The following is a 51,782-nucleotide window of genomic DNA, read 5'->3' on the forward strand; positions in this document are numbered from 1 at the left end:
CGGCAAGGGTGATATCCGCGGCGTGGCGGCGCCGGAAGCCGCGAACAACGCCTCGGCGTGCGGCTCATTTATCCCGATGCTGACGCTGGGTATTCCGGGCTCTGGTACCACGGCGGTGATGGTGGGCGCGCTGACGCTCTATAACATCACGCCGGGTCCGGCGATGTTCATCGAACAGCCTGATATTGTCTGGGGACTGATTGCCGCGCTGCTGATCGGCAACGTGATGCTGCTGATCATGAATATCCCGATGATCAATATCTTTGCCCGTATGCTGACCATCCCGCTCTGGTTTCTGGTGCCCGCGATCGCCGCCATTTCCGCCGTCGGCGTGTATGCGGTGCACAGCACAACCTTCGACCTGCTGCTGATGGTGGGGTTAGGCATCTTCGGCTTTATCCTGCGCAAGATGGATTTCCCGATGTCGCCGCTGATCCTCGGCTTTGTACTGGGCGAAATGCTGGAGCAGAACCTGCGCCGTGCGCTCTCAATCAGTAACGGCAATCTGCCTATTCTGTGGGAGAGTCTCATCTGCAAAGTGCTGCTGGTGCTGGCGGTCGCGGTGCTGGTGGTGCCATTCGTCTGGAAACGCTGGCGTCGCAGCCGCTTCAGAGCGGCAGAGGCGGAATAAATCCGGATCTTCTCGCTTTTCTGATACCAGCCCCCGTGGATTTCCCGGGGGCTTTTGCTATCATATGCCCCTCTTTTTCCGGCGCACCCGGATCTGACTCGTTTTTCAAGGATTCCGCCATGCAACCTCTCAGCGGTCCCGGTGTGCCCGCGGGCGATCGTTCTGCGCTTACCGGTGCTTCCGGCCCGGCACGCCCCGGCGGCCCGGCTGGCGAACAGCCTCTCTCTCCGGCGCAGCGCACTACGCTGGAACGGCTCATTGTACGCATTATGTCTCTCAGCACTCTGAAAGCGCCTGAGCTCTGGGCGGGCGTACGTCATGAGGTGGGTGTTAAGAGCGATGCTGACTTTCAGTCGCGCCATTTTCCGGCTGCCGAGCAGCACCTCAATCGTCGCCTGAGTCAGGTGCAGGACAGTCACGCCACGCGCCAGCTGCTTCAGCAGCTGCAGGATAAGCTGCCGCAGGGTAACAACCGTCAGGCGGTAAGCGACTTTATCCGCCAGCAGTTTAACCAGACGGTGCTGAGTGCGCTGAGTCAGGATCAGCTGCGTCAGGTGCTGACCATGCTGCAGAGCGGCCAGATGGCGATTCCGCAGCCGCAGCAGAGCCGCAGTACCGATCGCACGCTGCTGCCGGCAGAGCAGCAGGCGCTGAATCAGCAGGTGACGCGGCTGGCGGCCACGACCGGCGAGTCACCGGTAAAACTGCTGACCGACGCGCTGAAACTGGTGAATCTTAAAAGCGGCGATCCGGTGCCGTCGCGGCACTTCCCGTTGCTGACGCAGTATCTGCAGGTGCGTCAGACGCTGGGACAGCACACCGCACCCACGCTGCAGCTGCTGGAAAGCTCGCTGAAGCAGCCGCTGAATCGTGATGAACAGCAGCTGCTGCAGGATTACAGCCAGCAGCGTTTTCAGGCGACGCCGCAAACCGTGCTGACCGCTGCGCAGTGTCAGGATCTGCTGAATCAGCTTTTCAGCCGCCGGGCTGAGCGCGGTGAAACGCTGCCGCTGACGGATAGCATGCGCCAGCCACAACCTATCTGGGCACCGTTTACAGAGATCCTGCCGCGCCCGCTGGCACAGCGTCCGGCGCTGTCGCTGATAATCGCGGTGTTTGTGGTGCTGTTTCTGCTCTGGCTGCTGGCCTGAGTCAGCAGCCGCACCCGGCCGCAGCGCTGTGCTGTGGCCACTCTCCCGCAGCGGTTCCCCACGCCAGCGGATGCCCGTCGCGCTTCCAGAAATCCAGCCCGCCAATAAGCTCCTTAACCTGAAACCCCAGCGCTGCCAGTTTCAGCGCCGCTTTGGTTGAACCATTGCAGCCGATGCCATCGCAGTAGGTGATATAGACCTTGCTGCGATCGAGCGTCGCCGTACTCTGCGCACTGATAGTAGAGTGCGGAAACGAACGCGCGCCGCAGATATGTCCTGCAGCATAGTTTTCGGGGCTGCGGGCATCAAAAACGACAATGGCACATTCGCCGCGTGCCAGGTCTTCTGCCAGATCCCAGGCATCGGTGTAATAGCTCAGCTTATGCTGCAGATAGGCGTGACTCTCTTCCGCACTGGCGGCGGGATAATGTAAGACAGCGGACATACTCTTCTCCTGTTGCGATGTACACCCACTTTACGGCAAATTGGTCTCTGTAATGAGACCCTTTCTGTCAGAGTAATAAGACCATTATGTATCAGGAACTGGCTACGCTTTTTCAGCAGCAGGCGCAGGGTGGACGACGCGAGCGCCTCTGCCGCGCCCTGCGGCAGGCGATTGTCAGCGGTCAGCTGCGCCACGGTGAGAAGCTTCCCTCCAGCCGTCAGCTGGCCGCAGAGCTGTCAGTCGCGCGCGTAACCGCGGAAGCAGCCTATGCGCAGCTGGAGAGCGAAGGTTATCTGCAGCGCCATACCGGACGCGGTACTTTTGTCGCGATTACGCTGGCTCCGCCGCCAGAGACGCCGTCAACCCGCCCGGCACCGCACTTCTCGCAGCGTGGCCTGCAGCTGCTGGCGACCGGCGGCTGTCAGGATCCGCCCTTTCCCGCCGCGTTTGCCGCCGGATCGCCCGATTTACGGGCTTTTCCGCATACACAGTGGCGGCGCATCAGTAGCAGCGTGCAGCGCCGGCTCGGCAGCCGCGTGATGGGCTACGGCGATCCGCTCGGCTACCTGCCGCTGCGCGAGGCGGTCTCGGAGTATCTGAGCCTGTCGCGCGGTATGCGCTGTCGTCCGGAACAGGTCATCATCCTGACCAGTTCTCAGCAGGCGCTGCAGCTGCTGGCGCTGCTGCTACTGGATCCGGATGATGAGGTCTGGCTGGAAGATCCCGGCTATCCGGGGGCGCGTAACGCCTTTCTTGCCGCAGGCGCGCACTGCCGTGCGATGCCGCTGGATGAACAGGGTGCGGTGCCGCTCTCCGGTCGCGCCCGGCTGGTTTACCTGACGCCAGGGCATCACTATCCAACCGGTTTAGCGATGAGCCTGGCGCGGCGGCTGCAGTGGCTGGCGTGGGCGCAGCAGCATAACAGCTGGCTGATTGAAGATGATTACGACAGCGAATTTCATTACGGTGAGCGGCCTGCCCCGGCGCTGCAGGGCATGGCGCGCGACAGCAGGGTCATATCGATAGGGACATTTTCCAAAACCCTGTTTCCTTCCCTGCGACTGGCGTGGATGGTGGTACCACCGCAGCTGACTGAGCCGCTGGGTCGGGCGCGCAGCGTGCTGGACGGACATAGCGCGCTGCTGCCGCAGGCTATCACCGCTGAATTTCTGCAGCAGGGCCATTTTGCCAGCCATCTGCGGCTGATGCGGCAGCTCTATCACTACCGGCGCGACCGGCTTCTGGAAGAGGTTCATAGCCGTATGCAGCCGTGGCTGCGCCCGCTCCCGGCAAACGGTGGTCTGCAGCTGGCCGTCTCGCTGCTGCAGGGCAGCGAGGCAGCGCTGACGCAGCGGGCCGCGGCTGCGGGTCTGCTGCTGCCGCCTCTCTCACCGCTCTGCCATACGGCTGCACCGCAGCCCGGCTGGCTGCTCGGTTTTGCAGCGCTGACGCCGGCTGAGATTGCCAGCGCCTGCGATAAGCTGGTTACGCTGCTGGCGCGCGAAGCACGCAGCACCAGGTGATGACGGAGCCAGCCACGGCGCAGAGCGCGCCCGCCAGATAGACGGCGCCATAGCCAGACGCCGTCGCCAGCAGTCCGGTTAGCGGGCCGCTGATCCCATAGGCGATATCCTGAAAGGCAGAAAATGCGCCCAGTGCGGTACCGCGTATCTGCGGCGCGACGCGACGCACCACTTCAACCCCCAGCGACGGAAAGATCAGCGAGCAGCCACAGCCGGTGAGGGCCGCCCCCGCCAGCGCCAGCCACCCTGAGGTGGCAACGGCAAGCAGCAGCAGACCCAGCGCTTCCACCAGCAGTGATACCAGTGCGACCCGGCTCCCGCCATAGCGATCCGGCAGATGACCAAACAGGATCCGCACTCCGGTAAAAGCGCAGCCAAAGGCGGTGAGGGCGAAGCCGGCGTGTCCCCACGCCTGCGCAGCAAAATAGAGCGAGGTAAAGGTGCCGATTACGGCGAAACCGGCGCCCTGCAGCGCCAGCACCAGCCCAGGCGAAAAAATGGCGCTGATAACGCTCCACAGCGATGGCCGCGTGCCGCCGGCAACCGGCACCGCGCGGATCCAGCCGTTAACCAGCAGAGCCAGCAGCGGCAGCAGCAGCGCCGCGCCGCTGATAGCCAGCAGCCCGCCATGCTGATACATCAGCACGCCCAGCGGAGCGCCTGCCGCCAGCGCGCCATAAATCGCCATTCCGTTCCAGGACATGACCAGACCCGATCGCCTGGCTCCCGCCAGCCCCAGCCCCCAGGTGAGGTTACCGGTCAGCAGCAGGCTTTCCCCTGCGCCCAGCAGCAGACGCGCCACTATCAGCAGCATAAAGCGCACGCCGGGTGCGACCGGCAGCAGCACGGCGGCGGCATAAGCAGCCCCTGTCAGCGCAATCGTCAGCATACCGAAGCGGGTGGTAGCGCGTGCTCCCTGCTGATCCGCACGCCGGCCGGCAAAACCGCGCGTTAACAGGGTAGCAATAAACTGACTGCCGGTTGCAATGCCCACCATCAGGTTACTCATGCCCAGCTCCTGATGCACATACAGCGGGATCACCGGCAGTGCCAGCCCGGCGGTCAGATAGCTGAGAAACACGGCAAATGAGGTACAGGCGAGCGGCAATACGGACGCGTGAGCGTGAGCGGTCATGTTTGCGCACTCCTTGTCAGCGACGATAGCGCAGGGAAATTATTCAGGAGTGTATGCAGGTAAAAGCGGGGTTGTCAAAACGGCTCAGGCTGAGCAGAGAAAGTCAGGCTGCCATAACGGCAGCCTGTAATATTCCGTCAGGGGATGACGGGACGCGGGCAGATTTAGCCCTGGTATTTACGCATGGTCAGCGTGGCGTTGGTACCGCCAAAGCCGAAGCTGTTGGACATGACCGTGGTCAGCGCTTTTTCCGTTGGCTGCGTCACGATGTTCATGCCTGCTGCGGCCTCATCCAGATCGTCGATGTTGATGCTCGGCGCGATAAAGCTATGCTCCAGCATCAGCAGGGTGTAGATCGCTTCCTGCACGCCCGCAGCACCCAGAGAGTGACCGGTCATGGCTTTGGTCGCTGAAATGTACGGGGTGTTGTCACCAAACACTTCACGGATTGCGCCCAGCTCTTTCACATCGCCAACCGGCGTGGAGGTGCCGTGCGTGTTCAGGTAGTCGATCGGTGCATCGAGGCCCTGCATCGCCATCTTCATGCAGCGCACCGCGCCTTCACCTGACGGTGCAACCATGTCAGCGCCATCAGACGTTGCGCCGTAGCCAACAATCTCAGCATAGATATGCGCACCACGTGCCAGCGCATGCTCCAGCTCTTCAACCACAACCATGCCACCGCCGCCGGCGATGACAAAACCGTCACGGTTAGCATCATAGGTGCGTGATGCTTTCTCAGGCGCATCGTTATATTTGGTCGAGAGTGCGCCCATCGCGTCAAACTCGCAGGACATTTCCCAGGTCAGCTCTTCACCGCCACCGGCAAAGACCACATCCTGTTTGCCCAGCTGAATCTGCTCAACGGCGTTGCCGATGCAGTGTGCTGAGGTAGCACAGGCGGAGCTGATGGAGTAGTTCACGCCGTGAATTTTAAACGGGGTCGCGAGGCAGGCAGATACACCTGAGGCCATCGCTTTGGTCACAACATAGGGACCCACGCCTTTCAGGCCGCGCGGGCCGCGCATAGCGTCAGCACCGAACACCTGATAGCGCGGTGAACCACCGCCGGAACCGGCGATCAGACCCACGCGCGGGTTGTTCTGATACTGCTCGTCAGTCAGGCCTGAATCTTTAACCGCTTCCGCCATAGAAAGATAGGCGTAAATAGAGGCATCACTCATGAAACGCACGATTTTGCGATCGATGAGCCCGTTGGTATCCAGTTTGACGTTGCCCCACACGTGGCTGCGCATACCGGCTTCTTTCATCTCTTCGGAGAAAGTGATACCGGAACGGCCTTCACGCAGAGAAGCCAGCACTTCCTGCTGGTTATTACCAATGCTGGAAACGATACCCAGGCCAGTAATCACTGCACGTTTCATTCAATAGTCCTCATTCCACATCTTTTTGGATTGACGTGCACTCTAGCGTACAGTTGTACGCCGAACAAGTCCGATCAGCCATTTCCTTTTGTAAATTTGCGTCATGTGATGCCACTCGCTAAAATCGCGCCACTGCCTGAAAAATGAGCCTTTCCCGTGAAATTATCCCCGGTTGAACACGCGCAATTAACCTGGAACGATCAGGGTACACCTGTTTCCCGAGCGTTCGACGATGTCTACTTCTCTAACGATAATGGACTGGAAGAGACCCGCTATGTGTTTCTCGGCGGTAATCAGCTGCCGCAGCGTTTCAGCACGCATACGCGCGATCTGTTTATTGTGGCGGAGAGCGGCTTTGGCACCGGTCTGAACTTTCTCACGTTATGGCAGGCGTTCGATCAGTTTCGCGCGCAGCAGCCTGAGGCTGCGCTGCAGCGGCTGCACTTTATCAGCTGTGAAAAGTATCCGCTGACGCAGGCCGATCTCGCTGCCGCGCAGGCGCGCTGGCCGGAGCTGGCGCCGTGGGCAACGCAGCTGCAGCAGCAGTGGCCGTCGGCGCTGCCCGGCTGTCAGCGGCTGCTGTTTGACGGTGGCCGGGTCACGCTTGATCTCTGGTTTGGCGACATTAATACGCTGATAACAGAGTTTGATGAGAGCCTGCAGGGCCAGGTTGACGCCTGGTTTCTGGACGGGTTTGCGCCGGCTAAAAACCCGGATATGTGGACCCCGGCGCTGTTCAGCGCTCTGGCGCGGCTGGCGCGCGCCGGAGGAACGCTGGCGACCTTTACCGCTGCGGGCTTTGTCAGGCGTGGCCTGCAGGAAGCGGGATTCACCATCAGTAAACGTAAAGGCTTTGCGCATAAGCGCGAAATGCTGACCGGCACGCTGGCACATGCGGTGCCGCTGCCAGCCGTGCAGCCGTGGTATGCGCGGCCTGCAGCAGCGGGCCAGGATGTCGCCATCATTGGCGGCGGCGTCGCCAGTGCGCTGCTGGCGCTGGCATTACTGCGCCGCGGCTGGCGCGTGACGCTCTACTGCGCCGATGAGGCCCCGGCACTGGGTGCATCCGGCAATCGTCAGGCAGCGCTCTACCCCTTACTGAACCAGCACGATCCCGCGCTGGCGCAGTTTTTCCCCGCCGCTTTCAGCTTCGCGCGTCGTCTTTACGATAGCCTGCCGGAGCGTGCTGAACAGAGCTGGTGCGGGGTGCTGCAGCTGGCCTGGGATGAAAAAAGCGCCGATAAGATTGCGCAGATGCTGGCCCTGGCGCTGCCGGCGGATATCGCTTACGGCGTCTCACCGGCCGAGGCGGAGCAGCTGGCGGGCGTTGCGCTGGGTATGGGCGGCATCTGCTATCCGCGTGGCGGATGGATCTCTCCTTCCCAGCTTACCAGCAACCTGCTGGATCAGGCGCAGACGCAGGGCCTGCACCCGCACTGGCTGCACCGGGTTACGCAGCTGGCGCCGCATGAAAACGGCTGGACGCTGCACTTTTCCGACCGGGCCGCCGTGCAGCATCAGAATGTCGTACTGGCCAACGGGCATGCGCTGCGGACGCTGGAGCAGAGCCAGGATCTGCCGGTCTACCCGGTCGCCGGGCAGGTAAGCCATGCGCTCTCCTCCGCCGCGCTGGCAAACCTGCAGAGCGTGCTCTGTTACGATGGCTATCTGACACCCGTCAGCCCGACGTTTGGCACCCACTGCATCGGCGCCAGCTATCATCGCGGTGATACCGCAACTGCTTTCCGTGCCGACGATCAGCAGAGCAATCGTCAGCGTCTGATGGCGTGCCTGCCGCAGGCCGCCTGGCCGCAGCAGGTTGATCTCAGTGATAACGAGGCGCGGGTGGGCGTGCGCTGCGCCACGCGCGATCATCTGCCGATGAGCGGCAGCCTGCCGGACTACGCTGCCACGCTGGCGCAGTATGCTGACCTGCCGGGACAGCGCGCCCGCGGAGAGAAGATTGCTGAAGCCCCGCACTATAACGGGCTGTTTGTGCTGGGCGCACTGGGATCGCGCGGGCTCTGCAGCGCGCCGCTGGCAGCTGAAGTGCTGGCGGCACAAATGAGCGGTGAGCCGCAGCCGCTTGATGCCGCAACGCTGGCGGCGCTGAATCCGAACCGCTACTGGGTGCGTAAATTGCTGAAGGGAAAAAAAGCGGGACGCTGAGAGCCGGGGCGAAAAGTCGCCCCGCGCATCAGGCGGTCTGACGTGCCTGGCTAAACAGGTTATCCCACATGCCGACGACCAGCGCCTGATCGCGTGGTGAGAGTTCACCGGCGGCAATAGCATTCTGCAGGCTCCGGGAGACGACAATCTGCAGCGCTTCCGGCGTGTGTTCGCCGCTCTGCTCAATCTCCGCAACCGCCAGCGTCAAATGGCCGCGCAGATAACCACTGGCAAACAGCTCATCATCACTGGCGTGGTCGACCATATCGTCAATCAGCGCCAGAATGCGGGACTCAAATTCTACGATCATCTCTCATTCCTTTCATTTTAAGCAGGCGAATTAAAGCGTTTCCGGCCACGGAAACTGCGCTGCAGTGAGCGCTGGCGTACCATAATAGCGGTTCAGCGCCGTAATAAACTGTGCCGGGCGAGCCGGGATCCCCTGCTCCAGATAGTGCATCACCTGGGCATGGACCCGGCGCTGAAACGCAATGCGATCGGGTTCACAATCGCCTTCGAGATTGTCACAGCTGACATTAAAGGGGAAGCCCGCCGCAACGCAGAACAGCCACTCCAGCGCCTGCGGTTTTACTTCAACCGCTTCAAACTGGCTCTGCGTCTGCGCATCACGCCCGTCAGGGCAGTACCAGTAGCCAAAATCAACCTGCTGACGACGCGCGTCGCCCGCAATACACCAGTGCGAAATTTCATGCAGCGCGCTGGCGTAAAATCCATGGGCAAAAACTACGCGGTGCCAGGGTGATTCCGCATCTGCCGGAAGATAAATCGGTTCGTCATCGCCTTTAATTAGACGCGTCTTAAAAGTCTCAGCAAAGCAGCCGTCGAAGATGTCGATCAGCTGCTGATAGTGGTGTTCTGTCGGCATAGTCATCTGTCAGTTAATCATCTGGCGCCATTGTCGCACCAGCGGCGCGATTTGACGAGTCGGTTTATCCTGCGGCAAACCAGGCCAGTACTTCAGCCCCGTGGCTGTCCCACAGCAGTTTGGCGCTCATGACCGCAGAAACGGTCACGACCATCGGACGGATCAGCCGCTGGCCACGGCTCAGCACCAGCCGCGCACCAAGCCGTGCTCCGATAAATGCGCCGAGCAGCATCACTACGCCGGTTCCCCACACCAGTTTGCCGCCAAACATAAAGAACAGCAGGCTGGCAAAGTTGGAGGTGAAATTCAGCACTTTGGCATGCGCCGTCGCTTTGGCGAGATTGAAACCGCAAAGCGTGACAAAGGCGAGCGCATAGAAGGAGCCGGCTCCCGGGCCGAAGAAGCCATCATAGAAGCCCACACAGCCGCCGCCCACCAGCGCAAACGCCACGCCCTGCAGACGATGCTCGCGATCCACTTCTCCCAGCCGCGGCATCAGCAGGAACCAGAGTCCGATGGCGATAAGCAGCAGCGGCAGGATCTGACGCAGAATATCCGCCTGAATATGCTGGATCAGCAGCGTGCCGCCGACCGCGCCGAGAAACGTCATCGCGATGTTCAGCCGCTGGTCACGCAGGTTTACGGCGCCACGGCGGACAAAATAGAGGCTGGCGGAGAAAGAGCCGCCAACCGACTGCAGCTTGTTAGTCGCCAGCGCCTGCGCCGGTGACAGCCCCGCCGCCAGCAGCGAAGGAACGGTCAGCAATCCCCCGCCGCCGGCAATGGAGTCGATAAAAGCGGCCAGTATGGCAACAAAAAACAGTACGCCAAGGATAAGCGGGCTGACGATAAAAAGGTCCATTTCACTTCTCGCAGCAGGTAGCAGACAAGCCCGGCGCGGGGCAATAGCCGTTGCGCGCCGGGAGAGGTACTCAGAGCCGGTGGTTATCCAGCAGCGCCTGGCAGGATGGCGGCAGCGGCGGCGGGGCTTTTTTTACCGGTGGCGTGCTGCCGGGCTTTTTCGGCAGGAACCAGCTCTCAAGCTCCGCACCGCAGCCGTCGCCCGGCGGCGGTGGCGCCTGATCTTCGCACTCCAGGCTGCCGGCCGGACAGCGCAGGCGCACATGCATATGCGCCCGATGCGCAAACCACGGGCGAACTTTATGCAGCCATTCGCGATCGCTGCCGGCATCGGCACAGAGCTGCTTTTTGATCGCCGGATTCACAAAAATTCGCGTGACGTCGCTGTCTTTCGCGGCCAGCTTGATCAGGCTATCAATTTGCGGCTGCCAGTGACGGGCGATCACCTGTTTATCGTCCGGCGCCACCAGATCCAGCGGCTGCGGCTTCAGCAGCTGCTGTGCGCTCCAGCGGTTTTTTGGCAGCTGCAGCCAGATATCCACATCCAGTCCGGTCTGATGACTGGCGTGGCCGCTGCTGAAACGTCCACCGGCCGCCATTCCCATATCGCCAATCAGCACCTGCCCCAGATGAAGCTGACGGGTGCGGGTGCTGAGGCGCTGAATAAAAGCGATCAGATCGGGATGGCCATAGTAGCGGCGCTGATCCTGACGCATGACCTGATAGTCCGGCGCGTCCAGCGGCAGCGCCTGCGCGCCGATGATACAGCCATTGGCAAAGCCGCCAATCGACTGCGGCGCACCAGAGACAGGGTGCTGGATCTGCTGCCACGGCGTGGCGGCAACGGCGGCCGCGCTACCCAGCAGCGCGGCGAGAGTGAGCAGAGCGCGGCGCATCATCAGGCTCACCAGCGCGGTACGCTGCTGTTAACGTCAGCGTTTTGCCCGCGCTGGCGTAACAGGTGATCCATCAGCACAATCGCCATCATCGCTTCGGCAATGGGCACGGCGCGAATGCCGACGCAGGGATCGTGACGCCCTTTAGTGATCATCTCCACCTCCTCCCCCGTGCGGGTAATAGTGTTACCCGGTACGGTAATGCTGGAGGTCGGTTTCATCGCCAGGTTGGCGCTGATGGTCTGCCCGCTGCTGATGCCGCCAAGGATACCGCCGGCGTGATTGCTCTGAAAGCCACTGGCGCGAATTTCGTCGCGATGCTCGCTGCCGCGCTGGTTAACGACAGCAAAGCCATCGCCAATCTCTACGCCTTTAACGGCGTTGATGCTCATCAGCGCATGCGCCAGATCGGCATCGAGACGATCGAACACCGGCTCACCGAGGCCCGGTGGCACGTTTTCCGCCATCACGGTCACTTTCGCGCCGATAGAGTCGCCCTCTTTCTTCAGGGCGCGCATCAGCGTATCCAGCGCCTCCAGCTTGCTGGCGTCCGGACAGAAAAACGGATTCTCTTCAACGATGCTCCAGTCTTTCAGCTCGCAGGCGACGTCGCCAATCTGCGCCAGATAGCCACGCACCACGACACCGTGCTGCTGCTGCAGATATTTTTTGGCGATGGCACCGGCGGCCACGCGCATAGCGGTTTCGCGTGCTGAAGAGCGTCCGCCTCCGCGATAGTCGCGCAGACCATACTTCTGCTCATAGGTGTAATCCGCGTGGCCAGGCCGGAACAGATCTTTAATCGCGCCGTAATCCTGCGAACGCTGATCGGTGTTCTCGATTAACAGGCCGATAGAGGTGCCAGTAGTGACCCCTTCAAACACACCAGACAAAATTTTCACCTGATCCGGCTCGCGACGCTGGGTGGTATAGCGCGAGGTGCCGGGACGGCGGCGATCGAGATCGTGCTGGATATCGGCTTCAGTCAGCGGAATACCGGGCGGCACGCCGTCAACGATGCAGCCCAGCGCAAGACCGTGCGACTCGCCAAACGTGGTAACGCGAAAAAGTTGTCCAATGCTGTTTCCGGCCATGATGGCTCCTTGTTGCCATAGTGCGGGCGCTCAGGCGCGCCGCAAATTAATCTTTAAAAAAGGAGAAATGGTGCTGCGCTGCCACGATCTGATCGCGCGTCAGCATAAAGACGCCGTCGCCGCCGTTATCAAACTCCAGCCAGGTGAAAGGCACGTCAGGATATTGCTCGATCATATGCACCATGCTGTTGCCGACTTCACAAATCAGCACGCCCTGCTCGCTGAGATAGTCAGGCGCGCAGGCGAGAATGCGGCGTACCAGCTTCAGGCCATCGCTGCCAGCTGCCAGGCCAAGTTCCGGTTCATGATGATATTCGCCAGGCAGATCGCCCATATCTTCCGCGTCCACATACGGCGGGTTGGTGACGATCAGGTCATATTTTACCGGCGGCAGGTTGCGGAACAGATCGGCGCGAATCGGCGTGACGTGATGCAGCAGACCATGCTCTTCAATGTTTTGTTCCGCCACGGCCAGCGCGTCATGGGAGATATCGACCGCATCCACTTCCGCTTCAGGAAAGGCATAGGCGCAGGCGATAGCGATGCAGCCGCTGCCGGTACACATATCCAGAATATGCTGTGGCTGGCCGGGGATCAGACCAGCAAAGCGGCTTTCAATCAGCTCGCCAATGGGTGAACGCGGAACCAGCACCCGTTCATCCACGTAGAACTCATGTCCGCAGAACCAGGCTTTGTTGGTCAGGTAAGCGACCGGAATGCGCTCATTCACGCGGCGGATCACCCGCTCAACGATACGGTGCCGTTCACTGGCGGTCAGGCGCGCATGGCGCATATCTTCAGGAATATCGAGCGGCAGCCACAGAGTGGGCAGAACCAGCTGGACCGCTTCGTCCCAGGGATTATCCGTGCCGTGACCGTACCAGATGCCAGCCGCTGAAAAACGGCTGACGGCCCAGCGCAACATATCCTGAATAGTGTGCAGTTCGTTTACTGCCTCATCGACGAAAATCTTGTCCACGTAGCCCTCCGCAGGCCATAAAATCAATCGGCCGATAGTTTGCCACGAAGCGGGCCAGAATTCAGCGCAGCGAGGCGAAAAAGCTGACATTTGTCAGCGCTTAGCGGTAAGGTAACAGCCCGGTAAACTGCAACGTTGAAAGAATTTTCCCGCCATGAGTAAAAAGACGCCGCTGAACGACGACGATCAGGCGCTGTTTCGTCAGTTAATGATCGGGACGCGCAAGCTGAAACAGGACACTATCGTACATAAACCTGCGGTTAAAACCCGGGAAGTTCCGCTGAAACGTCTGCTTTCCGAACAGGCTGACAACAGCCACTATTTTTCCGATGAGTTTCAGCCGCTGCTCTCCAGCGACGGGCCGGTGCGCTACGTACGTGCTGACGTCAGCCACTATGAACTGAAAAAGCTGCGTCGCGGCGACTATACGCCGGAAATTTTTCTCGACCTGCACGGGCTGACGCAGATGCAGGCGAAGCAGGAGCTGGGCGCACTCATCGCCGCCTGCCGTCGCGAACACATTTTTTGCGCCAGCGTCATGACCGGCCACGGAAAACATATTCTTAAACAGCAGACGCCGCTATGGCTGGCGCAGCACCCGCATGTGATGGCGTTTCACCAGGCACCCAAAATGTTCGGCGGCGACGCCGCACTGCTGGTGCTGATTGAGGTAGAAGAGTGGCAACCGCCCGAACTGCCTTAGCAGATGAGGTGGCAGGTTGCAGCAAGGCGGCAAGTAAATGAATCCCTGGGAGCTTACATCAGTAAGTGACCGGGGTGAAGGCGCGCAGCCAGTGCGGCTGCAGCCTGTACGCGCGTATTCCCCGAAATAATTCAGGTTGCAGCAAGGCGGCAAGTAAATGAATCCCCGGGAGCTTACATCAGTAAGTGACCGGGGTGAAGGCGCGCAGCCAACGCAGCTGCAGCCTGAAGTATGAAGGGGAATCAGATAGCTTTAGCGAGCCTGGCCGGACTCACCTGCCACAAAAGCTTACCCTCGCACTCATCAGCATTAAAATCGATACAGGCGATAGCCGACGTGGCGAACATGGGCGGCGCTTCCTGCGGGCACAGCTCAGAAACCAGGTATCCGACCAGCGGCAGATGCGAAATCACCAGCACGGCTTTCACGCCCTGCACCGCCAGCGCCTGCAAATGCAATGCGACCTGCCCCGGATCGCCGCCCGGCGTCAGTTCAGGAAGAACGTCCTGGTTATGCGGCAAATCCAGTGCCTCGCGCACCGTGGCGAGCGTCTGCCCGGCGCGCAGATAGGGGCTGACCAGCACCCTTCCGATATCCGGCGTCTGGCTGTTGAGCCAGCTCGCCATCTGACGTGATTCGTTACAGCCGCACAGCGTAAGGGGGCGAGCAGAATCGCTCGCGGCTTCCAGAGCTGCATCGCCATGACGCATGATAAAAACTTGCATAAAGCACCGCTGTTGTTGGTCGATATCGCCCGGTACCACGGCACCAGACGCTTCATTCTGCGAATGAAGGCTGTGTTTTACCCCAATGGCTTCAGTATAGTCAACCGGTTGCTCATTAAATAAGCGCCCGCTAAATCGGTACCGGCTGACCTCTACTCCATCTGCTCTGCTAAGCGGCTGAATATGCACCGCTCTTGCTGAATGTGATTAAATGTAAAAATGGGCGCCGCTTTCTGCCCGCTTCAGCAGCGCCTCGCACGGGGCAAAGCGATCGCCATGCTGCTGCGCGAGGGCCGTAAGTCTCTCCACAAGCGCAGCGCTGCCGTATCGATCCATATAACGGAACGGTCCGCCGAGAAATGGGGGAAAACCGATGCCGAATACCGCGGCAACGTCGCCATCGCGCGCCGAACGGATCACTGACTCATCCAGACAGCGCGCGGCCTCATTTAACAGCATCAGCATGCAGCGTTCAGCAATCTGCTGCTCACTCTGGCGCGCCTCAGGTTTCAAAGCGAGCAGCGTATAGAGGCTGCGATCCGCTTTACGCGCGCCGGGCCAGCGTCTCTTCTCATAGTGATAAAACCCTTTCCGGTTTTTTCGTCCTTTGCGATCGTCAGCGAGAATAGCATCAACCGCGGCCTGCGGTGCGGCAAAGCGCGCGCCATAAGCCTGCTCAAGCAGCGGGCTGATTTTACTGCCGGTGTCGATACCGACTTCATCAAGCAGCTGCAAGGGCCCTACCGGAAAACCCGCTTTTACCAGAGCCTGGTCAATATGTTCGACGGGTTCCCCCTCCAGCAGACAGCGCAGCGCTTCGTTGATATAGGGGGCGAGGATACGGTTAACGTAGAAGCCCGGGCGATCTGCTACCACTACTGCAGTTTTGCCCTGTTTTTGCGCCAGCCGCAGCGTGGTAGCCAGCGTTTCCGCTGACGTTGCCGCATGCGGGATCACCTCCACCAGCGGCATTTTATCTACCGGACTGAAGTAGTGCAGCCCGATGATATTTTGCGGCCGCTGCGCCTGCGCGGCGATGGCGCTGATAGCGAGTGAGGAAGTATTCGAGGCAAAAATGGTGTCGGGCTGACAGTGCTGCTCGATTTCCGCCACCATCTGCTGCTTCAGCGCCAGATCTTCAAATACCGCCTCAATGACCACATCGCGCCGGCTGAAGCCCTGATAGTCGATACCGCCGCTGATGCGCGCCATCTGCTGCTGACGCTCTGCAGGTTTCAGCTGACGCCGCCTGACTTTTTTCGTCAGCAGATCCCAGCTGTAACGCAGCGCGTGATTGATTCCGCTGAGCTGGATATCTTTGATACGCACCGGCAGTCCCGCTTTCAGCGCCGTTACGCTGGCGATCCCTCCACCCATCAGACCACCGCCCAGCACGCCCACCTGCTGCAGCGTGCGTACTTTACCCTCTGCCACGGCGGCTTTTTTCAGCGCGGTAGACGCGAAAAACAGGCTGCGCAGCGCCGCCGATTCCGGCGTGAGCGCCAGCTCACCAAACGCCTGCGCTTCAGCCTCATGTCCCGCCCGGCTGCCCTGCTCCAGCCCGATGCGCACCACCTGCAGAATGCGCCCGGTCGCCGGATAGTTACCGTGTGTTTTTTTAGCCGTCTGGCGCTTTGCCAGCGCAAACAGCAGCGGCCGCCCCAGGAAGCCCTGCATCAGGCGCGCCCGCTGTGGCAACGTCCGCGCCGCGCCCTTTCCTTTATGAACGCGCGCCACCGCCGTTGCCAGTAAAATTGCCGGCGGCACCGCATCATCGACCAGGCCCAGCTTAAGCGCCTGCCGGGCGCGCAGTGCTTTACCGCTCAGTATCAGCGACAGCGCCTGCTCTGCGCCAATCAACTGCGGCAGCCGCTGTGTACCGCCGGAACCAGGCAGCAGGCCCAGCTGAACTTCAGGCAGACCAAGACGGGTCTTCTCATCCAGCGAACAGATGCGGGCGTCGCACGCCAGCGCCAGCTCCAGCCCGCCCCCCAGACAGGCGCCGTGGATCGCCGCCACAACCGGAAACGGCAGCGCGGCAATCTCCGCCATCACCTCCTGCCCCTGCTTCGCCAGCGCCTGCGCTTCAGCTGGTGAGTGACAGCGGTCAATCATGCTGATATCAGCACCCGCAATAAAATTGTCCGCTTTGCCGGAAATGAGTACCAGACCCGCCAGCTGCGGATGCTGACGGGCGGCGGCGATTACCGTGCGGATCTGCGCGGCAAACTCAGCGCGCAGCGTATTCATTTTTTCACCCGGCACATCGATGGTGATCACACCAACATGATCCGGGCGCAGGGTTAACTCAAACGCGGTGTGCTGCATTATTCAGCCTCCAGAACCATTGCAGTGCCTAAGCCGCCCGCCGCACAGGCGGTTACCAGCCCCAGTCCGCCGCCACGCCGCCGCAGTTCATGCAGCGTCTGGGCGATCATGCGGGCGCCGGTGGCGGCAAACGGATGCCCGTAGGCGATGGAGCCGCCCAGCACATTAAAGCGCTCATCATCGACCTCTCCCAGCGCCTGCGGCCGGTTAAGCACCTCACGCGCAAAGCGCGCATCGCTGAACAGCTTCAGGTTGGCTAACGTCTGCGCGGCAAAGGCTTCATGCATGTCAATCAGCGTTAAATCACGCAGCGTGACGCCAGCACGATCCAGCGCCAGCGGCGAGGCGTAAGCCGGGCCCAGCAGCATGTCGGTCTGCACATCAATGGCGGTAAACGCGTAGCTGCGCAGGTAGCCCAGCGGCGTTATCCCCAGTTCGCGGGCGCGCCCTTCACGCATCAGGATGAGGGCTGCCGCGCCATCCGTCAGCGGCGTACTGTTTGCTGCGGTTACCGAGCCGTGACGCCGGTCAAACGCGGGCCGCAGTCGGGCATAATCGGCCGCGCTGGCGTTAAAGCGGATGGTGTTGTCCTGCTCAACCGGCGCTTTCCACGGCGGCACAAAGGCGGGCATCACCTCCTGCTGCAGTACGCCGCTCTGCCAGGCCTGCGCGGCACGCTGGTGTGAGCGCAGGGCAAGCGCATCCTGCTGCTCACGCGTAATACCCCAGGTTTTAGCCATCTGTTCAGCCGTATCTCCCATGCGCAGTCCGGTTGAATACTCCGCCACGGCAGGCGGCACCGGCAGCAGATCGCGCGGGCGCAGACGCCGCAGGATCTGCAGCTTTTTGCCCACTGTCCGCGCCCGGTTCAGATCGACCAGCGCACGCGCCAGCGTTTTGCTGACGCCAATCGGTAACACGGAGGAGGAGTCTGCGCCGCCGGCAACTCCGGCATCGATAGTGCCCGCCATCAGGCTCTCCGCGACGTTAGCGACGGCCTGAAAGCTGGTTGCACAGGCGCGACTGACGCTGTAGGCATCCGTGTGCACGCTCATCCCGCTGCTTAGCACAATTTCGCGCGCAATATTTGGCGCTTCGGGCATCTGTATCACCTGACCAAACACCAGCTGATCGATCACCTCAACCGGCAGTTCGCTGCGCACCAGCAGTTCGCTGACCACCATACGCCCCAGCTCCAGCGCCGGAATGCCGTGGAAATCGCTCGCCTGCCGGACAAAAGGCGTACGCAGCCCGTGAGTGATAGCGATACGTTCGCCCTGACGCGTCAGCAACGGCTGCGCTCTGCTCATGCTTTTCCCCTGTAACTGACGATCTGACACTATTGCCAGAGAGGTCTGACCTGATCGTCAGTGTTAACCATCCGGCGACGGCTCGCCAATAACCAGGAGAAAAAAGTGCGAGGAAAAACACGAAAATAGCGATTCGCCGTCGCGGAGTGACGGCGATGCAGGATTAGCGCAGGGCGAGCTGGAAAATCAGCGCTTCAGCCTGACAGGCAAAGGTAAATTCAGCGTTCAGGCGTATACCTTCCGGCTCTGAGGTAAATTGTGACGCAATCTCACAGGGTTCCGAGGCGGTTTGCTGCGCTTTCTCCGTCAGCGTTAACAGCATTGCTTCGGCAGCCTGCCGGTCGGGAAACAGCGCTGACCAGCGGGCGCTGCGGTCGCTGTTATCAATCACAATGCCCGTATCCACACAGCAGCAGGCAGCGGTCTCGCGGGCACTGCATTTATTAATGGTCTGACTCATGAAGTTACTCCGGCTAAAAAGCGGACGCTATAAGAGAGATTTTCTGTCAGAAAGTGTACGCCTGCAGGCCAGCTTCCTCTATCATTGCGTCGCTAAGTGACGAATATCACAATAAAATTTGATCCAAAACAAACCTGAGCCGGTATGCTGACGGCGCAGTATAAAGAAATTGTTAAGCAGATCTGATTTTATCGATCAAGTCTGTAATATTTGAAAAACATTATTGCAACTTACACACAGGTCAGACCTATACTCGTCGCACTGGTCTGATATGTCTGTTTAGTCTCAGTCCCTACAATCCGCCGTCCTTTGTTACGCGACGTGACAACGTTTAATAATAATTTTGATGAGGTTGTGGTCATGAACCATAAGAACCTGTTTGCAAAGTCAGCTGTGGCAGCTGCAGTGGCGCTCGTCTCCTCCCAGGTTTACGCCGCAGGCTTTCAACTTAACGAATTCTCAGCAATTGGATTAGGTCGCGCTTATTCAGGTGAAGGCGCGATGGGTGACACAGCAGCATCGGCCAGTCGCAACCCCGCCACCATGGCACTGATGGATAGCCCGATGTTCTCCATCGGCGCAGTCTATATCGATCCTGAAGTGGATATCAGCGGACGCAGTCCGCTCACCGGCAACAGCCTGGACGCGAATAACATTGCGCCTAATCAGTGGGTGCCAAATATTCACTACGTTCAGCCACTCACCGATCGGTGGTGGGTTGGCGCATCAGCAACCTCAAACTATGGCCTGGCCACTGAGTTTAATAATGGTTATGCCGCAGGAGGCTATGGCGGTAAAACCGATCTGATGACCGCTAATCTTAATCTCAGCACCGCCTATCGTCTGAACGAGCACCTGAGCGTTGGCGTTGGCTTTGATGCGGTTTATGCCCGTGCCAAAATTGAGCGTTATGCCGGTGAAGCTGGCCCGGCAGTGGGCTTCCCGTCCGATCTGCAGGTCGCACATCTTAAAGGCAATGAATGGGGCTATGGCTGGAACGCCGGCGTGCTGTATGAAGTGGATAAAAACAACCGTTTCGGCTTTACCTACCGCTCTGAGGTAAAAGTCGACTTTGACGGCAATTATAAAAACGATATCCCGGCGGCGTTTGGCGGTACCGGCGGCTCAACGGTGCCTGGCTACCTGACCCTGAACCTGCCGGAAATGTGGGAAGTCTCCGGCTGGCATAAAGTTGCGCCGCAGTGGGCAGTGCACTACAGCCTTGCCTATACCAGCTGGAGCCAGTTCCAGGAGCTGAAAGCCACCGGCAGCCGCGGCCAGACACTGTTCCAGAAAGATGAGAGCTTTAAAGATGCCTATCGCATTGCGCTGGGTACCACCTACTTCTATGACGATCGCTGGACCTTCCGGACCGGTATCGCCTTCGATGACAGCCCGGTTCCGGCCGATAAACGCTCTATCTCCATTCCGGATCAGGATCGTCTGTGGCTGAGCGCCGGTGCGTCTTACGCCTTTACGCCTGAAGCGTCAGTGGATGTCGGCGTATCTTATATGCATGGTCAGCACGTTACCGTTAATGAAGCCCCTTACACCTTCAACTCAGAAGGCAAAGCCTGGCTTTACGGCGCAAGCTTTAACTATAAGTTCTGATGGCGCCTGCCGCACAAGTAATAAGGGCAACCCGGTGGGTTGCCCTTTTTTTACGGCGCGTCGATATCCTGCAAATCGTTTTGTATCGCGCTGGCGTTTGGATTCTCCTCCGGCTTCAGCTTGCCGCCATTGGCCAGAAAATCGTTACGCTGGAAATAGGCATTGCGGATAAAGGAGTAAGGATCCTGCTGCTGTTTCAGCAGCCCGTCAGAATCCAGCAGCTGAGCACGCGTCTCTACTCCCTCGAGCGCCCATTTACCGATCGACATCGGCCAGGTCAGCCAGCTGAGCACCGGATAGAGCGTATCCACATAGTCACCGCCATCCTGCCGCACGGTGAAACTGCCGTAGCCGGGCAGCACCACATACGGGCCATAGCCGACGCCATAACGTCCCAGCGTACTGCCAAAGCGATGCGGCACCTCGCGTGCCAGCGCCGGGTTCGCTTTGCCTGCAACGTCGATAAAGCCGCCCAGACCCAGTACGGTATTCAGGAAGAAACGCGTGAAGTGGATCCCGGCCTGACGCGGTTCGCCCACCAGAATAGAGTTCACCATGCTGGCAGGTTCATTCAGGTTGCCGAGAAAATTACTCATGCCGGTACGCGCCGGTACCGGTACATAGTCGCGCCAGGCTACCGCCACCGGGCGCACCACATAAGGATCAAGTACGTTGTAATTAAAATTGAACATCGTACGGTTAAAACCTTCCAGCGGATCGCTGCGCTGCGCCGGGGCGGCGTCATCCGCCGGTTTTGAGCTGGCGCATCCCACCAGAAGTAAACTGGCCAGTGCCAGACTGGTCAGGCGGTTATTCATGTTCTTCTCCCTGTGCGGATGATAAATGTAGCGCTTCAGGGCTGCTGCTGATTGATCTCAACAGTCAGCGGCTGGTGACCCTCCCACGAGGTAATAGCACTGAGCCCGAACCAGTCCCCGGCCTGAGGATTTGCGCTGCCGTCGCGGGCAATACGCACTCTGACCTGAACCTGATGCTGCGCCGAAAGCAGGCGATCGGGCATCATAGCGTTGCTGTCATCCAGCGTAAGCGATAGCGGAAAGTGGCTAAGCGGCAGGCGCTTAACGGCCACGGGCACCGGTGAAACACCGTCAGATACAGAAATATACAACACTCCGTCCGGCGGCAACATTTTTTCTGCCGGCGGCGACAGCTTTACCGTCAGGCTCAGCGCAACCGCCTGCTGCCCGGCGGCGGTTTTCGCCTGTTCAATGCTGCGCTGAATCAGCGTTATGCGCGGATCGCCGGCAGGCAGCAACGCCAGCATGGCGCGCCACGCGTCAAGCGCTTCAGTATAGTTCTGCTGCTCAGATGCGTTGAACGCCAGCAGGCTAAGCGTGCGCAGATTAGCGCGATCCCGTTTCAGCAGCGCATGCAGCAGCACGCTCGCCTGCCGGTTATCCTGCGGATCGCCGGAACGCGTCAGGACTTCGGCGTAATCCTGCTGCAGCTCCAGGCTGTCAGGCGCACGCTGCAGCGCGCGCTCAAACGCCTGTCCGGCAGCTGTAGCATTGTTCAGCACCATACCAAGCCGCCCCAGCATCGCCCACTCATCGGCGCTGCCGGGTGTCTGCTGCAGCGCCGTGCGCAGTCCCAGCTGCAGGCGCGCCAGCTCCTCCATCGTCAGCGGCTGCGCATCCGGATCCATTACGCGGGCGCGCAGCGCCGGATAGTCACGCTGAACAGCGATCCAGCCGGCCAGCTGGGCGTAGCCGCCGGTTTGCAGATAGACCCCGGTTGTCACCAGCAGCAGCAGGATCACGCCCGGCAGCAGTACCCAGCGGCTGCTCTGCCGCGCCGGGACGTGCTGCCCGTCAGTGACGTCAGTCAGCAGCATCTGCTGCAGATCGCGCTCCATCTGTGCGCGGTCTGCCACCACGCCTTCCGTTTCATCGCGCTGCAGCTCGCGCAGGCGCTGCTGATAAAAAGCGGTGTTGAGGCGGTCGCGTTCACCAGCATGGTGTTCACGCTGACGCCACCCCGCAGCCAGAAACAGCGCTACCGCAGCCGCCAGTAAGACGATCAGAGTCGTGCAAAATACAATCATTACGGCTTCCCGTTACGTTCCAGAATCGCCGCCAGGCGCTGTTGTTCATCGTCATTCAGTTCAGTCGTTTCACGCGCGCGGCGGTTACGCAGCAGGATCACCCCGCCGCCCAGCAGCACAAACAGCGCCGGACCGGCCCATAAAATCAGCGTCGCGGGCGTCAGCGGCGGATCGTAAGTAACAAAGTGACCGTAGCGCGCCACCATGTAATCCACTATCTGCTGCCGGCTCTTGCCCTGCTGCATCAGCTCATAGACTTTCAGGCGCATATCAGCGGCAATCATGGCGTTTGAATCTGCAATGCTGTTGTTCTGGCATTTCGGGCAGCGCAGAGAGGCGGTGATCGCCCGGTACTGATCCTCCTGCTGCAGCGAGGTAAACTGCAGGGTATCCGTGGTGGCGGCCCGGACGCTGAGCGTAAGCAGCAGCGCCGTCAGCGCCATAAGCAGCCTGCTCATGCCCCCGCCTCCCGGCTATATTTTTCCCACAGCGGTTTAACTTCTTCATTCCAGACGCGCTCGTTCATATCGCCGGCGTGGCGATAACGAATAATGCCGTGGCCATCGATAAGAAAGGTTTCCGGCGCACCGTAGACACCGAGGTCCAGCCCCAGCATGCCGCTGCCGTCGTAGAGGCTCAGCGCGTAAGGGTTGCCCAGCGTATTAAGCCAGTTTATCGCTTTCGTACGGTCATCTTTATAGTTGAGGCCAACCACGCGCACGCCCTGCTCCGCCAGCCGGTTCAGATAGTGATGCTCAGCGCGGCAGGTCGGACACCAGGTTGCCCAGACGTTGAGCAGCAGCGGCTGACCATCGGTAAGGATCTGCTGGCTGTAGATTTTGCCTGGCTGATCCAGCGCTTCCAGTCTGAACTGTGGCACCGGTTTGCCCGTCAGGGCTGACTCAAGCCGGGAGGGATTGTCACCCTGCGCATTACGTGACAGCTGCCACAGCAGCGCTGCCGCCAGCAGCAGAAACAGCGCCAGGGGAATAAAGAGAATTTTTTTACTCATGCCCGCTCCTCACGCGCAATTTTTTTCCGCGCGCGATAACGCGGATCCAGCAGGCAGAGCAGGCCGCCTGCCGCCATAAACAGGCCGCCAAACCAGATCCAGCGGACAAAGGGTTTGTAGTAGAGGCGCACGGCCCAGGCGCCGTTATCCAGCTCCTCACCGAGTGCGGCATAGAGATCTCGGGTAAATCCGCCGCTGATCGCCGCTTCGGTCATCATGGTGCGAGCGGCGGTATAAAACCGTTTTTCCGCCCGCAGTACCGCCTCCGGTTTGCCATCGCGGGTGACATCGATGATCGCCACGCCGCCGCTGTAGTTAGGCCCCTGCAGGTTATGCACGTCGCGGAACACAAAGTGATAGCGATGGATATCGATGCTGTCGCCCGCCTTCATGCGCACATCGCGCTCAACGCTGTACTGGGTGCTGAACGCGATGCCTACTACCGTTACCGCTACGCCCAGATGCCCCAGCACCATGCCCCAGTGGCTGCGCGACAGGTGCCGCAGCCCTTTCAGCAGGCTATGCCGGTGGGTCGCGCGCTCATGCAGCTCCATCAGCGTCAGCAGCGTGACCCAGATCGCCATCAGCAGCCCGGTTACCGTCATCGCTTCAATGCGATCTTCCAGCAGCCACGGCAGCAGAACAGAGAGCAGCAGCGTGACCACCAGCCCGGCGCTCAGCCGCTTCCACAGCTTTTGCGGCTCATCGCGCCGCCAGCGCACCAGCGGACCAATACCGAGCAGCAGCGCAAACGGCGCCATCAGCCAGCTGAACAGCGTATTAAAGAAGGGTTCTCCCACGGAGATACTGCCCAGCCCCAGCTGCTTGTGCACCAGCGGCAGCAGCGTACCCAGCAGGACCACCAGCATTGCCGCAATCAGCAGCACGTTATTGCCCAGCAGAAACGATTCCCGCGACCAGATTTCACTCTGCACGCGGCTGCGTACCTGCCCGCCGCGCAGCGCATAGAGCAGCAGCGAGCTGCCAATCACGATGATCAGAAAAGCGAGAATAAACATCCCGCGCGCCGGATCGGAAGCAAAGGTGTGCACCGAGACCAGCACGCCGGAGCGCACCAGAAAAGTGCCGAGCAGGCTGAGCGAAAATGTCGCGATCGCCAGCAGCACGGTCCAGGCTTTGAAGCTGCCGCGCTTTTCCGTTACCGCCAGCGAGTGCATCAGCGCGGTTCCGGCCAGCCACGGCATAAACGAGGCGTTTTCCACCGGGTCCCAGAACCACCAGCCGCCCCAGCCCAGCTCATAATAGGCCCACGCCGAGCCCAGCACGATACCGATGGTCAGAAACACCCATGCGGCGGTGGTCCAGGGGCGCGACCAGCGCGCCCAGGCGGTATCCAGCCGTCCGGTCATCAGCGAGGCGATGGCAAAGGCGAAGGCGACCGAGAAACCGACATAGCCCATATAGAGCAGCGGCGGATGGAAGATCAGGCCGATATCCTGCAGCATCGGGTTAAGATCGCCGCCGTCGATGGGGAAATCAGGCAGCGTGCGGGCAAACGGGTTGGAGGTCAGCAGGATAAACAGCAGAAAACCGGCGTTGATCATCCCCATTACCGCCAGCACGCGCGCCAGCGCATCGCGCGGCATCTCGCGGCTGAAAATCGCCACCGCCAGCGACCAGCTGCTGAGCAGCAGCACCCACAGCAGCAGCGATCCTTCATGCGCACCCCAGGTTGCGGCGATGCGGTAATAGACCGGCAGCAGCGTATTTGAATTTGTCGCGACGTACGCAACGGTGAAATCGTTCACCACAAATGCGTGCACCAGCACCATAAAGGCAGCGGCAATGGCTAAAAACATGCCCCAGGTCAGCGGTCGCGCGAGCGTCATCAGCCGCGCATCCTGACGCGCGGCGCCCCACAGCGGGTAAATACTCAGCAGCAGTGCCAGGCCCAGCGCCAGGCAGAGCAGAAAGGTTCCGATTTCCGGCATCATGGCTGATTACCCGCCGGCTGATAGCGCACTGCGGCGCGGGTATGATTGGTATTCATGGCGTCCTGAATTTCCGGCGGCGTATATTTTTCGTCATGTTTTGCCAGCACTTCCCGGGCGCTGATGACATTGCCCACCTGCAGTACGCCCTGTGCCACTACCCCCTGCCCTTCGCGGAAGAGATCGGGCAGGATGCCGTTATAGCTGACGCTGACCACGCCTCTGGCGTCATACAGGCTGAAGGTTACCGCCAGCGACTGCGGATCGCGCTTTACGCTGCCTGGCATCACCATGCCGCCCACGCGCAGACGCTGTCCCGCCTCCGGCTTCAGCTGCGCGTCGCCTTTGCCGTTGATAATCTCGCCCGGCGTATAGAACAGATCGATGTTTGAGCGCAGGGCATACATCACCAGCGCGGTCGCCAGGCCAAGGCCGGTAAGAATAGCCAGCACCACCAAAAGGCGGTTGCGACGACGGAGATTCATCCTGCCTCCCCGGCAGCGCGCGCGCGCTGTTTAGTCTGTGCCGCACGCACACGCAGCTCCCGCGCCTGACGCTGACGGATCTCCGCCAGCAGACGACGCCGCTGCAGCAGCGTATGCAGCACCAGGCCCAGTAGCGGGATCAGGGTGCAGGCAACCGACAGCCAGACAAAAAAGGCGTAGCCGCCCATAGCAAAGAATTCACTCCATGAGGAGAAGGCCGGACTCATGCTTTTTCTCCCTGCTGTGCCAGCGCGATAGCCCACGGTCGATGCCGTTCGGTCAGTAAAATCAGGTTACGCAGCCGCATCAGCGTCAGCGTAATAAACAGCAGCAGATAGCCGAGAATCGACCAGCGCAGCGGCGTGCGCATAGAGGGATCGATCGCCTGCTGCAGCAGACCGGATGAACCCTGATGCAGCGTGTTCCACCACTGGACAGAAAAATGAATAATCGGCAGGTTCACCACGCCGACGAGGATCAGGATACCGGCGGCGCGGCCCGCCGTGCGGCGATCGTCAAAGGCGAGCCAGAGTGCCATCGCGCCCATATAAAGGAACAGCAGCACCAGCTCTGAGGTGAGGCGCGCATCCCAGATCCACCAGGTTCCCCACATCGGTTTGCCCCATGCAGAGCCGGTAATCAGCGCAATAAAGGTAAAGGCGGCCCCCACCGGCGCCATCGCGGCGGCGGCCAGGTCAGCCATCTTCAGCTGCCACACCAGACCGGTAAAAGCGGCAATCGCCATGGCGGCGTAGATCCCCATTGACCACATGGCAGCGGGCACGTGCAGGTACATAATCCGGAAGCTATTGCCCTGCTGGTAATCAGCCGGGGCGAAGCCAAATCCCCATCCCCAGCCAAGCAGCAGCGCGCCGGCTGCGGCAATCGCCATGCCGGGAATGAGTCGCCCGCATAGCTGGTAAAGGCGTTCCGGCCTTGCCCACTGATGTATCCATTTCCACATTTGCATTGCTCACACTAATAATAAAGAGGGAACGGCTTCTCTGAGGAAGCGCGCTACTGCAGGCTGATCCGCAGCGCCGCTGCGGTGGCAAACGGCGACAGCGTCGCACTTACCGCCAGCATCGCGCCCAGAACTGCCAGATAGCCGCCAACTGGCAGCCCCTGCCCGGCGGCGTCGATAGCCGCACTGGCAAAAATCAGAACCGGAATGGTCAGCGGCAGCACCAGCAGGCTGAGCAGCACGCCGCCACGCCGCAATCCCGTTGTCAGGCCGGTGCCGATAGCACCAAGAAAGCTCAGCGTCGGCGTACCCAGCAGCAGCGTCAGCGCCAGCGCGCGCCAGCCGGCCATATCCAGCGACAGCAGCAGCGCCGCCAGCGGTGACAGCAGGATCAGCGGCAGGCCGGTGACCAGCCAGTGAGCAATCACTTTACCCAGTACCGTGACCGGCAGCGGCGCCGGCAACAGCAGCAGCTGCTCCAGCGATCCATCAAGAAAATCGTCGCGGAACAGGCGCTCCAGCGCCAGCAGCGAAGCCAGCAGAGCAGCGACCCAGACCACGCCGGGCGCAATGCGCGCCAGCTGCTGCGGCTCCGGACCGATGCCGAGCGGAAACAGCGTAATGACAATCAGAAAGAACCACAGCGGGTTGATCACTTCAGCCCCGCTGCGAAACGCAATTTTCAGTTCACGCCGGAGAATACGCAGCAGCATTATTGCCACTCCCCGCTCAGGCGTATTTTACGCAGCGCGGCGGCGGGCAGTTCCTGATGCGTGGTGAGGATCACCGCCCCGCCCTGGCTGGCGTGCTGGTTAAAACGCGCCATGAGTGCCTCCACACCGGCTTTATCGATAGCGGTCAGCGGCTCATCCAGGATCCACAGTCGGGCTGAGCTGAGCCAGAGGCGTGCCAGCGCAACGCGCCGCTGCTGGCCTGCTGAGAGCTGCGCCACCGGCACCTCTTCGTAGCCGGTCAGGCTGACCTGCTCCAGCGCCGCATACAGCGCCGCCTGGCTGCTGTCGCCATGCCAGAAACGCAGATTTTCCAGCGGAGAGAGTACCGCTTTTACGCCAGGCTGATGGCCAAGATAGAGCAGGTTTTGTTGCCATATTTCACGCTGACGCTGCAGCGTTTCGCCCTGCCAGCGCACTTCGCCCTCTTCTGCCCGGCTAAGCCCGGCCAGCAGACGCAGCAGTGAGGTTTTGCCGGCGCCGTTCGGCCCTTCTATCTGCACGAGGTCACCCGGCCGGACATGGAAGCTCAGCCCATGGAATAGCATTCGCTCATCGCGAACGCATGAGAGATTAATGACTTCGAACATAGAGGGGCGCATCACCGCAAAAAATGAGGCGGCGATAATAGCACACTGTTGCAGTGCGCCGAAGAGTGTGACCGTGCTCTCATTTCGCTGCGCACCGCTGTTTCCCGCTCTCAAATCTAAAAACTGTATAAAAAAGCCGCACGGTTAAGATTTTGTTACGCTTAAAGAAATTCTTCGTAACATTTCAGGCTTGCTAAAACCGTCTACGCTTATTACGCATTGGCACTATCACCAGGAGCAAACATGAAGCCATCGCCATCAAATGCTGAACACGACAATGACGTAGACAGCGAAGAAAAAGAGCAAGGCACGGAGATTGAAGTTGATGAAGAGGCCCTCCCCTCGCGGGCAGCGGCGATTCATGAAGAGATACGGCAGGACGGGGAGAAAGAGTTAGAGCGTGACGGTATGGCGCTGCTGTGGTCAGCCATCGCCGCAGGCCTCTCAATGGGCGCGTCGCTGATGGCGAAAGGGATTTTTCAGGTTCATCTTGAAGGGGTCCCCGGCGCTTTTCTGCTGGAGAACCTCGGCTACACCTTTGGCTTTGTGATTGTGATCCTCGCGCGGCAGCAGCTGTTTACCGAGAACACCGTAACGGCGGTCCTGCCGGTCATGCACAAGCCCACCGGCAGTAATTTTATGCTGCTGCTGCGCCTGTGGGGGCTGGTGCTGCTGGGCAACCTGATTGGGACCGGACTGGCGGCGCTGGCTTTTAACTACATGCCTATTTTTGATGAGGCGACGCGCCAGGCGTTTACGGCCATCAGTGAAAAGGTGATGGAAAATACGCCGGGCGAGATGTTCGCTAATGCCGTGATTTCCGGCTGGATCATCGCCACAATGGTCTGGATGATCCCGCATGCGGAGAATGCCAAACTGCTGATCATCATTATGATGACGTGGCTGGTGGCGCTGGGGGATCTGGCGCATATCGTGGTCGGCTCGGTCGAAGTACTCTATCTGGTCTTTGCGGGAACGGTGCCGTGGCAGGCGTTTTTCTGGCCGTTTGCGCTGCCCACGCTGCTCGGTAACATCACCGGCGGCACGCTGATTTTTGCCCTGATCAGCCATGCGCAGATCCGCAACGACATGAGCGAAGAGGCTAAAGCGAAAGCGCGGGCGGATCAAAAACGCCGCGAGAAAGCAGAAGCGAAAAAAGCTGACGGAGAGCAGACGGAGTAATCCGCTCTTCCGGGCACGGCGCTGCTGACAGAATAAGCAATCACGCCGCGCCCGGTTAACATCCGGAAGACATACGGGTATACTGCGTTTCCGGATGTCTCCTTAGTTAAATGGATATAACGAGCCCCTCCTAAGGGCTAGTTGCAGGTTCGATTCCTGCAGGGGACGCCACAGACATCTCTCCCTCATCCTGCAGATCCATACCGGCAAATTTCGACAGCTGCTGACTGATGCTATTTTCTTTGTAGCAGGTGACCAGTAACGCCTGAGTTGCGCGCGTAAATGCTACATACAGTGCCGGGATAGCTTCAGACTCATCTTCAGCCCCTTTGTGCACAAATGATGCATTGATCACGGCAACGTAAGGGAACTCAAGCCCTTTGCTGCTCTGAAAGGTCAGCAGATGAATCACATCTTCCCGATGCGAATAGCGTTTTTTATCTTCCGTGGTGAAGCTGACGGCGGCGGGGATCGCCTGCTGCTGCAGCAGGTCGATGAGTTTGTCTGCTGAAAAGTGCGTAGGACAAAGCACCGCCATGTCGCCCCAGCGGCCTGCCGCCGCATACTTCTCTCGCAGCCACGCCACAACGCGCCGGGCTTCATCTGTTGCAGACTGACACTGCTCGATATTGGGAATGTCGCTGTTCTCTTCGCCGCAGGCTTCCGGCAGCACCAGCGGAAGCTCCTGATTATGGTGCCGGTCAAAGTAGTCGCGTGAAAAAGCGTAGGCAAAGTTAAGAATGCGGCGCGGATTGCGATAATTCACCCGAAGAATAGAGGTGCGCCCCTGCGCCTGAATGCCCACGCTCGCCAGCGAAAAGTTCAGCGCTTTCTCACGCCGGTACAGGGACTGGGCGTCATCGTACATCAGCAGCAGCGAGCGGCGGCTGTTATCAAACAGCCGGGCTATCAGTGAAAGCCAGCGTCGGTCGAAGTCATGCCCTTCATCCACCAGCACCGCATCGTACCCCGCATCTCCGACTGTGCCGCTATTAACCGCATTTTCCAGCGCCGCAAAGCAGTTATCATAATAGCGCCCTTCCCCGCTCATCTTCAGCTTAAAGGTCCGGGCTGCCGTCGCGCACCAGTCGTGAAAATGATAGACGTGTACTTTATGCGATAGCCCTCTGGCCGCGATACATTCACGGATATAGTTAGCCAGAATGATATTAAAACAGAGCACCAGTACAGGACGCGTGGTGGTCTCGGAAAGGTATAAACAGCGGTAGAGTAAAATCAGCGTCTTGCCGGAGCCGGCCACGCCATGGATAACACGATGCCCTTCGCCGAGATTACGTGCCAGCACCTCCTGCTGCAGATCCATTACCCGGTAAATATTACTGCGCTTATTTTTTACCGTAATAGCGATCTCCGGAAAAAGATGCCGCCGCAGAATATCCCGCACAGCCGGCGTTATTGCAGGCCTGAAACGGGTGGTAAAGAGTCCGGAAACTTTAGCGCGAAACGCAGAAACAGAGACAGACTCGGTCATTTCATCCTGACAAATCGTCAGCGCCTGTGGAAATAAAGATTCAACCACGCCGTCAGCTGAGAGTGATGTCAGCTGCTGGCGGGTAATATTGGTAAATACCACACCATAAGCCCAGGCGATATTCAGCTTTCCTTTATACAGGCCTGTTTTTTGCTGTAGTTTCGGATCCTGAGATAACAGGTCAACGGTCGCACAGGCATACTCCCTGACCTGCAGCAGCGGATTTTGCGCCTGCGTTTCGCCCTGGGCATGTCTCAGCGTTACCGTCTGCGGGTCCGCATGCTGAAATGTACTTAGCTTCCAGTCTTTGACCTCAAGGAAAATAAGCCCGTTGGCAGGATCGATAATAACAAAATCGGGATGCCGGTACTGGCGCCCGACCGGAATGTCATACCAGATAAGACAATCATCGCCGAGATGCGATTCAAGCCGCTGGGCGACGCGTCGCTCCCCGTGCGTCATTCGCCCTGAACAGAGCGTCAGGGAGGTCATTAATTTCGCCATAAAACAGTATCCACGTATATAAAGTACATCAGCGCAACACCACGATAACATCGCTATTAAAACTTTAGAATACGATGTTATTCCGCTTAGCTCTGTGCCTGTTTATTATGTTACCGGCATGCCGATAATACCGATCCGGTATCAGGTTCATTGTGACAATAATAGCGTGATGTCTCTGCCTTTTCCGGCAGGCGGGAAAAAGCTGGCAGGAGTGGTATGATTTACGCTTAATGATGCCGCTGGCATCTGAACCCCTCCCGTTTCCGGAGCGCACTATGAAACATGAGATTGATCTGAAGTATTACGATATCGCTGACGCCTACGCTGAAGAGTGTGAAAAACCGGTGAGCGAAGCCGAGCGCGACCCGCTGGCGCACTACTTCCAGCTGCTGATCACCCGCCTGAATAACCATCAGGAGATCAGTGAAGAAGCGCAGCATGAGATGGCGCGCGAGGCGGGAATTGCTGACGCGCGCATTGATGATGTGGCGAACTTTCTGAATGAGTGGGGCAACGAGTAAACGGCTTTAGCAGGCTGCCTGCTGGCAGACAGCCTGCCCGCCGTCGCGATAATTACTTACGCGCGTCCAGCAGCTGCTGGGCGTTATCCGCAGTGACCGTGGTCCACGGAATGTAGTAGTGTTTTTTCGTGCCGCCATCCCAGGCGAGATCTTTGGCATACTGCTGCCAGATATCAGACTGCGGCTGATAGCCTGCGCCTTTTACCGCACGCAGCGCGACATCAATAGCGCCCTGCATCTGGCCTTTCGCATCCTGCAGAATAGAGACCATTTCACCCGCCTGAACGGCATGAATCGCGTCAGACACCCCGTCCACACCCGCAATGGCGAAGTCGTTCACGTTCAGCCCGGCGCCCTTAATCGCTTCAATGGCTCCCAGCGCCATCTCATCGTTTTGCCCAATCACTCCGTTGATTTTGCCGCGATGCTTCTGCAGCCAGTTCTCCATCAGCGGCTGTGCTTCAGCGCGCGACCAGTTGGCCGTTTTTCTCTCCAGCACGGTAACCTGCCCCGGACCACACTCCGCTATCGCTTTATCATTGCCTTTGCCGCGCTGGATCTCACCGCTGCCGCCCTTCGGCCCTTCAATAATGACGACATTGACCTTTTTGGTTTTGCACTGCAGCTTATCCAGTACCGCTTTGGCTTCCAGATAGCCGCCCAGCTCATCATTAGAGACCACTTCGGACGTCATCTCTTCCGTATTCAGGCGGGCATTGGTGACCACCACCGGAATTTTAGCCTCGTTAGCATTGGTCACAATATCGATGTTGGCTTCATAATCCATCGGGTTCACGATAATCGCGTTGGCACGCGTCTGGATTGCGGTCGCCGCCTGGTCATTCTGCACCGACGCGTCATAACGACCATCGTAGAAGGTGAGCACGGCTTCGCCGCTTTTTACTGCCGGATGCGCTTTACCGTAGCGCTCCATCAGCTGTACGAACTCCGCCTTATTGCCATACATCAGCACAGCGATTTTTACGGGTGCAGCCTGCGCTATGCTAATCGCGCCCAGCGTCAGGGCTGAGGTTAACAGAGCGATAGATCTTATTTTCATTGTTCTCTCCTGGCAGGGTTTATCTATTCAGAGGTTAATCGCGCTGTTGTTTACGCGACGGGTCGAGCAGTACAGCCACTACAATCAGAGCGCCTTTGATGATCTGTTGGTAGTAAGACTGCACCCCCAGTAAATCCAGGCCGTTATTCATTACGCCGATGATCAGCACGCCAAAAAACGTGCCGACAAGCGTACCGACACCGCCAGCCATACTGGTGCCGCCAATCACTACCGCAGCAATCGCATCGAGTTCATAGCCTGCGCCCGCGTTGGTCTGTGCCGATCCGGTACGTGCGGTGAGGATGAGCCCGGCGATCCCGGCCAGTGCGGCGCACAGGGTGTAGACCATGACTTTTATCCCGACGACGCTGATCCCTGACGTACGGGCACTTTTCGGGTTGCCGCCAACGGCATAGACGTAGCGCCCGAGTAAGGTTTTATTGAGCAGCAGCCACGCAAGACCAAACAGCACGACAAAGATAATGACCGGTACGGGTATGCCGGCTATGTAGCCGTTGCCGAGCCAGCGAAAATCGCTGTTAAGCTGTGAAACCGGGTTGCCGCCGGTGGTCAGCATCGTGAGTCCGCGCGCAGCAGAGAGCATGCCCATAGTGACGATAAACGGCTGCAGCCGGTAACGCGCCAGCACGGTGCCGTTGATCAGGCCGCAGACAATGCCAATTCCCAGCGCGATAATCATCGGAACCATCACCGCATGCGCCGTATCCCCGATTGCCATACCGCTGTTGTTCGTGGCAAAACGTGCAGCGACAATGCCACTCAGCGCCAGCACCGATCCCACCGAGAGATCGACGCCGGCGGTGATGATCACAAAGGTCATCCCGATCGCTAAAATGCCGTTGATAGAGACCTGGCGCAGCACAATCAGCATATTTTCATTACTGAGAAAATAGTTGCTGCTCCAGGCGCCATTAGCGACCTGCAGCTCGCCGACGGCAGCCACAATCAGGCAAAGCACAAAGAACGCGATGATGATGCCGTATTTGTGCATACGCCTTTTGTTGCGCGTAAAAAATGAGATGCCGGAAGGCATGGAATGTGTGGTGTTCATAACGTAATCTCTCTGTTAAACCGCCAGCTTCATCAGTTCACTCTGCGTTGCCTGAGCCGCACTTAATTCCCCCGCCAGCTGCCCGTCGCGGAACACCAGAATGCGATCGCTCATGCCGATGATCTCCGACAGCTCTGAGGAGACCATTACTATCCCCTTGTTTTTCAACGCAAAATCGGACATAAAGCGGTAAATCTCTTTTTTCGCGCCGACATCAATACCGCGGGTAGGCTCATCCAGCAGCAGTACTTCCGGGTCCAGTAACGCCCAGCGTCCCAGCACGACTTTCTGCTGATTACCGCCGCTGAGATTGCCCACCAGCTGTTCGGCATCCGGCGTTCTGACGTTAAAGCGTTTGATCATCTCCAGGCTGCGCTGCTGCTCCTGCTTTTCACTGATAAAACCGGCGCGGGAGATAGCGCCAAATGAGGCGATGTTGATGTTTTCGCGAATCGAACGGCAGAGCACCAGCCCGGTTGCTTTGCGATCTTCTGTGACATAAGCGATGCCGTGCCGGATCGACTCTTTCGGTGAGTGGCGGCCCAGCACCACCTCGCCGAGGCGAATGGTTCCGCTGTCTGCGTGTTCAATGCCAAACAGTAAATCGAGAAACTCGCTGCGCCCGGAGCCAACCAGCCCGTAAATACCGAGGATTTCGCCCCGCTTCAGGTGCAGGCTGATATCGTTGATTTTGTTACGCCAGCGCAGGTTTTTTACCTCCATCATCACCTCATCGCCCGGCTGATTAAACTTGGCAAATTCACTCTCATATTCTCCGCCAATAATCTGCTCAATCAGCTGTTCGCGCGTGATATCGGCCAGCATGCCCTCCTGCACCCAGGCGCCATCGCGAAAGATGGTATAGCTGTCGGCAATCTGGAAAATCTCAGAGAGGCGATGGGAAACATAAATAATGCCTTTGCCCTTTTGCGCCAGCCGGGTAAGGGTCTGAAAGATTTTTTGCGCATCCTCCTCGCCAATCGCTGAAGTCGGCTCATCCATGATGATGATGTCAGCATTCGCGTGTGAGAGCGCTTTGGCGATCTCCACCAGCTGCTGCCCGGCCACGCTGAGGTTACGCATCTTTTCGGTAGCGGAGATGTCAAAATCGAGCTCTGCCAGCAGCGTGCGGGTACGCTGATTGAGCGTGGCAAAGTCAACAAACCCAAAACGGCGCGGTTCGCGTCCCAGCCAGATATTTTCGGCCACCGTCAGGTCCGGAATTGCGCTCAGCTCCTGCTGAACAATCGCGATACCAGCGGCCAGCGCGTCCCGCGGATGGGCAAAGCTGCAGCGCCTGCCGCGAATAAATATCTCTCCGGCGTCAGGCTGGATAAAACCCATTAAGATGCTGAGAAAGGTGGACTTTCCGGCACCGTTGCCGCCGCACAGCGCGTGAATGGAGCCGGGGCGCAGCGCAAATTCGGCGTTTTTCAGCGCCACAACCGGACCAAACGCTTTGCGGATCCCTGTGACTTCCAGCAGCATCTCCTGATGATTTCTGGTCACAATGCCACCTCCGGATAAGTCGTGCTGAGACGCTTCAGATAGCGCTGATAATACGTTTCGTAGGTCTGATGGCGTGCGGCATCGGGCACGGCGCGGGTGCTTTCATCCGGCGTGACAAAGTGCTGGCACAGCGACTGCAGTAACGCATCCGGCTGCTGTGCCGGATTATCCAGCAGCGCGCTGGCCCACATCGCCTGAATTGCCGCACCCAGTGCGGCGGTTTCCGGAATACGCAAAGCGACCACCGGGCAGTTCATGACGTCGGCCACAATTTGTCGCCAGCCGGCGCTGCGCGCGCCGCCGCCGGTAAGGCGGATCTCCTGCGCGCTGATGCCCTGCTGCCGGAACAGCTCAAGTCCGTAGCGTAATCCGTATGTGGCGCTCTCCACGGCGGCGCGACAGAGGTTAGCGCGGGTAAAATTCACGGCGTTCAGGTTGTGCAGACTCGCCTGCGCGTGGGGCAGCGCCGGCGTGCGCTCGCCATTAAAAAACGGCAGCATCTCAACGCCCTCAGCCCCCGGCTCTGCCTGGTTCAGCAGCTGATTAAAGCCGGTAAGATCCTCTGCCAGCAGCGTCTGGATCAGCGTGGTTGCAGAGGTGACATTCATGGTGCAGATCAGCGGCAGCCAGTGATTGGTGCTGGAGCAAAAGCTGGCAATCAGGCCGTTTTCGTCAGTCACCGGCGCCTCGCTGCAGGCGAACAGCGTGCCGGATGTTCCCAGGCTGAGCGTCACCGTGCCTGGCGCAATATTGCCGGACCCGATGGCGGCCATCATATTATCGCCGCCGCCTGTCGCGACCCGTACCGTGCGGCGTAGTCCCAGCCGCTGCGCCGCTTCCGGCTGCAGGGTGCCGATACACGTTTGCGCGGCAGCCAGCGGCGGCAGCGCCTGCCACAGCCGGCCGTCGGGATCGATAAGCTCGACCGTATGCCGATCCCAGCTGCGGCTGCGGATATCCAGCAGGCCGGTGCCGGAGGCGTCGCCATACTCCATAACCCGTTCACCGGTCAGCCAGAAGTTAAGATAATCGTGCGGCAACAACACGGTATGCAAACGCGCCCACAGCGCCGGATGCTGCTGCTTCAGCCAGAGAATTTTTGACGCGGTGTAGCCGGTAGCCGGAACAATCCCGGGCTGTGCCAGCGCACCGCTAACCCCTCCCAGCTGCTGCAGCAGCCAGCTGTTCTGCGCATCGGTGGCGGTATCGCACCACAGCTTTACCGGATGCAGCACCGCTCCGGCTTCATCCAGCGCCACAAAGCCGTGCTGCTGGCCGGAGACGCTGAGCGCAGTAATCTGCTGTGTATCAATAGCGGCGTCTGAGGCTGCCTGATGGAATGCCGTGACCAGCGCGTCGATCCAGTCGCTGGCATGCTGTTCACGGGCGCCATCCGCCCCGCTCTGCAGCCGATGCGGCGCGCTGCCCTCACCGACGATCGCTCCCCGCTCGCTCTCCACGATAACCACCCGCGTTCCCTGCGTGCCGCAATCTATGCCTGCATAGAGCGCCATGCGTCACTCCATCTCCAGCATGATTTTGATATCCGCCGCATGGCCCGCGGCTGCGCGGTCAAACGCTTCAACGCTGTCGGCGAATTTATAGGTGTGGCTGATCAGCGGCTCTACCCGCAGCTTGCCGCTGCTTAACAGGCGCAGCGTGCGGGGATACATATTGGCGTAGCGAAAAATGGTTTTGAAGGTCAGCTCTTTGGCCTGTGCCGCAACAATGTCCATCGGCGCAGCGTCCACCGGCATGCCCACCAGAATGACGGTCGCACCCGGCGCCGCGTGTTCCGCCAGCGTGGCAATAGCAGGTTTGGCCCCGCTGCACTCAAACACCACATCCGCGCCGTTACCGCTGGTCAGCTCAGAGACTTTACCGGCCAGATCGCCGGTTTTGATGTTAACGGCGTGCAGCCCTTCATACGCTGCCGCCACGGCAAGCTTTTCATCAAACATGTCGCAGATAATGACATCAGAACAGCCGCCTGCCAGCGCCGCCAGCGCCGTGACCACGCCGATCGGACCGGCCCCCAGCACCAGGCCGATATCGCCAGGTTTAATCCCGGCTTTGGTCGCGGCCTGCATCGCCACCGCCAGCGGCTCAACCATGGCCCCTTCGCGGAAGCTGACATTTTCCGGCAGCTTAAATGTGAACGCCGCAGGATGAATGACCGTTTCACGCAGACAGCCATGCACCGGCGGCGTTGCCCAGAAGCGCACGGCGGGATCGAGATTGTAGAGACCGGCGCGCGACTGATCGGAGTGCATATCCGGGATCCCTGGCTCCATACAGACGCGATCGCCCGCCTTCAGGTGCGTCACGTTTTTGCCGGTCTCCAGCACAATGCCAGCGGCTTCATGACCCAGCACCATCGGTGCCTCCACCACAAACGGACCAATCCGGCCATGTTTGTAGTAGTGAACATCGCTGCCGCAAATCCCTACCGAGTGAATTTTAATTTTGACATCGTTATCACCCAGTACTTCATCAAATTCCCGATCTTCAATCGCAATGTGGCCTGCCTGAGTCAGAACTAACGCTTTCATTACCGCCCCCGGATTCATTTTAATGGTATCGATATCATTTCAATGCGGCGATACTGACCTAAAAAAAACGGCAAAACTGTGATGGAAGCTGGATAATATCGATCTGCAGCAGCGCAATTTAGCCCTGTCGCAGCGAATTACGGATCGGGATCACAGAAGATCACAAGCGGAACACGTTTTAATGGTATCGATATCATTACAGGAGAAACCGTATGACCGACTATCCGCAGGCGATTCAGCGCACCCTGACCTTTTTAGAGCGGGCGAATATTGTTCTCACTCCTGCCGAGCAGAAGAAGATTGAGATTGCTGCTTTCGGCCTGGACGATTACCCCGCATCAGGTTTGCAGCTGTTAACCTATATCAACGAACCGCGCTATTGCGCTAAAGAACTGGTGCTGTTTCCCCGCCAGACCTGTCCTGAACATCGGCATCCGCCGTTTAACGGCACGCCAGGCAAGCAGGAAACCTTTCGCTGCCGCTGGGGCGAGGTCTATCTGTTTGTCGATGATGAACAGCTCACGCCAAACGATGCGACGGGCACTCCGCGCTGCCAGGTGCCTGCCGGCAGTGAAACCGCCTATACCTGCAGCCGCTATATTCTGCTGCGTCCGGGCGAACAGTACACTATTAAACCCGATACCCGGCACTGGTTTCAGGCGGGCGAACACGGCGCCGTTATCTCTGAATTTTCGTCAGAAAGTCGCGACGATCTGGATATTTTCACCGACCCGCGCGTCAGGCGACTCGCCTGACGCAGTGAGATCGCTTAACGCGGTACGATCTGCCATGATTGGCTCATGATACAAAATGACAGGGTTAATTAAGGAGCCAGACTTGGCAGCAGGACGGGGACGTAAGGCAACGCTGGCAAGCGTTGCTGCCCAGGCAAACGTAAGCAAAATTACCGCCTCGCGCGCCTTTTCACAGCCGGAGAAAGTGCATCCGGAGACGCTGCAGCGCATTCACGCTACCGCAGAGCAGTTAGGCTATGTGATGAATACGGCTGCGCGCAGCCTGCGGGCGAAAAGCAGTAAAACCATCGGGATCGTTAACCCCGATATGGCAAACCCCTTCTTTGGCGGCCTGACGCGTCTGATGACGCTGGAGGCGAACAAGCTGGGCTACGATACGCTGGTTTTTGACTCCTGTGAGTCGCAGGAGAATGAGAACCGTATTATCGATAAGCTGATTGGGTATAACGTTGATGCCATTATCCTGTCGGTGATCTCCAACGATCTCCACTATCACCCGGCCTATATGAGACGGCTGGAGACGCTGAATATACCGGTGGTGCTGGTCGATCGCGAGCTGCAGGTTTCCCACTGCAGCGGCGTCTATATCGATAATCTCGACTGTGGCCTGCAGACCGGTCGCTGGCTGGCGGAACAGGGGGCGCAGCGTATTGTCGTGGTCTCCGGCCCGGAAAAGTCGAACGTTGCGCGTGAGCGCGTGCTCGGCCTGCAGGCCGCGCTGCAGGGAAAAGCCGCCTCGCTGGAGGTGCTCTACGCCGACTTTTTTATGGATGCGGCCTGGCAGGAGACCCGGCGCTGGCTGAAACAGCATCCCGCCCCTGACTACTTCGTGGGGTGTAACAATCAGATCTCACTCGGCATTATCAAAGCCTGTATCGAACACAAACTCAGTCTGCAGCAGCAGGTAAAGCTGTTCAGCATTGATGAGGTTACGCAGGCGGATATTTATGGCTTTCACTTTCCCTGCATCGCGCACGATCTGCAGAGCATCGCCTGGCAGGCGCTGAATCTGGCGCTCAGACGCATCAGCGAAAGCGACAGCAAGCCGGGCAAAGTTATCGTGCGGGGTGAAGTGCTTCCCTGACGACGCGCTTTTTACCGGCTAAAGTCCTGCCGCCACGCGGAGGGCGCCACGCCGTGCAGCTGGCGGAACCGGTTACTGAAATGGCTGGCGGAGTGAAAACCGCAGCGCAGTGCAATCTCCGTCAGCGGCAGCGTGCTGTGCATCAGCAGCTCTTTCGCCACCGCCATACGGCGCTGCATCACATACTGGTGCGGCGCGCTGCCGGTGCTGCTGCGAAACATACGCGCAAAATGATATTCGCTGAGCGCAGCTTCTGCAGCCAGCCGCGCCAGCGTCAGCGGCTGATCGAGCTGCGCATCAATCAGGGCAATGATCCGGCGCAGCACGGCGGGTGCCAGGCCGCCCCGCACGGCGGGCAGCTGCCACTGCACATCACTGTAGCGATGCAGCAGATGCGTCAGCAGCAGCGTCGATGCGCTGCTCAGCATCAGCTGATTAGCGGGCTGCTGCCAGCTGACGCTGAGCAAAAAATGGCGATAGAGCTGCGTAATGCGATCGTCATCAGCAAAAATCTTTTCCTGCAGATTCAGACTGGCTGGCGTGCGATCCCAGATCTGTTCGCCAAGCTGGCGTAAATGGGCATCGGTGCAGTAGAGATGCACGAATGTGAGATCGGCCCGCAGATCCCAGGTGGACTCCATACCAGACGGCATCAGGCAGAACCGATCCGGGGCGCCGCCGTTGCGCCAACCGTGCGCGGTTTTATGCCAGGTATCATACCCCTCTTCGATATAGAGGCTCAGGGTATGGTGATCGCTGTGGTTGGTTACGCGGTCGCCGCTATTAAACCAGGCTGCCAGCCGGATCCCGCCTGAAAGCGGTACGCTATCACGCAGCTGAGCCTTGCGGTTTTTTAGCATAGTAAAGGTCTGGTAATCGGACATTGCGCACATCACATCGGCAGCGGTTAACCAGCAGTTTACCCGGCCGGACGACGAAAAACAGCGCGGCAGCCGGTGTGAGAACGAAAAAAGCGCAAGTTTTTGCAAGTGCTGCGCAATCGGGTGCAAGCGCCCGCCCGTGCACGCGCGGATACTGTCGTTCCGTCTCTGCCGGAGTATTAACGATGAATGTAGTGCTGTATCTGAGCGTAGTGCTGATCTGGGGCACCACCTGGCTGGCGATCTTTTTGCAGCAGGACGCGGCCGCCACGCCGGTCTATGTGGCTGTTTTCTGGCGCTTTCTCTTCGCATCGTTGCTGATGCTGGCGCTGCTGACGCTGTGCCGCCGTCTGCGGCAGCTGGACAGGCGCGATCATCTGTTTTGTCTGCTGCAGGGAGGCTGTGTTTTTGGCTTCAACTTTGTCTGCTTTTATCATGCGGCGGCCTGGATCAGCACCGGTCTGGAGTCGGTGATTTTTTCCATGGCGGTGATCTTTAATGCGCTCAACGGCTGGCTCTTTTTTGGTCAGCGTCCGCCGCTGCGCCTGGTGCCTGCCGCGCTGCTCGGTATGAGCGGTATCGTCGCGCTCTTCTGGAGCGATATTCGCGCGGCGCACCCCTCGCCACAGCTGTTATGGGGGGCGGGTCTGAGTGCGCTGGGCACCTTTGGCTTTTCGCTGGGTAATATGATTTCAGCCCGGCATCAGCGCCACCAGCGCGATATTCTCACCACCAACAGCTACGCCATGCTCTACGGCGCGCTGATCATGGCGGTAATGGCATGGCTTAACGGCGATGCGCTGCAGCTGCCGCGCAATCTGCAGTGGCTTAGCGCGATGAGTTATCTGGCGCTGTTTGGTTCTGTGATTGGATTTGGCGCTTACTTCACGCTGGTGGGTCGCATCGGTGCCAGTCAGGCGGCATACAGTACGCTGCTTTTTCCGCTGGTTGCGCTGACGCTCTCGACAATTTATGAAGGCTATCAGTGGCACGCTAATGCCGTGGCGGGACTGACGCTGATTTTGCTGGGCAACCTGGTGATGTTTATGCGCTGGCCGATGCGCCGCGCACTGCGGCTGGCCTGACAGCAGAAGCGGGCGTGCAGCCCGCTCTGCTCATCCTCTAACGCCAGCCACCTGCGCCGGAGTGAAGCTGCTGCGGCTGATTAAGGGCTTTTCTGGCGATCCAGTAAAGCATTACCCGCTCATCATCGCTGTCACGATCGGCCATAGCCAGAAGCTTTAACGACAGCGTGGCTTTGTTGACAGGCTGATGTTCATCGCTCAATTCGATCACCGCCTGACCGATAAGACAGCAGACTTCATCTCCACTGGATACGGATTCATATGCTCGGTCTTTCATATTTCCTCCCGTTGGTTGAAATATAAGCCTGGCAAACATCCCGGACCCTGCAGCAAAATCGCCTCGCTTAACATACCTGGTTACATATGCTCATCGCAGGACATACCGGGACGTGAATTGTCACGCTGCTGCCATTCATACCGGAAAAACGGCATTTCATTCTGTTTCTCTGACCGCTGAAGCGGGATCCGGCCGCGGCTACGCGCGTGCGCGCTAAGCTGCCAGCAGACTCCATATTCCCGGACGGGAGAATCATCATGACCACAGCTTCAACGGCGCACTACCAGCGTACCCGCATACTGACTCTGATCGGCACTGTTATTACCCAGCTTGCGCTGGGGTCAGTGTATACCTGGAGCCTCTTTAACGGCGCGCTGGCGCATAAACTGCACGAATCAGTCAGCCAGGTGGCTTTCTCCTTTGGGTTGCTCAGCCTCGGGCTGGCTATCGCCTCCTCGCTGGCAGGCAGGCTGCAGGAGCGTTTTGGCGTACGTAATGTGACTATCGGAGCCGGCATCCTGATGGCGGCCGGATTCTGGCTGACCGCGCAGGCTGATAACCTGATGATGCTTTATCTGAGCGCCGGTATTCTGGTGGGCCTGGCAGATGGTGCGGGCTACCTGATGACGCTATCCAACTGTGTGAAGTGGTTTCCTGAGCGTAAAGGCCTTATCTCCGCCTGTTCAATCGGCGCCTACGGTCTGGGGAGTCTCGGCTTCAAATTTATCTGCGGCACCCTGCTGGATGCTGTTGGCCTGGAGAACACCTTCATGATCTGGGGCGTGCTGGCGATGAGCATGATGTTCTGCGGCGCGCTGCTGATGCGCGATGCGCCGGTGCGTGCTGCCAGCAGCAATCCGCAGCATGCCGGACGCGACTTTACGCTGGCACAGGCGGTTCGCCTGCCGCAATACTGGATGCTGGCGCTGATGTTCCTCACCGCCTGTATGAGCGGTCTGTATGTGATCGGCGTAGCGAAAGATATCGGTGAAGGAATGGTGCATCTTACGCCACAGATAGCCGCCAGCGCCGTAACGGTTATCGCCATTGCCAACCTTAGCGGCCGGTTAACGCTGGGGGTGTTGTCAGATAAAATGGCCCGTATCCGGGTGATCTCACTGGCGCAATGTATTGCGCTCGCGGGCATGAGTATTTTGCTGTTTACCCGTATGAATGAAACCACTTTTTTTGTCTCGCTGGCCTGCGTAGCTTTCAGCTTTGGTGGCACAATCACCGTTTTCCCGGCGCTGATCAGTGACTTCTTTGGCCTGAACAACCTGACAAAAAATTACGGCCTGATCTACCTCGGATTTGGTATTGGCAGCGTGCTTGGATCGCTGGTCGCCTCTCTTTTCGGCGGCTTTACCGTTACCTTTAGTCTGATCATGACGCTGCTGGTTATTTCGCTGCTGCTTTCACTAAGCGTTCGTCAGCCGCGCCGGCAGGCAATTAACAGGCCTGCACTGCATAATTAACTTACAGGCGAGCGCTGTTATCATGAGCGCTCGCATTTTTATTTTTCATCCGCTGGCGCGAATTATTGTCTTTCAGAATTATCGCGCTAATATAGCCTGCTATTCAGCTTATTCTGATTCAAATAGAAAAACCTGTTTTCTCTGTCTTTTATTTTGAAACATCTGGCAATAGTTATCTAAATAACTCTACATTTGCTGCATCTTCACTCCACTATTCCGGCGTAATCTGACCTCACTGGAAAAGAGGAGGTCTTTCCATGAAAAAGCTTATTTCGTTAACGTCGATAGCGGTTATGGTCAGTTTGCTCAGCGGATGTATTATTGAGCACGACCGTGGCCGCGGCGCTGGCTGGGGTCATGACCGCGGCTGGCACCATGGCCACCACGGGCATCGTCACGGATAATCGGGCAAAGCGCACACAGCACTAATACAAAAATAAAAAAACCAGGGCGGGAATATATCCCGCCCTTTTTTTAGCTTTTAATCGCGTAATTACACTGATACCAGGCTTTCTTTAATCCTGGCAGATGACTGTCCTGAGCAGGCAGCGAATCCACTTTATCAAAACCCCGCTCACTGCAGTAATTTGCCAGGTCGACATTCATGGCATCCCGATTAAGGCTATGCGGATCGTAACGATATTGAACGGTGTTGGACGTATTATCTTCATCTACACGTTCAAATCCGCCAGGCTGATTAACACTGCAGCCCGCCAGCATAATAAGCGCTAACGCGCCGGTAACGATATTTTTCATTCAGGTGTCCTCTTCAGGCGTCGAAGTGTAAACAACGATGCCACCGCACGCCTATAGGAAAACGCGCGAAACAGTCTTAAGACCAATGTTTTTGCCAATTGAATCAATAAAACCAAACGGCTTTTCTTATCATATGACAACTGCGATAGTGCAGTCAGACCACACGATGTCTGCTCCACACCAGGTAATATCAATAATAAAAAGACGTAACAAAGTGACCTTTGTGCCCGCGCTGAGCGGGCTTTTTTTCACCGGTTAGCCGTTGCTGTGCACCATATTACGTAAAAGGCCGGCGGCGCGCTTAGCAGGCAATGCGAGAATGGCGCTGTAGAGATCGATAGACATAGCACACAGCGCGCTGCGATCGACGGCGGTATCAGCCGGCTGATTAAGCTGCTGAAGTTTATTGCCCCACTTCCCATAAAGCCTGTTAACTATCTCACGCAGATCGCGGCGGGCCAGCGTCTGGTCGGTCTGCTGCTCTGCTCCCTGGCTGCTCAGCAGCAGGGCTTCAAGCGCATGGCCGTCGCGCTGATAGAGGGCCGGGGTGAGCACCTCCTGCAGATTAATGCCGCCGCTGACCTGCGGATAGAGAAACTGAAAACAGCGCTGCGGGCTCTGCTGCTGCAGCGCCTGCATCTCTTCCACTGAAACCTGAACATAGGCGATTACCGCATCATCGCTGGCGCGGGTCATGCGTTTATTTACGATATCAGCCAGCCAGCCCCGCAGGTCGCCCAGCGCCCGTTCAGCGGAGATACCCTGCTGCAGCTTATGCCGCAGTTCACGATTCAGTAATTGCCACAGCTCCGGCTCCTGCACCTTAAGCAGGCGGTAGCCTGGCGCCTCGCTGAGCTGCTGCGCAACCGCCTCCATCTGCATCTTCTCTTCCTGACGCGGATGCAGCCAGCTGAACCAGATCAGATTAGCGGCCACAAGCGGCAGGATAAACAGCAGCACCCCCTTCCAGGCTCGCAGCGCCGTGGTGCGTACCAGCATCACAATCACCAGCGCCAGCAGTGCAAAAGCGACCAGCACCGAAATAAAAAGCAGCGTCATAGTACGGCGTTAATCCTTACGCACGTCCAGCAAAACCGGACAGGTCGCGCGTTCGATCACTGCCGCGCTGACCGAGCCTTTCAGCAGCCGGTTGAGCGGCGAGAGATGCCGGCGTCCCATGATGATCATACTGGCGCGCAGTGCCGCAGCCTGCGCCACAATGGTTTCAGCAGCTTCACCCGCCAGGATGACGCCTCTGGCATTCACGCCCGCCCGCAGCAGCGGAGCCAGCGCATGACGCACCACCATCTCGGCGGTGTTCTGTTCATCTTTTGCCGCGACAAAATCATCCGGATCTTCACCGGCGTCAATTTCGATAGGCTGGCTGCAGGCTGAATAGGCGGGATCGATACAGCACAGCACCGTGACCGGGGCGTTGAGCGCCAGCGCCTGTTCAAGGGTCAGCGCAATCACTTTCTCTGCGACCGGTGAGTTGTCGATAGCCATTAACAGCATTTTCATGAGTCGTTACCTCTTCTCCACAGCGGTTATTTTGCCAATTTCGCGCAGCAGCGCCTCTTTACAGGTGATGATCTCTTTGCGATAGCGCGCTTCATGTTGCGCAAAGCGCGCGCCGGGAACCAGCAGCGAGATAGAGAAACGTCCGAACAGCGTATCGATGGCGACCGCCAGGGTGGTGATCCCTTCAAGCGTTTCACCGCGATCGATCGCCAGGCCACTGCTGCGTACTTCAGCAATCAGCGCCATCAGCTGCGGCAGCGTTTTTACCGTCTTATCTGTGAGCTCCTGCCAGGCATCGCCCACCAGCAGCTGTACATCTTCATCGCTCTCCAGCGCCAGTAGCGCCCGGCCGCCGGAGGTACTGTAGAGCGGCAGATTAAGCCCCATCCGCGGTACGACCCGCAGCTCGCGCGGCGCTACGACATAATGTACGATCGCCAGCTGCGTTCCGCTGGCGCGCGCCAGCGAGACGGTTTCATTAACCGTTGCTGAAAGCTGTTCCAGCAGCGGACGCGCCAGCTCCACCACATCCGTATGGACGCTGGAGATCAGTTTCAGCAGAGCTGGCCCCAGCCTGAGCCCCCCTGCCCCGCTACTGCGCACCAGCTGAGCGCTGTCGAGCGCCGCCACGATGCGCTGTACCGTGGAGCGCGGCAGGTTCACCACCTGCGCAATTTCGCCCAGACTCATACCGCCGGGATGTTCGCCCAGCGCATGTAAAATTTTTGCCGCACGCGCAATGACCTGAATGCCACCCGCTTTTTCATCCTCACGGCCTGAGGCAGATCCCACCATAATGCGTTCCTTATGAGCCTGCTTTACTGTAGCGCGAATGATCGCACTTTTGTACCTGCGTATCACATTGCAATACATCATACCGGCATGTAAGATGCGCGACCTGTATCACATCGTAATACACTGCATCATAATTTCATGAGAGTTCTGCTATGACCGCTTCGCCCGCTGCTCCGCCAGCTCCGCACCCGTTTACACTGCGCCTGGCTCTCGGGCTGGTGGGCGTGCTGATCGCGGCGCTGACGTCAGGACTCAACGATAGGGTCACGGATATTGCGCTGGCAGATATCCGCGCCGCTATCGGTATCAGTCACGATCGCGGCAGCTGGATTGTCTCCGGCTATCAGGCAGCTGAAGTCGCCGCAATGATGATTGCGCCCTGGTTCGCCGTCACCTTTTCTCTGCGCCGTTTTGCCCTGGTAGTATCTGCCGGCTTTATGCTGTGCGGCCTGGTGCTGCCGCTGACGCAGGATGCGACGCTGTTTATTGCGCTGCGCGTGCTGCAGGGTATCTTTGGCGGCGCGCTGCCACCCTTGCTGATGACGGTGGCGCTGCGCTTTCTGCCGCCGCCGATCAAACTCTACGGCCTGGGCGCCTATGCGCTCACCGCCACCTTTGGCCCCAATATGGCGGCCTCTCTGGCGGCATTCTGGACCGATGAGGTGGGCTGGGCGTTTGTGTTCTGGCAGGTGATCCCGGCCATGCTGCTGGCAATGACGCTGATTGCCTGGGGGCTGCCGCAGGATCCGCTGCGCCTGGAGCGCTTTCGGCAGATCGATCTGTTTGGCATGCTCACCGGCTGCGCCGGCATGGCGCTGCTGATTCTGGCCCTGACTCAGGGGGAGCGGCTGGACTGGCTCAGCTCACCGCTGTTTACCGCCATGCTGCTGAGTGCGCTGGCGCTGCTGACGGTGTTCCTGATTAACGAGTGGTTTCATCCGCTGCCGCTCTTCAGGCTGCAGATGCTGCGCCGTTCCAACCTGGCGCACGGCCTGCTGGCGCTGATGGCGGTGCTGATTCTGGCACTCTCCGGTTCAGCGCTGCCTTCGCTCTATTTTGGTCAGGTAGAGGGATTTCGTACGCTGCAGTTTGCGCCGCTGGCGCTGACAGTGGGTCTGCCACAGCTGCTGATTGCCCCGCTGGTCGCGGCTCTGCTGAACATTCGCCGGGTCGACTGCCGCTGGGTGTTGTGCTGCGGCGTGCTGCTGCTGGTCACCGCCTGTCTGCTGGGAACGCAGATTACCACTGACTGGGCGCGGCAGAATTTCTGGCTGATGCAGGTCCTGCAGGCGTTCGGACAGCCGATGGTGATCCTGCCGGTGCTGATGAGTGCCACCAGCGTTGTGGCGCCGCCGGAGGGCCCTTTTGCTTCCGCCATGTTTAACACCGTACGCGGTTTTTCCAGCATCGCAGCCAGCACGCTGGTGGAGTGGTTTATCAGCCATCGCGAACAGTTCCACTCGCATGTGCTGGTGGATCAGGCGGCCAGCCGCAGCTGGCTGATGACCGCCACCAGCAGCGCGCAGGCTGGCAGCAGTGCTCCCCTGCTGCCGGACGGCAGCGCCAGTAGCGTGCAGAACCTGAGCGGATTTGCCGCCCTGCTGAAACATCAGGCGCTGGTGCTCAGCCTGAGCGATGCCTGGCTGATGCTGACCGCCTTTGGCGCCCTGCTGCTGCTGCTGACGCTCTGCCTGGCGCACCGCGTCTGGCCGCCTCAAACATTGATTCAACCTGTTACGCCACGTCGGGAACACTGATATGCAACTCTCTGCTGTAAAAAGAACGGCGCTGCTAAGCGCCCTGTTAGTACTGCTGCTCGCGCTCGCCTTTCTCCTCTGGCGTGCCATGATCACCAACGATCATCGCACCGATGATGCCTGGGTTAATGCAGATTACACGCTGGTCGCCCCCAAAGTTTCAGGCTATATCGCCCGGGTCAGCGTGCAGGATAACCAGCACGTCCGGGCGGGCGATCTGCTGGCAACGCTTGACGATCGCGATTTTCGCGTGGCGCTGGAAACCGCACGCGCTTCGCTGCAGGTCAGCGAGGCGAAACGGCTAAGCACCCAGGCGCAGCTGGCGCAGCAGCAGGCGACGATTAATCAGGCAAAAGCGACGCTGGCGGCCAGTGAGGCAGCGGCCCGCTACGCCGGCCAGAACGCCGCACGTTATAATCAGCTTTATAAAAGTGGCACCATTGCGGCTGACGATCAGCAAAAAGCGGACGCTAATCAGCGTTCCGCTTCGGCGACGGTACGGCAGAGTGAAGCGGCGCTGGACGCGGCGCTTAAGCAGGTTAATGTTCTGCAGGCGGCCGTACGTCAGGCGGAGGCGGATGTCGCCGCCGCGCAGGCGAATGTCGACCAGGCGCAGCTTAATCTCTCCTATACCCGCATTGTTGCGCCGGTAGAGGGCACGGTAGGCCAGCGTAGCGTACGTCCGGGCGCCTATGTCAGCGCCGGCAGCCGCCTGCTGGCGGTGGTGCCGCTGCAGCAGATCTATATTACGGCTAATTATCTGGAAACCCAGCTGACCGACGTGCGGCAGGGACAAAAAGTCAGCGTCACTATCGATGCGCTGCCGGGAAAAACTTTTACCGGGCGTATCGACAGCATTGCGCCGGCAACGGGGGCAACCTTCTCAGCAATTTCACCTGATAATGCAACGGGCAACTACACTAAAGTGGTTCAGCGTCTGCCGGTAAAGATTGTGCTTGATGCGGGTCAGCCCGATCTGGCGCAGCTGCGCGTCGGCATGTCGGCGATCCCGCACATTCAGACCCAATAAATTGTGAGCAATATCTCAGAACCGGCCTATTTATTTCTGGATCGATTCCGCGTAAATTAGCGCCCGATCCTGTTCCGGTCTGGCCGGGACCACCTGAGTAGAAAGCGTGTAGCGTTAATGAACTCCACCTTTCTCTTATTCTGTTCGGGTTACGCTGGTCTGGGATCGCCATCACGGTAACCGCACAGAGGAGTTATGTTGTGAAATACGCTTTGATGGGCATCTCTTTTTTCGTGTTGCTTTGGGTCGGCACCTTCGTGCTGATGCTCTGAGTACCGGACGGGGCGACCACACCAGTCGCCCCGACGCACGCTTAGCGCGCCTCTTCTGCCTCTTTTACCGCTCCCGGTAAGATACCGTCGGCGCGGAACATCGCCTTAATCCCCCGCACCGCCTGACGAATGCGATCGCTGTTTTCAATCAGCGCAAAGCGCACGTGTGTATCACCATATTCACCAAAACCGATGCCGGGTGACACGCAGACTTTTGCCTCCTGCAGCAGCAGTTTGGCAAACTCCAGCGAGCCAAGATGCGCGTAGCGTTCCGGGATTTTTGCCCAGACGTACATCGATGCCTTAGGCAGATCCACCATCCAGCCCGCTTCATGCAGACCTTTTACCAGCACATCACGCCGGCGCTTATACTGCTCAGCGATATCGCGCACGCACTGCTGATCGCCCTCCAGTGCGGCAATGGCTGCCACCTGCAGCGGCGTGAATGTCCCGTAATCGTGATAGCTTTTGATGCGCGCCAGCGCCGCTACCAGCTCTTTGTTTCCTGTCATGAAACCGATACGCCACCCCGCCATGTTGTAGCTTTTGGAGAGCGTGAAGAACTCTACCGCCACGTCGCGCGCCCCCGGCACCTGCATGATTGAGGGCGCTTTCCAGCCGTCGTAGGTGATGTCAGCGTAGGCGAGATCGTGGATCACCAGCACGTTATACTGTTTTGCCAGCGCAATAACCCGTTCAAAGAAGTCGAGTTCGACGCACTGAGCGGTGGGATTGGAAGGGAAGCCGAGGATCATCATTTTCGGCTTCGGATAGCTTTCGCGAATCGCACGCTCCAGCTCATTAAAGAAATCCACCCCCGCGACCAGCGGCACGGAGCGAACCTGCGCCCCGGCGATCACCGCGCCATAAATATGGATAGGATAGCTGGGGTTGGGCACCAGCACGGTGTCACCGTGATCGAGCGTGGCGAGCATCAGGTGCGCCAGTCCCTCTTTGGAGCCGATAGTGACAATCGCTTCTGACTCCGGATCGATATCCACCTGATAGCGCTCAGCGTACCAGCGCGAAATCGCCCGGCGCAGGCGCGGAATACCTTTTGAGGTGGAGTAGCCGTGCGTATCTTCACGCTGTGCCACCTGACAGAGCTTTTCCACAATATGCGGCGGCGTAGCGCCATCCGGATTCCCCATTGAAAAGTCGATAATATCTTCGCCGCGCCGGCGCGCAGCCATCTTCAGTTCAGCGGTGATGTTGAATACGTATGGGGGAAGGCGTTCTATACGCGAGAAACGACGGGGTATGCTGTTATCAGCCATGATGTCCTCAGGATTACGTGAGCGCCCGGACCGTCCGAGCGACGCGGATCACTTGCTGTGACCTCACCCCGAACATAACGCGCTGTGACCTGCGCTGTCGAGAGCAGCAGAAAATTTTTTTATTTTTCGGGATTCAGGCAGCCAAACACCCAATCGTTTACCCACTGCCCGTTTAACAGATAATTATCCCGCAGAGTCCCCTCCAGCATAAAATTATTCTTTTCCAGAATGCGTCGGGACGGCCAGTTCCCCTCAATCACCAGCGCTTTCAGCTTATGAAATTCTGCGCTGAACAGAAAGTGAACCAGCGCCGTCAGCGCTTCGCTGCCGTAGCCCTGCCCGGTGTGGCTGTGGCGCAGCATATAGCCAACTTCCGCCTGGCGATAAGGGTGCCACTCGGCGCTGCAGCCAAACAGGCCTATCGGTTCCTGATTTGTTTGCAGGCGTGCCACCAGGCACAGCATGTGAAAGCTGGCAGGCTGCCACGGCGCCAGGCGTTCATTGAAACGCTGACGAATGTCGTTTTCATCGGGAATTTCGCTTACCCAGGTCATGGTGGCAGCGTCTTCATGTACCGCTTTGAAGATCTGCCAGTCTTCCGGCTGCAACCGGCTCAGGGTTAATCGCGGGGTCTGAAGTTGCATGGCGGCGCTCCGCTACGGGGAATAGTGCAACATAGCAAACTGCCGCAGCGACAGCCAGGGCGCCATTAATGGCGCCCCTACACAAATCCCACAGGGGCCGTATTTATGCGGCCCGTTAAACCAGGGCGCCATTAATGGCGCCCCTACACAAATCCCGTAGGGGCCGCATTTATGCGGCCCGTTAAAACCA

53 protein-coding genes and 1 tRNA gene (1 of these 54 cut by a window edge) are annotated in these 51,782 nt (G+C 58.9%); 17 read left to right on the forward strand and 37 right to left on the reverse strand.

Going from position 1 to position 51,782, the window contains the following annotated elements:
- Together AC2CF9_RS05275 and flk are read left to right on the forward strand one after the other, a co-directional pair.
- On the forward strand, positions 1-631 hold the final stretch of the coding sequence (locus AC2CF9_RS05275; protein ID WP_484556406.1) for a tripartite tricarboxylate transporter permease. Its footprint begins 878 nt before the window's first position; only the last 631 of its 1,509 coding nucleotides appear in the window; its start codon lies beyond the left edge, outside the window; its stop codon occupies positions 629-631.
- 119 nt (positions 632-750) lie between these two features.
- A complete protein-coding gene (gene flk / locus AC2CF9_RS05280) occupies positions 751-1,782 on the forward strand; it encodes a flagella biosynthesis regulator Flk (RefSeq protein WP_484556407.1) in 1,032 nt (343 codons plus the stop codon).
- A 1-nt stretch (position 1,783) separates the two neighbouring features.
- On the opposite strand, the gene AC2CF9_RS05285 is transcribed toward flk, so the two are convergent.
- A complete protein-coding gene (locus AC2CF9_RS05285; RefSeq protein ID WP_150016557.1) occupies positions 1,784-2,227 on the reverse strand; it encodes a rhodanese-like domain-containing protein in 444 nt (147 codons plus the stop codon).
- Positions 2,228-2,313: 86 nt separating this feature from the next.
- Here AC2CF9_RS05285 and pdxR point away from each other — a divergent pair, with 86 nt between their 5' ends.
- Entirely contained in the window at positions 2,314-3,750 is a 1,437-nt protein-coding gene (gene pdxR / locus AC2CF9_RS05290) for a MocR-like pyridoxine biosynthesis transcription factor PdxR (RefSeq protein WP_484556408.1), read from the forward strand.
- Here pdxR and AC2CF9_RS05295 read toward each other — a convergent pair.
- Together AC2CF9_RS05295 and fabB are read right to left on the reverse strand one after the other, a co-directional pair.
- Positions 3,713-4,885: an arabinose transporter gene (locus tag AC2CF9_RS05295; protein ID WP_484556409.1), complete on the reverse strand. Its 1,173-nt coding sequence runs from the start codon at positions 4,883-4,885 to the stop codon at positions 3,713-3,715. The genes pdxR and AC2CF9_RS05295 overlap by 38 nt on opposite strands.
- 164 nt (positions 4,886-5,049) lie before the next feature.
- Positions 5,050-6,270 carry a beta-ketoacyl-ACP synthase I gene (gene fabB, locus AC2CF9_RS05300; RefSeq protein WP_071668065.1) on the reverse strand — a complete coding sequence of 407 codons (1,221 nt, stop codon included), beginning with the start codon at positions 6,268-6,270 and terminating at the stop codon, positions 5,050-5,052.
- Between the two features lie 156 nt (positions 6,271-6,426).
- Between fabB and mnmC the strand changes: the two genes are divergently transcribed.
- Positions 6,427-8,439 (forward strand): bifunctional tRNA (5-methylaminomethyl-2-thiouridine)(34)-methyltransferase MnmC2/FAD-dependent 5-carboxymethylaminomethyl-2-thiouridine(34) oxidoreductase MnmC1, encoded by a 2,013-nt coding sequence (gene mnmC / locus AC2CF9_RS05305; RefSeq protein ID WP_484556410.1) that lies wholly within the window; start codon positions 6,427-6,429, stop codon positions 8,437-8,439.
- A gap of 28 nt (positions 8,440-8,467) precedes the next feature.
- On the opposite strand, the gene AC2CF9_RS05310 is transcribed toward mnmC, so the two are convergent.
- The 6 genes from AC2CF9_RS05310 to prmB form a co-directional block, all read right to left on the reverse strand.
- A complete protein-coding gene (locus AC2CF9_RS05310; protein WP_039379145.1) occupies positions 8,468-8,749 on the reverse strand; it encodes a YfcL family protein in 282 nt (93 codons plus the stop codon).
- A gap of 30 nt (positions 8,750-8,779) precedes the next feature.
- A complete protein-coding gene (locus AC2CF9_RS05315) occupies positions 8,780-9,325 on the reverse strand; it encodes an elongation factor P hydroxylase (protein ID WP_150016638.1) in 546 nt (181 codons plus the stop codon).
- A gap of 64 nt (positions 9,326-9,389) precedes the next feature.
- Positions 9,390-10,187: a sulfite exporter TauE/SafE family protein gene (locus AC2CF9_RS05320; protein WP_150016561.1), complete on the reverse strand. Its 798-nt coding sequence runs from the start codon at positions 10,185-10,187 to the stop codon at positions 9,390-9,392.
- Positions 10,188-10,257: 70 nt separating this feature from the next.
- A complete protein-coding gene (gene mepA / locus AC2CF9_RS05325) occupies positions 10,258-11,082 on the reverse strand; it encodes a penicillin-insensitive murein endopeptidase (protein WP_150016639.1) in 825 nt (274 codons plus the stop codon).
- A gap of 8 nt (positions 11,083-11,090) precedes the next feature.
- A complete protein-coding gene (aroC, locus tag AC2CF9_RS05330) occupies positions 11,091-12,176 on the reverse strand; it encodes a chorismate synthase (protein WP_484556411.1) in 1,086 nt (361 codons plus the stop codon).
- A gap of 46 nt (positions 12,177-12,222) precedes the next feature.
- Complete coding sequence (prmB, locus tag AC2CF9_RS05335) at positions 12,223-13,155, reverse strand: 50S ribosomal protein L3 N(5)-glutamine methyltransferase (RefSeq protein WP_150016562.1); 933 nt, start codon at positions 13,153-13,155, stop codon at positions 12,223-12,225.
- Positions 13,156-13,309: 154 nt separating this feature from the next.
- Between prmB and smrB the strand changes: the two genes are divergently transcribed.
- Complete coding sequence (smrB, locus tag AC2CF9_RS05340) at positions 13,310-13,858, forward strand: endonuclease SmrB (RefSeq protein ID WP_039379153.1); 549 nt, start codon at positions 13,310-13,312, stop codon at positions 13,856-13,858.
- A gap of 242 nt (positions 13,859-14,100) precedes the next feature.
- Here the strand turns inward: smrB and sixA are convergent, their stop codons facing one another.
- From sixA to AC2CF9_RS05360, 4 genes are all read right to left on the reverse strand, one after another.
- On the reverse strand, positions 14,101-14,583 hold the full coding sequence (sixA, locus tag AC2CF9_RS05345) for a phosphohistidine phosphatase SixA (RefSeq protein WP_150016563.1): 483 nt from the start codon (positions 14,581-14,583) through the stop codon (positions 14,101-14,103).
- 207 nt (positions 14,584-14,790) lie between these two features.
- The gene (fadJ, locus tag AC2CF9_RS05350; protein ID WP_484556412.1) at positions 14,791-16,911 is read right to left on the reverse strand and encodes a fatty acid oxidation complex subunit alpha FadJ; all 2,121 of its coding nucleotides are present in this window, start codon (positions 16,909-16,911) and stop codon (positions 14,791-14,793) included.
- Positions 16,911-18,221 (reverse strand): acetyl-CoA C-acyltransferase FadI, encoded by a 1,311-nt coding sequence (gene fadI / locus AC2CF9_RS05355; protein WP_484556413.1) that lies wholly within the window; start codon positions 18,219-18,221, stop codon positions 16,911-16,913. Before fadI ends, fadJ begins: the two co-directional genes overlap by 1 nt.
- Before the next feature lie 163 nt (positions 18,222-18,384).
- The gene (locus AC2CF9_RS05360; protein ID WP_484556414.1) at positions 18,385-18,681 is read right to left on the reverse strand and encodes a YfcZ/YiiS family protein; all 297 of its coding nucleotides are present in this window, start codon (positions 18,679-18,681) and stop codon (positions 18,385-18,387) included.
- 360 nt (positions 18,682-19,041) lie between these two features.
- On the opposite strand from AC2CF9_RS05360, the gene fadL reads away from it, so the two are divergent.
- Entirely contained in the window at positions 19,042-20,292 is a 1,251-nt protein-coding gene (gene fadL, locus AC2CF9_RS05365) for a long-chain fatty acid transporter FadL (protein ID WP_071668097.1), read from the forward strand.
- A 50-nt stretch (positions 20,293-20,342) separates the two neighbouring features.
- Here fadL and mlaA read toward each other — a convergent pair whose 3' ends face one another.
- Genes mlaA through ccmA form a run of 10 tightly spaced genes read right to left on the reverse strand, consistent with a single transcriptional unit; the run spans position 20,343 to position 28,091 of the window.
- Positions 20,343-21,110 (reverse strand): phospholipid-binding lipoprotein MlaA, encoded by a 768-nt coding sequence (gene mlaA, locus AC2CF9_RS05370; protein WP_039379156.1) that lies wholly within the window; start codon positions 21,108-21,110, stop codon positions 20,343-20,345.
- A 35-nt stretch (positions 21,111-21,145) separates the two neighbouring features.
- Positions 21,146-22,357: a c-type cytochrome biogenesis protein CcmI gene (gene ccmI / locus AC2CF9_RS05375; RefSeq protein ID WP_484556415.1), complete on the reverse strand. Its 1,212-nt coding sequence runs from the start codon at positions 22,355-22,357 to the stop codon at positions 21,146-21,148.
- Positions 22,357-22,815 (reverse strand): cytochrome c-type biogenesis protein, encoded by a 459-nt coding sequence (locus AC2CF9_RS05380; RefSeq protein WP_484556416.1) that lies wholly within the window; start codon positions 22,813-22,815, stop codon positions 22,357-22,359. Before AC2CF9_RS05380 ends, ccmI begins: the two co-directional genes overlap by 1 nt.
- Positions 22,812-23,369 carry a DsbE family thiol:disulfide interchange protein gene (locus AC2CF9_RS05385; RefSeq protein WP_484556417.1) on the reverse strand — a complete coding sequence of 186 codons (558 nt, stop codon included), beginning with the start codon at positions 23,367-23,369 and terminating at the stop codon, positions 22,812-22,814. The genes AC2CF9_RS05380 and AC2CF9_RS05385 overlap by 4 nt, the downstream gene beginning before the upstream one ends.
- Positions 23,366-25,324, reverse strand: coding sequence for a heme lyase CcmF/NrfE family subunit (locus AC2CF9_RS05390; RefSeq protein WP_484556418.1), 1,959 nt, complete (start codon positions 25,322-25,324; stop codon positions 23,366-23,368). The genes AC2CF9_RS05385 and AC2CF9_RS05390 overlap by 4 nt, the downstream gene beginning before the upstream one ends.
- The gene (gene ccmE / locus AC2CF9_RS05395) at positions 25,321-25,806 is read right to left on the reverse strand and encodes a cytochrome c maturation protein CcmE (RefSeq protein ID WP_484556419.1); all 486 of its coding nucleotides are present in this window, start codon (positions 25,804-25,806) and stop codon (positions 25,321-25,323) included. Before ccmE ends, AC2CF9_RS05390 begins: the two co-directional genes overlap by 4 nt.
- Entirely contained in the window at positions 25,803-26,033 is a 231-nt protein-coding gene (gene ccmD, locus AC2CF9_RS05400; protein ID WP_150016571.1) for a heme exporter protein CcmD, read from the reverse strand. The genes ccmE and ccmD overlap by 4 nt, the downstream gene beginning before the upstream one ends.
- On the reverse strand, positions 26,030-26,770 hold the full coding sequence (locus AC2CF9_RS05405) for a heme ABC transporter permease (protein WP_150016572.1): 741 nt from the start codon (positions 26,768-26,770) through the stop codon (positions 26,030-26,032). The genes ccmD and AC2CF9_RS05405 overlap by 4 nt, the downstream gene beginning before the upstream one ends.
- A 53-nt stretch (positions 26,771-26,823) precedes the next feature.
- Complete coding sequence (gene ccmB / locus AC2CF9_RS05410; protein ID WP_039379167.1) at positions 26,824-27,483, reverse strand: heme exporter protein CcmB; 660 nt, start codon at positions 27,481-27,483, stop codon at positions 26,824-26,826.
- Positions 27,483-28,091 (reverse strand): cytochrome c biogenesis heme-transporting ATPase CcmA, encoded by a 609-nt coding sequence (gene ccmA / locus AC2CF9_RS05415; protein WP_150016574.1) that lies wholly within the window; start codon positions 28,089-28,091, stop codon positions 27,483-27,485. Before ccmA ends, ccmB begins: the two co-directional genes overlap by 1 nt.
- Positions 28,092-28,334: 243 nt before the next feature.
- Here ccmA and AC2CF9_RS05420 point away from each other — a divergent pair, with 243 nt between their 5' ends.
- Positions 28,335-29,273 carry a formate/nitrite transporter family protein gene (locus AC2CF9_RS05420; RefSeq protein ID WP_150016575.1) on the forward strand — a complete coding sequence of 313 codons (939 nt, stop codon included), beginning with the start codon at positions 28,335-28,337 and terminating at the stop codon, positions 29,271-29,273.
- A 96-nt stretch (positions 29,274-29,369) separates the two neighbouring features.
- A tRNA-Arg gene (locus tag AC2CF9_RS05425) sits at positions 29,370-29,444 on the forward strand.
- Here the strand turns inward: AC2CF9_RS05425 and AC2CF9_RS05430 are convergent.
- Entirely contained in the window at positions 29,404-31,269 is a 1,866-nt protein-coding gene (locus AC2CF9_RS05430) for a 3'-5' exonuclease (RefSeq protein ID WP_484556446.1), read from the reverse strand. The two genes, AC2CF9_RS05425 and AC2CF9_RS05430, sit on opposite strands and share 41 nt — an antisense overlap.
- A gap of 275 nt (positions 31,270-31,544) precedes the next feature.
- Between AC2CF9_RS05430 and AC2CF9_RS05435 the strand changes: the two genes are divergently transcribed.
- On the forward strand, positions 31,545-31,790 hold the full coding sequence (locus AC2CF9_RS05435; protein ID WP_039385596.1) for a DUF2543 family protein: 246 nt from the start codon (positions 31,545-31,547) through the stop codon (positions 31,788-31,790).
- Positions 31,791-31,842: 52 nt separating this feature from the next.
- Here AC2CF9_RS05435 and AC2CF9_RS05440 read toward each other — a convergent pair whose 3' ends face one another.
- From AC2CF9_RS05440 to AC2CF9_RS05460, 5 genes are read right to left on the reverse strand one after another with little or no spacing between them, the layout of a single operon-like run.
- Positions 31,843-32,850, reverse strand: a complete 1,008-nt coding sequence (locus tag AC2CF9_RS05440; RefSeq protein ID WP_484556420.1) for a substrate-binding domain-containing protein — start codon at positions 32,848-32,850, stop codon at positions 31,843-31,845.
- Between the two features lie 34 nt (positions 32,851-32,884).
- A complete protein-coding gene (locus AC2CF9_RS05445; RefSeq protein ID WP_369826788.1) occupies positions 32,885-33,904 on the reverse strand; it encodes an ABC transporter permease in 1,020 nt (339 codons plus the stop codon).
- Positions 33,905-33,937: 33 nt separating this feature from the next.
- Positions 33,938-35,410: a sugar ABC transporter ATP-binding protein gene (locus AC2CF9_RS05450; RefSeq protein WP_484556447.1), complete on the reverse strand. Its 1,473-nt coding sequence runs from the start codon at positions 35,408-35,410 to the stop codon at positions 33,938-33,940.
- A 17-nt stretch (positions 35,411-35,427) separates the two neighbouring features.
- Entirely contained in the window at positions 35,428-36,945 is a 1,518-nt protein-coding gene (gene xylB / locus AC2CF9_RS05455; protein ID WP_484556421.1) for a xylulokinase, read from the reverse strand.
- Positions 36,946-36,948: 3 nt separating this feature from the next.
- Positions 36,949-37,983: an NAD(P)-dependent alcohol dehydrogenase gene (locus tag AC2CF9_RS05460; protein ID WP_113655452.1), complete on the reverse strand. Its 1,035-nt coding sequence runs from the start codon at positions 37,981-37,983 to the stop codon at positions 36,949-36,951.
- Between the two features lie 212 nt (positions 37,984-38,195).
- Here AC2CF9_RS05460 and AC2CF9_RS05465 point away from each other — a divergent pair, with 212 nt between their 5' ends.
- Both AC2CF9_RS05465 and AC2CF9_RS05470 read left to right on the forward strand, forming a co-directional pair.
- Positions 38,196-38,738, forward strand: a complete 543-nt coding sequence (locus AC2CF9_RS05465) for a D-lyxose/D-mannose family sugar isomerase (protein ID WP_150016579.1) — start codon at positions 38,196-38,198, stop codon at positions 38,736-38,738.
- A gap of 82 nt (positions 38,739-38,820) precedes the next feature.
- Complete coding sequence (locus AC2CF9_RS05470; RefSeq protein WP_484556422.1) at positions 38,821-39,822, forward strand: LacI family DNA-binding transcriptional regulator; 1,002 nt, start codon at positions 38,821-38,823, stop codon at positions 39,820-39,822.
- 11 nt (positions 39,823-39,833) lie between these two features.
- Here AC2CF9_RS05470 and AC2CF9_RS05475 read toward each other — a convergent pair whose 3' ends face one another.
- Entirely contained in the window at positions 39,834-40,706 is an 873-nt protein-coding gene (locus tag AC2CF9_RS05475) for a helix-turn-helix domain-containing protein (protein WP_150016581.1), read from the reverse strand.
- 182 nt (positions 40,707-40,888) lie between these two features.
- On the opposite strand from AC2CF9_RS05475, the gene AC2CF9_RS05480 reads away from it, so the two are divergent.
- Complete coding sequence (locus tag AC2CF9_RS05480; RefSeq protein ID WP_150016582.1) at positions 40,889-41,788, forward strand: DMT family transporter; 900 nt, start codon at positions 40,889-40,891, stop codon at positions 41,786-41,788.
- 37 nt (positions 41,789-41,825) lie between these two features.
- Here AC2CF9_RS05480 and AC2CF9_RS05485 read toward each other — a convergent pair whose 3' ends face one another.
- Complete coding sequence (locus AC2CF9_RS05485) at positions 41,826-42,065, reverse strand: hypothetical protein (protein WP_150016583.1); 240 nt, start codon at positions 42,063-42,065, stop codon at positions 41,826-41,828.
- A 257-nt stretch (positions 42,066-42,322) separates the two neighbouring features.
- Between AC2CF9_RS05485 and AC2CF9_RS05490 the strand changes: the two genes are divergently transcribed.
- Both AC2CF9_RS05490 and AC2CF9_RS05495 read left to right on the forward strand, forming a co-directional pair.
- Complete coding sequence (locus AC2CF9_RS05490; protein ID WP_484556423.1) at positions 42,323-43,540, forward strand: L-lactate MFS transporter; 1,218 nt, start codon at positions 42,323-42,325, stop codon at positions 43,538-43,540.
- A gap of 257 nt (positions 43,541-43,797) precedes the next feature.
- Positions 43,798-43,944: a hypothetical protein gene (locus tag AC2CF9_RS05495; RefSeq protein ID WP_166714036.1), complete on the forward strand. Its 147-nt coding sequence runs from the start codon at positions 43,798-43,800 to the stop codon at positions 43,942-43,944.
- Positions 43,945-44,014: 70 nt separating this feature from the next.
- On the opposite strand, the gene AC2CF9_RS05500 is transcribed toward AC2CF9_RS05495, so the two are convergent.
- The 4 genes from AC2CF9_RS05500 to AC2CF9_RS05515 all read right to left on the reverse strand — a co-directional run bounded on the left by AC2CF9_RS05500 (position 44,015) and on the right by AC2CF9_RS05515 (position 46,612).
- Entirely contained in the window at positions 44,015-44,296 is a 282-nt protein-coding gene (locus AC2CF9_RS05500) for a hypothetical protein (RefSeq protein ID WP_039379385.1), read from the reverse strand.
- Between the two features lie 255 nt (positions 44,297-44,551).
- Positions 44,552-45,355 carry a hypothetical protein gene (locus AC2CF9_RS05505; RefSeq protein ID WP_484556424.1) on the reverse strand — a complete coding sequence of 268 codons (804 nt, stop codon included), beginning with the start codon at positions 45,353-45,355 and terminating at the stop codon, positions 44,552-44,554.
- A gap of 9 nt (positions 45,356-45,364) precedes the next feature.
- Positions 45,365-45,817, reverse strand: a complete 453-nt coding sequence (locus AC2CF9_RS05510; RefSeq protein WP_039379390.1) for a universal stress protein — start codon at positions 45,815-45,817, stop codon at positions 45,365-45,367.
- Between the two features lie 6 nt (positions 45,818-45,823).
- On the reverse strand, positions 45,824-46,612 hold the full coding sequence (locus AC2CF9_RS05515) for an IclR family transcriptional regulator (RefSeq protein WP_039379392.1): 789 nt from the start codon (positions 46,610-46,612) through the stop codon (positions 45,824-45,826).
- 152 nt (positions 46,613-46,764) lie between these two features.
- Between AC2CF9_RS05515 and AC2CF9_RS05520 the strand changes: the two genes are divergently transcribed.
- From AC2CF9_RS05520 to ypdK, 3 genes are all read left to right on the forward strand, one after another.
- Complete coding sequence (locus tag AC2CF9_RS05520; RefSeq protein ID WP_150016588.1) at positions 46,765-48,369, forward strand: MFS transporter; 1,605 nt, start codon at positions 46,765-46,767, stop codon at positions 48,367-48,369.
- Between the two features lies 1 nt (position 48,370).
- Entirely contained in the window at positions 48,371-49,399 is a 1,029-nt protein-coding gene (locus AC2CF9_RS05525) for an HlyD family secretion protein (protein WP_484556425.1), read from the forward strand.
- 200 nt (positions 49,400-49,599) lie between these two features.
- Positions 49,600-49,671, forward strand: a complete 72-nt coding sequence (gene ypdK / locus AC2CF9_RS05530) for a membrane protein YpdK (RefSeq protein ID WP_006120362.1) — start codon at positions 49,600-49,602, stop codon at positions 49,669-49,671.
- Positions 49,672-49,712: 41 nt separating this feature from the next.
- Here the strand turns inward: ypdK and alaC are convergent, their stop codons facing one another.
- Positions 49,713-50,948 (reverse strand): alanine transaminase, encoded by a 1,236-nt coding sequence (alaC, locus tag AC2CF9_RS05535; protein WP_150016590.1) that lies wholly within the window; start codon positions 50,946-50,948, stop codon positions 49,713-49,715.
- 119 nt (positions 50,949-51,067) lie between these two features.
- Positions 51,068-51,592 carry a GNAT family N-acetyltransferase gene (locus AC2CF9_RS05540; RefSeq protein WP_484556426.1) on the reverse strand — a complete coding sequence of 175 codons (525 nt, stop codon included), beginning with the start codon at positions 51,590-51,592 and terminating at the stop codon, positions 51,068-51,070.
- Positions 51,593-51,782: the final 190 nt, after the last annotated feature.

The sequence above is a fragment of the Pantoea sp. SYBGC1 genome, assembly GCF_057197005.1.

Excerpts from the sequence above, each read along its gene's own strand:
- AC2CF9_RS05520 (WP_150016588.1), top strand. The coding sequence starts at position 46,765 with ATGACCGCTTCGCCCGCTGCTCCGCCAGCTCCGCACCCGTTTACACTG.
- AC2CF9_RS05500 (WP_039379385.1), bottom strand. The coding sequence starts at position 44,296 with ATGAAAAATATCGTTACCGGCGCGTTAGCGCTTATTATGCTGGCGGGC.
- AC2CF9_RS05380 (WP_484556416.1), bottom strand. The coding sequence starts at position 22,815 with ATGAGCAGGCTGCTTATGGCGCTGACGGCGCTGCTGCTTACGCTCAGC.
- AC2CF9_RS05475 (WP_150016581.1), bottom strand. The coding sequence starts at position 40,706 with ATGTCCGATTACCAGACCTTTACTATGCTAAAAAACCGCAAGGCTCAG.
- AC2CF9_RS05310 (WP_039379145.1), bottom strand. The coding sequence starts at position 8,749 with ATGATCGTAGAATTTGAGTCCCGCATTCTGGCGCTGATTGACGATATG.
- AC2CF9_RS05405 (WP_150016572.1), bottom strand. The coding sequence starts at position 26,770 with ATGTGGAAATGGATACATCAGTGGGCAAGGCCGGAACGCCTTTACCAG.
- sixA (WP_150016563.1), bottom strand. The coding sequence starts at position 14,583 with ATGCAAGTTTTTATCATGCGTCATGGCGATGCAGCTCTGGAAGCCGCG.
- AC2CF9_RS05505 (WP_484556424.1), bottom strand. The coding sequence starts at position 45,355 with ATGACGCTGCTTTTTATTTCGGTGCTGGTCGCTTTTGCACTGCTGGCG.
- AC2CF9_RS05315 (WP_150016638.1), bottom strand. The coding sequence starts at position 9,325 with ATGCCGACAGAACACCACTATCAGCAGCTGATCGACATCTTCGACGGC.
- mlaA (WP_039379156.1), bottom strand. The coding sequence starts at position 21,110 with ATGAATAACCGCCTGACCAGTCTGGCACTGGCCAGTTTACTTCTGGTG.
- fabB (WP_071668065.1), bottom strand. The coding sequence starts at position 6,270 with ATGAAACGTGCAGTGATTACTGGCCTGGGTATCGTTTCCAGCATTGGT.
- ccmI (WP_484556415.1), bottom strand. The coding sequence starts at position 22,357 with ATGATTGTATTTTGCACGACTCTGATCGTCTTACTGGCGGCTGCGGTA.
- AC2CF9_RS05285 (WP_150016557.1), bottom strand. The coding sequence starts at position 2,227 with ATGTCCGCTGTCTTACATTATCCCGCCGCCAGTGCGGAAGAGAGTCAC.
- AC2CF9_RS05460 (WP_113655452.1), bottom strand. The coding sequence starts at position 37,983 with ATGAAAGCGTTAGTTCTGACTCAGGCAGGCCACATTGCGATTGAAGAT.
- xylB (WP_484556421.1), bottom strand. The coding sequence starts at position 36,945 with ATGGCGCTCTATGCAGGCATAGATTGCGGCACGCAGGGAACGCGGGTG.
- ccmA (WP_150016574.1), bottom strand. The coding sequence starts at position 28,091 with ATGTTCGAAGTCATTAATCTCTCATGCGTTCGCGATGAGCGAATGCTA.
- ccmE (WP_484556419.1), bottom strand. The coding sequence starts at position 25,806 with ATGAATCTCCGTCGTCGCAACCGCCTTTTGGTGGTGCTGGCTATTCTT.
- fadL (WP_071668097.1), top strand. The coding sequence starts at position 19,042 with ATGAACCATAAGAACCTGTTTGCAAAGTCAGCTGTGGCAGCTGCAGTG.
- AC2CF9_RS05295 (WP_484556409.1), bottom strand. The coding sequence starts at position 4,885 with ATGACCGCTCACGCTCACGCGTCCGTATTGCCGCTCGCCTGTACCTCA.
- AC2CF9_RS05485 (WP_150016583.1), bottom strand. The coding sequence starts at position 42,065 with ATGAAAGACCGAGCATATGAATCCGTATCCAGTGGAGATGAAGTCTGC.
- fadJ (WP_484556412.1), bottom strand. The coding sequence starts at position 16,911 with ATGCAGCACACCGCGTTTGAGTTAACCCTGCGCCCGGATCATGTTGGT.
- AC2CF9_RS05420 (WP_150016575.1), top strand. The coding sequence starts at position 28,335 with ATGAAGCCATCGCCATCAAATGCTGAACACGACAATGACGTAGACAGC.
- AC2CF9_RS05495 (WP_166714036.1), top strand. The coding sequence starts at position 43,798 with ATGAAAAAGCTTATTTCGTTAACGTCGATAGCGGTTATGGTCAGTTTG.
- fadI (WP_484556413.1), bottom strand. The coding sequence starts at position 18,221 with ATGAGCAGAGCGCAGCCGTTGCTGACGCGTCAGGGCGAACGTATCGCT.
- AC2CF9_RS05385 (WP_484556417.1), bottom strand. The coding sequence starts at position 23,369 with ATGAGTAAAAAAATTCTCTTTATTCCCCTGGCGCTGTTTCTGCTGCTG.
- AC2CF9_RS05360 (WP_484556414.1), bottom strand. The coding sequence starts at position 18,681 with ATGAGTCAGACCATTAATAAATGCAGTGCCCGCGAGACCGCTGCCTGC.
- AC2CF9_RS05490 (WP_484556423.1), top strand. The coding sequence starts at position 42,323 with ATGACCACAGCTTCAACGGCGCACTACCAGCGTACCCGCATACTGACT.
- ccmD (WP_150016571.1), bottom strand. The coding sequence starts at position 26,033 with ATGAGTCCGGCCTTCTCCTCATGGAGTGAATTCTTTGCTATGGGCGGC.
- AC2CF9_RS05440 (WP_484556420.1), bottom strand. The coding sequence starts at position 32,850 with ATGAAAATAAGATCTATCGCTCTGTTAACCTCAGCCCTGACGCTGGGC.
- AC2CF9_RS05510 (WP_039379390.1), bottom strand. The coding sequence starts at position 45,817 with ATGAAAATGCTGTTAATGGCTATCGACAACTCACCGGTCGCAGAGAAA.
- AC2CF9_RS05515 (WP_039379392.1), bottom strand. The coding sequence starts at position 46,612 with ATGGTGGGATCTGCCTCAGGCCGTGAGGATGAAAAAGCGGGTGGCATT.
- AC2CF9_RS05390 (WP_484556418.1), bottom strand. The coding sequence starts at position 25,324 with ATGATGCCGGAAATCGGAACCTTTCTGCTCTGCCTGGCGCTGGGCCTG.
- AC2CF9_RS05465 (WP_150016579.1), top strand. The coding sequence starts at position 38,196 with ATGACCGACTATCCGCAGGCGATTCAGCGCACCCTGACCTTTTTAGAG.
- AC2CF9_RS05435 (WP_039385596.1), top strand. The coding sequence starts at position 31,545 with ATGAAACATGAGATTGATCTGAAGTATTACGATATCGCTGACGCCTAC.
- AC2CF9_RS05525 (WP_484556425.1), top strand. The coding sequence starts at position 48,371 with ATGCAACTCTCTGCTGTAAAAAGAACGGCGCTGCTAAGCGCCCTGTTA.
- AC2CF9_RS05320 (WP_150016561.1), bottom strand. The coding sequence starts at position 10,187 with ATGGACCTTTTTATCGTCAGCCCGCTTATCCTTGGCGTACTGTTTTTT.
- AC2CF9_RS05445 (WP_369826788.1), bottom strand. The coding sequence starts at position 33,904 with ATGCCTTCCGGCATCTCATTTTTTACGCGCAACAAAAGGCGTATGCAC.
- aroC (WP_484556411.1), bottom strand. The coding sequence starts at position 12,176 with ATGGCCGGAAACAGCATTGGACAACTTTTTCGCGTTACCACGTTTGGC.
- smrB (WP_039379153.1), top strand. The coding sequence starts at position 13,310 with ATGAGTAAAAAGACGCCGCTGAACGACGACGATCAGGCGCTGTTTCGT.
- ccmB (WP_039379167.1), bottom strand. The coding sequence starts at position 27,483 with ATGCTGCTGCGTATTCTCCGGCGTGAACTGAAAATTGCGTTTCGCAGC.
- AC2CF9_RS05430 (WP_484556446.1), bottom strand. The coding sequence starts at position 31,269 with ATGGCGAAATTAATGACCTCCCTGACGCTCTGTTCAGGGCGAATGACG.
- alaC (WP_150016590.1), bottom strand. The coding sequence starts at position 50,948 with ATGGCTGATAACAGCATACCCCGTCGTTTCTCGCGTATAGAACGCCTT.
- AC2CF9_RS05540 (WP_484556426.1), bottom strand. The coding sequence starts at position 51,592 with ATGCAACTTCAGACCCCGCGATTAACCCTGAGCCGGTTGCAGCCGGAA.
- AC2CF9_RS05450 (WP_484556447.1), bottom strand. The coding sequence starts at position 35,410 with ATGCTGCTGGAAGTCACAGGGATCCGCAAAGCGTTTGGTCCGGTTGTG.
- mepA (WP_150016639.1), bottom strand. The coding sequence starts at position 11,082 with ATGCGCCGCGCTCTGCTCACTCTCGCCGCGCTGCTGGGTAGCGCGGCC.
- AC2CF9_RS05480 (WP_150016582.1), top strand. The coding sequence starts at position 40,889 with ATGAATGTAGTGCTGTATCTGAGCGTAGTGCTGATCTGGGGCACCACC.
- pdxR (WP_484556408.1), top strand. The coding sequence starts at position 2,314 with ATGTATCAGGAACTGGCTACGCTTTTTCAGCAGCAGGCGCAGGGTGGA.
- flk (WP_484556407.1), top strand. The coding sequence starts at position 751 with ATGCAACCTCTCAGCGGTCCCGGTGTGCCCGCGGGCGATCGTTCTGCG.